Source organism: Halomicrobium mukohataei DSM 12286, assembly GCF_000023965.1.
GTDB lineage: Archaea > Halobacteriota > Halobacteria > Halobacteriales > Haloarculaceae > Halomicrobium > Halomicrobium mukohataei.
On record NC_013202.1, the window covers coordinates 725,043 to 781,562 of the forward strand.

At 65.0% G+C, this 56,520-nt stretch carries 54 protein-coding genes (2 of these 54 running past the window's edge); 33 read left to right on the forward strand and 21 right to left on the reverse strand.

Annotated elements, in window-relative coordinates:
* Nucleotides 1-505 carry the end of an adenosylhomocysteinase gene (locus tag HMUK_RS03610; protein ID WP_015761735.1) on the forward strand. 773 nt of this gene lie to the left of the window's left edge, so the window shows 505 of its 1,278 coding nt (coding positions 774-1,278); its start codon lies beyond the left edge, outside the window; the stop codon is at nt 503-505.
* A 119-nt stretch (nt 506-624) separates the two neighbouring features.
* Complete coding sequence (locus HMUK_RS03615; RefSeq protein WP_015761736.1) at nt 625-1,329, forward strand: metallophosphoesterase family protein; 705 nt, start codon at nt 625-627, stop codon at nt 1,327-1,329.
* Nucleotides 1,330-1,354: 25 nt separating this feature from the next.
* Here the strand turns inward: HMUK_RS03615 and HMUK_RS03620 are convergent, their stop codons facing one another.
* The gene (locus HMUK_RS03620) at nt 1,355-2,533 is read right to left on the reverse strand and encodes an aspartate kinase (protein WP_015761737.1); all 1,179 of its coding nucleotides are present in this window, start codon (nt 2,531-2,533) and stop codon (nt 1,355-1,357) included.
* Between the two features lie 118 nt (nt 2,534-2,651).
* On the opposite strand from HMUK_RS03620, the gene HMUK_RS03625 reads away from it, so the two are divergent.
* A complete protein-coding gene (locus HMUK_RS03625; RefSeq protein WP_015761738.1) occupies nt 2,652-3,074 on the forward strand; it encodes a hypothetical protein in 423 nt (140 codons plus the stop codon).
* A 108-nt stretch (nt 3,075-3,182) separates the two neighbouring features.
* Here HMUK_RS03625 and HMUK_RS03630 read toward each other — a convergent pair whose 3' ends face one another.
* Entirely contained in the window at nt 3,183-4,496 is a 1,314-nt protein-coding gene (locus HMUK_RS03630) for a hemolysin family protein (RefSeq protein ID WP_015761739.1), read from the reverse strand.
* A 158-nt stretch (nt 4,497-4,654) separates the two neighbouring features.
* Here HMUK_RS03630 and HMUK_RS03635 point away from each other — a divergent pair, with 158 nt between their 5' ends.
* On the forward strand, nt 4,655-5,455 hold the full coding sequence (locus HMUK_RS03635) for a hypothetical protein (RefSeq protein WP_126967149.1): 801 nt from the start codon (nt 4,655-4,657) through the stop codon (nt 5,453-5,455).
* A gap of 97 nt (nt 5,456-5,552) precedes the next feature.
* On the forward strand, nt 5,553-5,918 hold the full coding sequence (locus HMUK_RS03640) for a hypothetical protein (RefSeq protein ID WP_049940868.1): 366 nt from the start codon (nt 5,553-5,555) through the stop codon (nt 5,916-5,918).
* A 247-nt stretch (nt 5,919-6,165) separates the two neighbouring features.
* On the opposite strand, the gene HMUK_RS03645 is transcribed toward HMUK_RS03640, so the two are convergent.
* From HMUK_RS03645 to HMUK_RS03655, 3 genes are read right to left on the reverse strand one after another with little or no spacing between them, the layout of a single operon-like run.
* A complete protein-coding gene (locus tag HMUK_RS03645) occupies nt 6,166-10,287 on the reverse strand; it encodes a DNA-directed DNA polymerase II large subunit (protein WP_015761742.1) in 4,122 nt (1,373 codons plus the stop codon).
* Nucleotides 10,288-10,710, reverse strand: coding sequence for a PPC domain-containing DNA-binding protein (locus HMUK_RS03650; RefSeq protein ID WP_015761743.1), 423 nt, complete (start codon nt 10,708-10,710; stop codon nt 10,288-10,290).
* Nucleotides 10,711-10,746: 36 nt separating this feature from the next.
* Nucleotides 10,747-11,250 carry a 2'-5' RNA ligase family protein gene (locus HMUK_RS03655; protein ID WP_049940731.1) on the reverse strand — a complete coding sequence of 168 codons (504 nt, stop codon included), beginning with the start codon at nt 11,248-11,250 and terminating at the stop codon, nt 10,747-10,749.
* A gap of 100 nt (nt 11,251-11,350) precedes the next feature.
* Between HMUK_RS03655 and HMUK_RS03660 the strand changes: the two genes are divergently transcribed.
* The 12 genes from HMUK_RS03660 (at nt 11,351) to argF (ending at nt 24,027) form a co-directional block, all read left to right on the forward strand.
* Nucleotides 11,351-12,703 (forward strand): helix-turn-helix transcriptional regulator, encoded by a 1,353-nt coding sequence (locus HMUK_RS03660; protein WP_174259118.1) that lies wholly within the window; start codon nt 11,351-11,353, stop codon nt 12,701-12,703.
* A gap of 168 nt (nt 12,704-12,871) precedes the next feature.
* Nucleotides 12,872-13,750: a hypothetical protein gene (locus HMUK_RS03665; protein ID WP_015761746.1), complete on the forward strand. Its 879-nt coding sequence runs from the start codon at nt 12,872-12,874 to the stop codon at nt 13,748-13,750.
* Nucleotides 13,751-14,458 carry a DUF7345 domain-containing protein gene (locus HMUK_RS03670; RefSeq protein ID WP_015761747.1) on the forward strand — a complete coding sequence of 236 codons (708 nt, stop codon included), beginning with the start codon at nt 13,751-13,753 and terminating at the stop codon, nt 14,456-14,458.
* 350 nt (nt 14,459-14,808) lie between these two features.
* Nucleotides 14,809-16,083: an argininosuccinate synthase gene (locus tag HMUK_RS03675; protein WP_015761748.1), complete on the forward strand. Its 1,275-nt coding sequence runs from the start codon at nt 14,809-14,811 to the stop codon at nt 16,081-16,083.
* 3 nt (nt 16,084-16,086) lie between these two features.
* Nucleotides 16,087-17,580, forward strand: a complete 1,494-nt coding sequence (gene argH / locus HMUK_RS03680; RefSeq protein ID WP_015761749.1) for an argininosuccinate lyase — start codon at nt 16,087-16,089, stop codon at nt 17,578-17,580.
* Nucleotides 17,581-17,839: 259 nt separating this feature from the next.
* Nucleotides 17,840-18,004: a lysine biosynthesis protein LysW gene (gene lysW, locus HMUK_RS03685; RefSeq protein ID WP_015761750.1), complete on the forward strand. Its 165-nt coding sequence runs from the start codon at nt 17,840-17,842 to the stop codon at nt 18,002-18,004.
* 33 nt (nt 18,005-18,037) lie between these two features.
* Entirely contained in the window at nt 18,038-18,976 is a 939-nt protein-coding gene (locus HMUK_RS03690) for a RimK family alpha-L-glutamate ligase (RefSeq protein ID WP_015761751.1), read from the forward strand.
* The gene (gene argC, locus HMUK_RS03695; RefSeq protein ID WP_015761752.1) at nt 18,976-20,013 is read left to right on the forward strand and encodes an N-acetyl-gamma-glutamyl-phosphate reductase; all 1,038 of its coding nucleotides are present in this window, start codon (nt 18,976-18,978) and stop codon (nt 20,011-20,013) included. The genes HMUK_RS03690 and argC overlap by 1 nt, the downstream gene beginning before the upstream one ends.
* A 19-nt stretch (nt 20,014-20,032) precedes the next feature.
* The gene (locus tag HMUK_RS03700) at nt 20,033-20,866 is read left to right on the forward strand and encodes an acetylglutamate/acetylaminoadipate kinase (protein ID WP_015761753.1); all 834 of its coding nucleotides are present in this window, start codon (nt 20,033-20,035) and stop codon (nt 20,864-20,866) included.
* The gene (locus tag HMUK_RS03705) at nt 20,863-21,993 is read left to right on the forward strand and encodes an aspartate aminotransferase family protein (RefSeq protein ID WP_015761754.1); all 1,131 of its coding nucleotides are present in this window, start codon (nt 20,863-20,865) and stop codon (nt 21,991-21,993) included. Before HMUK_RS03700 ends, HMUK_RS03705 begins: the two co-directional genes overlap by 4 nt.
* A gap of 85 nt (nt 21,994-22,078) precedes the next feature.
* Nucleotides 22,079-23,134, forward strand: coding sequence for a [LysW]-lysine hydrolase (locus HMUK_RS03710; protein ID WP_015761755.1), 1,056 nt, complete (start codon nt 22,079-22,081; stop codon nt 23,132-23,134).
* A 2-nt stretch (nt 23,135-23,136) separates the two neighbouring features.
* Nucleotides 23,137-24,027: an ornithine carbamoyltransferase gene (gene argF, locus HMUK_RS03715; RefSeq protein ID WP_015761756.1), complete on the forward strand. Its 891-nt coding sequence runs from the start codon at nt 23,137-23,139 to the stop codon at nt 24,025-24,027.
* 401 nt (nt 24,028-24,428) lie between these two features.
* On the opposite strand, the gene HMUK_RS17470 is transcribed toward argF, so the two are convergent.
* Nucleotides 24,429-24,605: a hypothetical protein gene (locus HMUK_RS17470; RefSeq protein WP_015761757.1), complete on the reverse strand. Its 177-nt coding sequence runs from the start codon at nt 24,603-24,605 to the stop codon at nt 24,429-24,431.
* Between the two features lie 328 nt (nt 24,606-24,933).
* On the opposite strand from HMUK_RS17470, the gene HMUK_RS03720 reads away from it, so the two are divergent.
* The 4 genes from HMUK_RS03720 to thrC all read left to right on the forward strand — a co-directional run bounded on the left by HMUK_RS03720 (nt 24,934) and on the right by thrC (nt 28,080).
* Nucleotides 24,934-25,788: a fructosamine kinase family protein gene (locus tag HMUK_RS03720; protein WP_015761758.1), complete on the forward strand. Its 855-nt coding sequence runs from the start codon at nt 24,934-24,936 to the stop codon at nt 25,786-25,788.
* A 79-nt stretch (nt 25,789-25,867) separates the two neighbouring features.
* Complete coding sequence (locus HMUK_RS03725; protein WP_015761759.1) at nt 25,868-26,104, forward strand: hypothetical protein; 237 nt, start codon at nt 25,868-25,870, stop codon at nt 26,102-26,104.
* A gap of 48 nt (nt 26,105-26,152) precedes the next feature.
* Nucleotides 26,153-26,524: a helix-turn-helix domain-containing protein gene (locus HMUK_RS03730; protein WP_015761760.1), complete on the forward strand. Its 372-nt coding sequence runs from the start codon at nt 26,153-26,155 to the stop codon at nt 26,522-26,524.
* A gap of 176 nt (nt 26,525-26,700) precedes the next feature.
* The gene (gene thrC / locus HMUK_RS03735; RefSeq protein WP_015761761.1) at nt 26,701-28,080 is read left to right on the forward strand and encodes a threonine synthase; all 1,380 of its coding nucleotides are present in this window, start codon (nt 26,701-26,703) and stop codon (nt 28,078-28,080) included.
* A 201-nt stretch (nt 28,081-28,281) separates the two neighbouring features.
* Here thrC and HMUK_RS03740 read toward each other — a convergent pair whose 3' ends face one another.
* The 3 genes from HMUK_RS03740 to HMUK_RS03750 form a co-directional block, all read right to left on the reverse strand.
* Complete coding sequence (locus tag HMUK_RS03740) at nt 28,282-31,506, reverse strand: type 2 lanthipeptide synthetase LanM family protein (RefSeq protein ID WP_015761762.1); 3,225 nt, start codon at nt 31,504-31,506, stop codon at nt 28,282-28,284.
* A 237-nt stretch (nt 31,507-31,743) separates the two neighbouring features.
* On the reverse strand, nt 31,744-33,660 hold the full coding sequence (locus tag HMUK_RS03745) for a serine hydrolase domain-containing protein (RefSeq protein ID WP_015761763.1): 1,917 nt from the start codon (nt 33,658-33,660) through the stop codon (nt 31,744-31,746).
* A 377-nt stretch (nt 33,661-34,037) separates the two neighbouring features.
* Complete coding sequence (locus HMUK_RS03750; protein WP_126967150.1) at nt 34,038-34,775, reverse strand: hypothetical protein; 738 nt, start codon at nt 34,773-34,775, stop codon at nt 34,038-34,040.
* Nucleotides 34,776-35,000: 225 nt separating this feature from the next.
* Here HMUK_RS03750 and HMUK_RS03755 point away from each other — a divergent pair, with 225 nt between their 5' ends.
* From HMUK_RS03755 to HMUK_RS03780, 6 genes are all read left to right on the forward strand, one after another.
* Nucleotides 35,001-35,324 carry an ArsR/SmtB family transcription factor gene (locus HMUK_RS03755; protein WP_015761765.1) on the forward strand — a complete coding sequence of 108 codons (324 nt, stop codon included), beginning with the start codon at nt 35,001-35,003 and terminating at the stop codon, nt 35,322-35,324.
* On the forward strand, nt 35,315-36,265 hold the full coding sequence (locus HMUK_RS03760; RefSeq protein ID WP_015761766.1) for an ABC transporter ATP-binding protein: 951 nt from the start codon (nt 35,315-35,317) through the stop codon (nt 36,263-36,265). Before HMUK_RS03755 ends, HMUK_RS03760 begins: the two co-directional genes overlap by 10 nt.
* Nucleotides 36,266-36,318: 53 nt before the next feature.
* Nucleotides 36,319-37,071, forward strand: coding sequence for an ABC transporter permease (locus HMUK_RS03765; protein ID WP_164731986.1), 753 nt, complete (start codon nt 36,319-36,321; stop codon nt 37,069-37,071).
* A 56-nt stretch (nt 37,072-37,127) separates the two neighbouring features.
* Nucleotides 37,128-38,210 carry an ABC transporter ATP-binding protein gene (locus HMUK_RS03770; RefSeq protein ID WP_015761768.1) on the forward strand — a complete coding sequence of 361 codons (1,083 nt, stop codon included), beginning with the start codon at nt 37,128-37,130 and terminating at the stop codon, nt 38,208-38,210.
* Nucleotides 38,207-39,037, forward strand: a complete 831-nt coding sequence (locus HMUK_RS03775) for a hypothetical protein (RefSeq protein ID WP_015761769.1) — start codon at nt 38,207-38,209, stop codon at nt 39,035-39,037. Before HMUK_RS03770 ends, HMUK_RS03775 begins: the two co-directional genes overlap by 4 nt.
* Nucleotides 39,038-40,487: 1,450 nt before the next feature.
* Entirely contained in the window at nt 40,488-40,739 is a 252-nt protein-coding gene (locus HMUK_RS03780; RefSeq protein WP_015761771.1) for a hypothetical protein, read from the forward strand.
* Nucleotides 40,740-40,745: 6 nt separating this feature from the next.
* Here the strand turns inward: HMUK_RS03780 and serA are convergent, their stop codons facing one another.
* Complete coding sequence (serA, locus tag HMUK_RS03785; protein WP_015761772.1) at nt 40,746-42,335, reverse strand: phosphoglycerate dehydrogenase; 1,590 nt, start codon at nt 42,333-42,335, stop codon at nt 40,746-40,748.
* Nucleotides 42,336-42,516: 181 nt separating this feature from the next.
* A complete protein-coding gene (locus HMUK_RS17475; RefSeq protein ID WP_015761773.1) occupies nt 42,517-42,684 on the reverse strand; it encodes a DUF7556 family protein in 168 nt (55 codons plus the stop codon).
* Between the two features lie 244 nt (nt 42,685-42,928).
* Between HMUK_RS17475 and HMUK_RS03790 the strand changes: the two genes are divergently transcribed.
* From HMUK_RS03790 to HMUK_RS03800, 3 genes are read left to right on the forward strand one after another with little or no spacing between them, the layout of a single operon-like run.
* On the forward strand, nt 42,929-43,774 hold the full coding sequence (locus HMUK_RS03790; protein WP_015761774.1) for a CBS domain-containing protein: 846 nt from the start codon (nt 42,929-42,931) through the stop codon (nt 43,772-43,774).
* The gene (gene glyS / locus HMUK_RS03795) at nt 43,771-45,540 is read left to right on the forward strand and encodes a glycine--tRNA ligase (protein ID WP_015761775.1); all 1,770 of its coding nucleotides are present in this window, start codon (nt 43,771-43,773) and stop codon (nt 45,538-45,540) included. Before HMUK_RS03790 ends, glyS begins: the two co-directional genes overlap by 4 nt.
* Nucleotides 45,541-46,113 carry a hypothetical protein gene (locus HMUK_RS03800; protein ID WP_015761776.1) on the forward strand — a complete coding sequence of 191 codons (573 nt, stop codon included), beginning with the start codon at nt 45,541-45,543 and terminating at the stop codon, nt 46,111-46,113. It abuts the gene before it with no gap.
* A gap of 5 nt (nt 46,114-46,118) precedes the next feature.
* Here HMUK_RS03800 and HMUK_RS03805 read toward each other — a convergent pair whose 3' ends face one another.
* Both HMUK_RS03805 and HMUK_RS03810 read right to left on the reverse strand, forming a co-directional pair.
* The gene (locus tag HMUK_RS03805; RefSeq protein ID WP_015761777.1) at nt 46,119-47,330 is read right to left on the reverse strand and encodes a cation:proton antiporter; all 1,212 of its coding nucleotides are present in this window, start codon (nt 47,328-47,330) and stop codon (nt 46,119-46,121) included.
* Nucleotides 47,331-47,819 (reverse strand): cation:proton antiporter regulatory subunit, encoded by a 489-nt coding sequence (locus HMUK_RS03810; protein ID WP_015761778.1) that lies wholly within the window; start codon nt 47,817-47,819, stop codon nt 47,331-47,333.
* Between the two features lie 99 nt (nt 47,820-47,918).
* Here HMUK_RS03810 and HMUK_RS03815 point away from each other — a divergent pair, with 99 nt between their 5' ends.
* Together HMUK_RS03815 and HMUK_RS03820 are read left to right on the forward strand one after the other, a co-directional pair.
* The gene (locus tag HMUK_RS03815; RefSeq protein WP_015761779.1) at nt 47,919-50,474 is read left to right on the forward strand and encodes a DEAD/DEAH box helicase; all 2,556 of its coding nucleotides are present in this window, start codon (nt 47,919-47,921) and stop codon (nt 50,472-50,474) included.
* 193 nt (nt 50,475-50,667) lie between these two features.
* Entirely contained in the window at nt 50,668-51,237 is a 570-nt protein-coding gene (locus tag HMUK_RS03820; RefSeq protein WP_015761780.1) for a redoxin domain-containing protein, read from the forward strand.
* Nucleotides 51,238-51,294: 57 nt separating this feature from the next.
* Here HMUK_RS03820 and HMUK_RS03825 read toward each other — a convergent pair whose 3' ends face one another.
* Nucleotides 51,295-52,029 carry an Sjogren's syndrome/scleroderma autoantigen 1 family protein gene (locus HMUK_RS03825; RefSeq protein ID WP_015761781.1) on the reverse strand — a complete coding sequence of 245 codons (735 nt, stop codon included), beginning with the start codon at nt 52,027-52,029 and terminating at the stop codon, nt 51,295-51,297.
* Between the two features lie 131 nt (nt 52,030-52,160).
* Here HMUK_RS03825 and mdh point away from each other — a divergent pair, with 131 nt between their 5' ends.
* Nucleotides 52,161-53,075 carry a malate dehydrogenase gene (mdh, locus tag HMUK_RS03830; protein WP_015761782.1) on the forward strand — a complete coding sequence of 305 codons (915 nt, stop codon included), beginning with the start codon at nt 52,161-52,163 and terminating at the stop codon, nt 53,073-53,075.
* Between the two features lie 93 nt (nt 53,076-53,168).
* Here mdh and HMUK_RS03835 read toward each other — a convergent pair whose 3' ends face one another.
* The 7 genes from HMUK_RS03835 to HMUK_RS03860 all read right to left on the reverse strand — a co-directional run.
* Nucleotides 53,169-53,585, reverse strand: a complete 417-nt coding sequence (locus HMUK_RS03835) for a hypothetical protein (protein ID WP_049940733.1) — start codon at nt 53,583-53,585, stop codon at nt 53,169-53,171.
* A 136-nt stretch (nt 53,586-53,721) separates the two neighbouring features.
* Nucleotides 53,722-53,859, reverse strand: coding sequence for a hypothetical protein (locus HMUK_RS17480; RefSeq protein ID WP_015761784.1), 138 nt, complete (start codon nt 53,857-53,859; stop codon nt 53,722-53,724).
* A gap of 242 nt (nt 53,860-54,101) precedes the next feature.
* Nucleotides 54,102-54,404, reverse strand: a complete 303-nt coding sequence (locus tag HMUK_RS03840) for a hypothetical protein (RefSeq protein WP_223270972.1) — start codon at nt 54,402-54,404, stop codon at nt 54,102-54,104.
* A gap of 120 nt (nt 54,405-54,524) precedes the next feature.
* Nucleotides 54,525-54,932, reverse strand: a complete 408-nt coding sequence (locus tag HMUK_RS03845; RefSeq protein ID WP_015761787.1) for a hypothetical protein — start codon at nt 54,930-54,932, stop codon at nt 54,525-54,527.
* A 16-nt stretch (nt 54,933-54,948) separates the two neighbouring features.
* On the reverse strand, nt 54,949-55,344 hold the full coding sequence (locus HMUK_RS03850) for a hypothetical protein (RefSeq protein WP_015761788.1): 396 nt from the start codon (nt 55,342-55,344) through the stop codon (nt 54,949-54,951).
* 16 nt (nt 55,345-55,360) lie between these two features.
* A complete protein-coding gene (locus HMUK_RS03855; protein ID WP_015761789.1) occupies nt 55,361-55,780 on the reverse strand; it encodes a hypothetical protein in 420 nt (139 codons plus the stop codon).
* Nucleotides 55,781-55,880: 100 nt separating this feature from the next.
* Nucleotides 55,881-56,520: the 3' portion of a hypothetical protein gene (locus HMUK_RS03860; RefSeq protein WP_015761790.1), read on the reverse strand. The gene runs 353 nt beyond the window's last position; 640 of the gene's 993 nt are visible here — the last part of the coding sequence; its start codon lies off the right edge, out of view — the gene reads right to left on this strand; the stop codon is at nt 55,881-55,883.

A 56,520-nucleotide genomic window follows, 5' to 3' on the forward strand; every position in this document is an offset into this window, starting at 1 on the left:
GATGCCGATGGCCGAGGCCGCCGCCGAGGGCGACGTGTTCATCACGACGACGGGCAACCGCGACGTGATCGTCGAAGAGCACTTCGAAGCGATGCAGGACGGCGTCCTGTTGGCCAACGCCGGCCACTTCGACGTGGAGGTCGACCTCAACGCACTCTCGGCGCTGGCCGTCGACACGTACGAGGCCCGCGACGGCGTCCGGGCCTACGAGATGGCCGACGGTCGCCGACTGAACGTCCTCGCAGAGGGGCGACTCGTCAACCTCGCGACCCCGATCGCGCTGGGCCACCCCGTCGAAGTGATGGACCAGTCGTTCGGCATCCAGGCCGTCTGTGTCCGGGAACTGGTCGAGCGCGGCGAGGCGTACGCGGCCGGCGTCCACGACGTGCCCGACGAACTGGACAGGGAGGTCGCGGAGATCAAACTCGACGCGGAAGGCGTCGACTTCGACTCGCTGACCGAGAGCCAGGCCGAGTACATGGACTCCTGGCAGCACGGGACGTAGGCCGGTCTCGCGCGCAGTTTGGACGAACCCGCCGAGCGACGGGCAGACGAAGCTTCCGTACGACCAGATCGTGAAACAGGTCAGTGGGAACTAAGTTCTGACCGTCGTAGAGAGTGGCAATGAAGCTCGGTATTCTATCAGACGTTCACGGAAACGAGGTCGCACTACAGGCCGTCCTCGCGGACATGCCCAGCGTCGACGGACTGGTGTGTGCCGGGGACGTGGTGGGGTACAATCCGTGGCACGCAGCGTGTGTCGACGCGATCGCAGCGCCAGAGAGCGGGCCGATCGCAGACAGCGACGCCGCGTTGCTCGACGGAACGGTCCCGACGGTACAGGGCAACCACGACCGGGCCGTCGCGACGGACCACGCCCCACGCTTCAACCACATGGCGGCGGCCGCCGTCGACCACGCCCGCGACCAGCTGACCGACGACCAGCTGGCGTGGCTCGACGGCTTGCCGACAGAGCGCCGCGTGCTCGACGGGCGAGTGAAGATCGTCCACGGCCACCCGGACGACCCCGACCACTACACCCGGCCGGGTGAGTTCGGGCCGGACCTGCTGGGAGACGAGGACGCGCTGATCATGGGCCACACCCACGTCCAGCACCACGAACGCTACGACGACGGGATCGTCCTGAACCCCGGGAGCGTCGGCCAGCCACGGGACGACGACCCGACGGCGGCCTACGCCGTGCTCGACGTGGCCGAGGGGACCGTCGAGGAGCGACGCGTCGACTACGACACGGACGCGGTCATCCGGGCAGTCGAGGACGCCGGGCTACCGCGACAGATCGGGTTCCGGCTGACACAGGGGCGATAAGTCGAAAGTCACACAGCCGACGGCTTCAGAACACGTCCTGAACGAGCGAGAGGGCCTGCTCTCGGTCCGACCACGGGACGAACACGGACACCGAGGTGGCGGAGGTGATCACGTCGTAGAGGTTGATGTGAGCGTCCGAGAGCGGGTCGATCACGCGCTTGACGATGCCCGGCTGGTTCGGCAGCTCACCGCCCGTGACGCGGACGACGGCGATGTCGTCCTCGACGGTGACACTGGAGAGGGTGTCGTCGTCGACGACGTGATCGTGCAAGAGCGCCTCCGCGTCGTCGGCGTGGTCGGTGTCGACGTAGAAGGTGATCGAGTCCATCCCGGAGGAGACGCCGTCGATGTTGATCCCCTCGTCGCCAAGCGCCGTCGAGAGTTCGCCGAGGATGCCCGGACTGTTTCGGATCGCGCGGCCGGCGATAGTGACACAGCAGAGGCGCTCTTCCTGGAGGTCGATGAGGTTCTGAAATTCGCCCTCGATCGAGGTGCCCCCGGTCAGCAGGTCGCCGTGCTGGTAGTGGACGACGCGGACGCCCAGATCGCGGTCCTTGTACGACAGCGCCGAGGGCGCGACGACCTCGGCACCGCGAAAGGAGAGCGAACGCAGTTCGTCGACGGAGATCTCGCCGACGTTGCGTGCCCCTTCGACGACGCGGGGGTCGCCCGTCATGACGCCTTCCACGTCCGTGACGATGACGACCTCGTCGGCGTCCATGTACTTGCCCAGCATCACCGCCGAGGTGTCCGAGCCCCCCCGCCCCAGCGTGGTGACGTTGCCCGCGAGGTCCTGTGCGAGAAAGCCCGTGACGACCGGCACCACGTCCTCCAGCTGGCCGGCCAGCGCGTGAGCCCGCTTGGTCGTCTCCTCGACGTCGACCTCGCCGTACTCGTCGGTGATGATCGGCCAGTGCTCGCTCCCCGGTTCGAGGAACATCGCCTCGACGCCCCGGGCCGCGAGCGCGCCCTTGAGCATCCGGACGGAGGTGCGCTCGCCCATGCTGACGATCTGTGCGCGGTCCTCGGGCTCGGCGTCGTACTCGATCTCTTCGAGGAGTTCGTCCGTCGTGTTCCCCATCGCGCTGGCGACGACGGCGACCTCGTGGCCGTTCTCGATGGCCGACGCGATCGAGTCCGCGGCCCGGTTGATCCGCTCGCCGTTGCCAAGGCTCGTCCCGCCGAACTTGGCGACTACGCGCATGCTACCACCCTGATCGTGCGTACGTGACTCATTACCCGAGCCGTAGCCCATGGTCGGGGATAACTGTGTTCATCTGGCGCGGCACACGGTTTATTTGCGTTCGCACCGACACTCCGGTATGGAGATCCGGGACGCCGTCGAGGCCGACGCCGAGCGCATGGCCGAACTATCGGGGAGCCCGCCGGACGTGATGCGCAACCTCGTCCACGACCGGACGGTACGGGTCGCGGAGACACCGGCCGACGGGGACGAGGAAGACGGGCCGGCGGTGACGGGGTTCGTCAGCTTCGACGCCCGCGAGAGTACGGTCCACGTGACACAGATCGGCGGCAGCGAGAAGGCTTGCGCCCGCCTGATCGACGAGCCGGTCAGTTTCGCGCGGCGGGAGGGAATGAACGTCGAGGTCCTCCTCACCGCGGACGAGGAGGCGGCACGGACCGCAATCGAGGACGCCGGGTTCGAGGACGAGGGCCCCGGGCCACAGTTCGAGGGCCAGCCGACGACCCGCTACCGACTCGAACCCGGTCGCGCTCGCCAGTAACACCGCGAACCGTTCTCCGCAACGGATTCGAGACGAGTATGAGAACCCCGCTGCGGTGATCCGCCGCAGGGCCCGCCGATCAGTGGACGGAAGACGCGACGAGAGGGGTCACGTCGCCGGTTCCACGTCGACGACCGAGACGCGCGCGCCGTCGACGCTCACGACGGTGATCAGGTAGCCGTCGGTCTCGACCGTGTCCCCGGCCTTCGGGGCCCGGCCCAGCCGATCCAGCACGAGGCCACCGATCGTCTCGAAGGCGGGACTCTCGAAGGTGGCGTCCAGTTCGTCGTTGACCGTCGAGAGGGGGACTGCACCGTCGACGCGGTACGAACCGTCGTCGCGCGCGTCGATCGAGGGTTCCCCCGTCGCCGCGTCGAAGCCGTCCTGGAGGTCGCCCACGAGCGTCTCGAGGACGTCCTCGACGGTGGCGATCCCCTCGAAGGCGCCCCACTCGTCGATCACGATCGCCATCTGGCGCTGCTCGTCCTGAAACTCCCGCAGGAGGTCGTCGATGCGGGTCGACTCCGGAACCATCGGGAGGTCCCGCGCGATGTCCCCGGCGGTCGCCGGGGACTCGTCGCCGGCATCCAGCACCCGAAGCACGTCCTTGGCGTCGACGAAGCCGACCACCTGGTCGCCGTCGTCGCCCTCGACCACGGGATAACGCGTGTGCCCGGCGTCGAGGACGATCGAACGCAGTTCCGTCACCGGCGTGGAGGCCGTGACACTGATCACGTCAGGTCGCGGGACCATCACCTCGCGGACGGACCGGTCGTCGAACTCGAAGACGCGCTGGATCATCTCGACTTCGCCCGCGTCGACGTGGCCCGCCTGCCCGGACTGGTTCAGCACCCGCAAAATCTCCTCTTCTTCGAGCGTCTCCTCGCTCTCGGAAGCGGGCTCGACGCCGATCAACTGCGTGAAGAAGTTCGCAGAGCCGTTGAACACGACGATGCCCGGATAGAGGAGATAGAAGAAGAACTTCATCGGCGCGGCCACGAGCAGCGAGATCTTCTCGGCGTCCGCGATAGCCAGCGTCTTGGGCGCGAGTTCTCCGAAGACCACGTGGAGGAAGGTGATGACGGTGAACCCGACGGCGAAGGCGACGGCGTGGAGCAGACTCGGTGGCAGAATCGGAGCCAGCACCGGCTCCAGCAGGTCGGCGATGGCGGGCTCACCGACCCACCCCAGTCCCAGCGACGCGACCGTGATCCCCAGTTGCGTCGTCGCGAGGTAGTCGTCGAGGTTGTCCATCACGTCGTCCAGCACGCCAGCACCGGCGGCCCCCTCTTCGACGAGTTGCTGGACGGAGGTCGCCCTGATCCGGACGAAGGCGAACTCCGAGGCGACGAAGAAGCCGTTCAACAGGACCAGAAAGAGCGCGAGCGCGATACCCCCCAGCGAGAGTGCGATGTCGGTCATGTAGGCCGTGCTACCACCCTCTCGGGGTTAAACGGTGGGGTCGCTGAAAGTGACTATCGGTTGGTATATAACGCTCTATCGCAATATTATAAAACAACAAGTATAAATCAGGTGCTAAATAAAACGCGATGTCTAATAAAAGGACGCGACGAGCACTGTTGAAAGGAGTTGGAACCGCCGCAGTCGGTGTCACCGCTGGGGCCTCCGCTACAGGTGCCGGCAGTGCAGGCCCCTGTGGCGACCCGTACTCGGACTCCTCCAGTGTGACCGAGACTTATTTGAGCGGAAAAGACGGGTCTGCCGATTTTGTCGAAAAAGAGTTCGCAGAGGTGGTTCGAGTCGAAGTCGACGGGCCGATCCTACAAGACGAGAACAACGACAGAGCGAAGTACTTCGTGGATATCCACCAGTTGGCAACGACGTACGTGAAATCGGACGGTGAGCCACAGATCGATATCATGGACCAGAACGTCAACATAGCGTATCCGGACGAGGGGAGTACGTCGGCAGAGTGGGATTTCCCGGATCCGGACAGCGAACCGGGTTGGATCAGTCGTGCGAGTGCAGATTCGGTGAATGACGATTACTCCCTCCACGACTTCGCACACGACGCGGCTGTCGAGACGTTCAAACTCGGGGTAGACGTATTCGAAGAGACCGTCGCGACACCTGTGAAAGTCGGAGTCGACCTGTATGACTACGCGAAGAAGTCAGCAGAACTCGCCGATAAATACGACGACGCGACCGGTTCCACCCGTGCGTGGGACTATTCGTGGACGTACTCCGGTGACGAAGCGTCCTCGACATCGTTCACCTCGATGACGTTCAAAGTGACAGACATTCCCTGGGGTGGGACTGAGAGCCACACGGTCGAAGTCGAAAGCCGAACTGGTCAGGAGGGAACGATGCACACCCACGAGTTCAACTTCGACCTCCACGGTCCAGAGCTCTGTCGGTAACTGGTCGGCTTTTTGACCTTGCCCCTCCGCGTTCACACGGCGGATATCCAGATTGAGAACACGGATTTTTTAGCATATCGTGGAGAACACCAGTTTCGTGCCCTCCCTGAAACGCGTCCACATTGTAGCAGCGTTCGTCCTGCTTGGCGTCGCTGCGTTCCTTTACTCGGTGATCGTCTCCTATCAGTTCCTCCTCGGTACGGGCGTCGCGATCGCGTCCTTCGTCGTCGCACTATTCACGTACTACGGAGGCACCAACCGAAAGACCGCCACTCGCGCAACGATCGTCGTCACACTCATTTACGGCGCTTTCACTCTCCAGTTTCCCATTGCCGTCATCGCGGCCTGCCTCGTCTACCTCACCGCGTGGCTGACCGGCTCGGACAGCCCACTCGATGCACCAGACACGCGGGTCTTCCCGGTCGAATCGACGGCTACCAGCGAATCCGACCGTAGCGAGTGAGTCGGGTGATCTGCGGGTCGATTGAGGCGCTCAGTCACCCGATGCACGGGGCGTAGTTCGTTCAGTGATTCACCCGTATCCACCAGACGAGAGCATCCGGGCGACCGAGCGGTCCGTCAGGACCCGGCAGGTCGCCCGGTTCACGCGAATCGCCCGCGGGCGATTCGCGCTTTTTTCCCCGACGTTTTTTACCGGGGTTGAGCGCTCGCCTATGGCGAGCGCGAACCCCCGGAGAAAAAAGGTCGAGCTACATGAAGTCCGCAATCCCGCTCTGCTTGTTTTTGTCGTTCTCGAACACCCGCTTGATCGACTTGTCGAGGATTTCGAGGCGCTGTTTGGTGTACTCTCGGCAGTCGAACTCCTCGGCGACCATCGTCGCCGTGTCGATGTACTTGTTGACCGACCCTTCGTGGACCGTGAGGTTGACCCGGCCGCCACACTCCCGGCAGTCGCCGGTCAGGGGCATCCGGCGGTACTTCTCGCCGCAGTCGAGACAGCGGACTTCCTGGCGGGAGAAGGCCCGGAGGTTGCCGATCAGGTCCGGCAGGAAGTGGTACTCGATGATCCGTTCGGCCACGTCGGTCTCGTCGACAGCCCGCAGCGTCCGCGAGAGATCGAGCTGGGCGTCCATCTTGTCGGTCATCGAACCGAGCGTCTTGTAGGCCGAGAGGTCCGGGCCGAGCGCGATGTCGGTGGTGTCGTGGGTGTGATCGAAGCCGGTGTACTCGTGGTCGGTGCCCAGCGTCTCCTCGGCGATGGTCATGACGTCCTCGACATCCTCGGGGTCGGCCATCTCGCGGGTGGCCTCGTAGAACTCCCGGGGGTACTCCCGCATGATGTCCATGTTGTGGGCCTCGTCGTCGATCTCGCTGGGGTCGATGCGGGAGGACATCACCAAGGGTGCGTCCATCCGACCGCCCCGCTGGTTCGGCAGGAACGTCTTCGAGAAGTTCAGGAGGCCGTCCATCAGCAGCATCACGCAGTCCTCGTCGCCGTCGCACTGGCCGGAGTAGGTGCCCTCGATGGCGACCCGGTGGGTGTCGGCGACGGTGAGACAGTAGACGTGGTTCGTGTCGCTGTCGACGTACTCGACCGACACCACTTCGTCGAACGGAACGCCGTCGTCGGCACCCGCCGAGGGCTGTGGGGCATCGCTCGCCGTCATCACGGTCGTCTCGCCGCCGTCGTAGGCCGGGAGTTCGTCGCCGGCCGAGAGTTCGCTGGCCGGTGCTTCTTCGAGCCCGTCACCGCTCCGCCGGAGCATCGTGTGGTCGGGAGTTACCCGCAGCGAGCGGTCACCGACCTCGATGCGGACCATGTGATCGGGAGCGTGATGTTTCGAGACCGCCTCGACGGGCTTGCGACACGGGCGACCGTCGGCGTCGACCGAGGGCACCGTGACCTCGCCGTCCAGTTCCTCGACCAGGGTCCCGAAGTCGTCCTCGCGCGGGTCGTCGAGTCGCTCCTCGACGAGATCGGCGATAGGGCCGTACTGCCAGTCGCCAGCCTCGTCCTCGTACCAGAGTCGCGATTCGGGGTGGAAGCAGTTGCGGCGCTTGGCGGCGTGGAAGTACGGATGCGCGTACCCGACCGCCGCGGAGGTGAAGCCGACGACGCGCCCGACCGTCGCGGCGCTGGTGTGGGGTGCCATCCCGAAGACGAGTTCGCCGACGAGGTCCTCGCGGTCGTCGAGTTCGTAGAACCGGTCGAGCCCGTAGTACTGCTCTAAGAGGTCGTCGACGAACGCGGCGGTCTGGAGCATGTGCTCGGCCGCGCCGTCGGAGAGCACCACGTCCTGGACTCTGAGCTCGACGAGCTGGTCCTCGTGGCGCAGCGGGTCGCCGTGGATGTCCGCCTCGTAGCCCAGCCCGCGGAGCTGGTCGACGCTCACGTCGAGTTCCGACGCCCGGACCGCGGTGACCGGCAGGTCCGTCATGTCGTAGCGGACGGTGCCGTCTTTGAACGCCGACACGTCGTGTTTCGCCCGGAGGATCCCCTTCTCCATCGGTTCGGGAATCTTCTCCTTGGAGGTCAGCCCCTCGACGCCTTTGACGATGTCGAAGGCCGTCTCGCGTTCGCCGACGGCACCCAGCGCGTCGCGGAACTCCTCGCCGAGGTCGATGGCCTCGTACTGGGTGGGGTAGGCCATCGTCTCGCAGTGGGCACACTCGGCGCGGCCCGACTCGTCGGGCTCGACCTCCGAGTCGCAGTCGGGACAGACGTAGACGGCGTCGGTGACGCCGTTGCAGTCCGGACAGCGGCCCCGAAAGGTCTCGGTGCCACAGTCCCGACAGCGGCGGCGACCGACCTCGACCTCGACGAGGCCCTGCTGGTCGTTCATCTTCTCGGCGTGTTTGGTGGCGTCGGCGACCGAGCGCTGAGCGCCGCCGGCCTCGTCGATGGGAAACAGCGTGTGGACGGCCGGCGACAGCTCTCGCTCCTCTGATTTCTCGGGGCGACCCATCCGGTTGCCGATCCGGGTCGGGGCGCGCTCGCGGAGCCGGAAGGGAGCGATCTCGTTGATCGCCTCGATGGCGTTGTCGCCGTCCGCGTACGTTCGAGCGTGCTCCGAGAGGTCCCCGAGCGACCACTCGCGTTCGAGAGCGGCGTCGAAGCCCAGCGTCCGGACCAGCGGCTCCCAGTCGGGGACGACGATGGTGTCCTCGCGCTGAGTGTGCTCGACGAGCAGGTGTTCGAGCGTCTGGGCGACGGGCTCGCGGTTCGGGAGGACGAGGTCGCCGTCGGTGCCCCGGTCGGGCGACGGCGTCGGCGCGACCGCGCCGTCCGTCTCGGCCCTCTCGGCGTCTTCGACGGCGGCCGCCAGCGCGCCGACGGCGTCGACGGTCACGTCGTGCCAGCAGTAGGTGTACTTGGGGTGCAGGGGGGCGTCGTAGTCGGTCGCCCACCGCAGCGCCTCCTCGGCAGTCGGATCTGCCAGGTCGACGTGAACGTCGTCTTGCAGGGCCTGCACGTCGCCACCGGCGTCGTCGAACTCCTGTCGCCACCACTCGACGGTGTAGGAGGCCGGCACGAGCGGGTGGTTGTTCTCGACGAACTCGCCGTAGTTGACGAGGTACTCGCCCAGATCCAGCACCTTCTCGACGCCGTTGCGGACCTCGATTGCCTCGGCCGGGTCGTCGACCCGGCGCACGTCCCCGTTGGCGAGCTTGACCGTCGGCCCCTCGATGGTGTCGACCGGGACCACGCCAGCGGCCTTGCCGGGCCGTTCGGTCTTGATCTGGGTGCCGGTCGCGAGGAAGTCGTCGACCAGGTGCATCGTCGCGGGGTGGACGCCGGCAGTCGCGTTGCCGTGGTTGCGCGCCCGGCCGTACCGCAGGCGAAAGCCACCGGGTTCGCTCGGATGTGAGAAGACCGGTCGGCCGGCGATGAGGTCACGGAGGAACTTCGTACTGGGATCGGCACGCGGCGGGCCGTCGTCCTCGCTCGTAGAGGTCTCGTCGCCCTCGTCCTCGTCTCCGTCGTCTCCCTCGTCGGCCGCGTCCTCCTCGCCGTCCTCGTCGCCGTCTTTGCCGATCGTTCCGTCGATGAGGTCTTGCAGCCACGGCCAGTCGACCTCCTCTAAGTTGCGGGTGTAGCGCTGGATCTTCGGAGCCTTCAGCGCGATGCCCTCGGCGGCGACGAGACACATCCCACCGCGGGCGGAGTTGGTGTCGACCCGTTCGAGGTCCCGAAAGCCCGAGACCTCCTCGTCGCCGGTCGCCTCGCCGTCCAGCATGATCGGCATGTGCTCGGCGATGAACTTCGACTCCTTCTCCTTGGGCGAGTACTGGAGGCCCGTCTCCTTGTCGTACAGTTCGATCTCCTCGGCGTAGCGGTTGATCTCCTCGTCGCGGGCCTCGTACTCCTCGATGCCCAGCAGCGCGCGAGCGTAGTCGGCCACGAGAACCGAGAGCGCCTGTGCGGTCCCGCCGGCCGAGCGGATCGGGCCGGCGTAGTAGACGTTGACGAACTCGGTGCCGTCGTCGTTTTCGAGGATCTCGACGCGGTCGATCCCCTCGATCGGTGCGGCGACGACCCCCTCGGTCAACAGGGCGACGGCCGTTCGAACGGCACCCTCGACCTTGCCGGCCTTGGAGTCGTAGTCCCCGACCTCGCCCTCCACGAAGTCGGAGACCAGCTCCAGTGCGGCCTCCTCCCTGCTCATCTCGCCTTCGAGTTCGCGGACGCGTTCGGCGACGCCGTCGATCCCGAGGATGTTCTCGACGCGGTCGGCCATGTCTCTGGCCGTCGGGATCTCGACCTCGGGGACGGGATCGCCGCCGCGTCGCTTGGCCGCCTGGGCCACCTCGAAGGCGTCGTCGAGCTGGGATTCCAGGCGGTCGAAGTAGCGTTCGTCGACCTCGCGCATCTACAGCCCCCAGAGGTCCAGATCCGTCGTCTCGTCGTGCTCGCGCGCGAGTTCGGCGTCGAAAGCGCGAACGTGGAGTTCCCCGGCGAAGACGGTCGCGCTGTTGAGGTGGCCCGCAAGCGCCGATCCGTCGGGTCGCGAGAGGACGGCGTGGGTGTGGGCGAACGGCTCCCCGTCGAGCAGCGAGACGTTGCCGACGCAGGCCGCCACCTCCAGCGGTTCCGGGAAGGTCACGGCGTCGTACTCCTGGCGTTCCTGATCGTAGAAGTAGATCTCGGCGTCCTCGACGGCACCGAGCCCCTGAAAGAAGGCCGCGTCGATCCCCTGCTCGTCGGCGAAGTCCTCGATCTGGGCGCGCCAGTCGCGCCCGGTTTCGAGCCGACAGACGTACTCTCGGGTGGTCTCGACTTCGCGATAATCCATACTGGAGTGAGAGGGCAGGGCAGGCCAAAAGGGTTGTCACCCGAGAGAAACCCGGCCGGACTCCACCACTCGGGCCGCGTCGTAGAAGGCGAGTTCGTCGACGACCCACTCGATCGGTTCGATGTCGCGGTCGAGCAGCCGCCGCCCGCTGGCCCGGTCGCCGCCACGCGCGACGGTGACGTGTGGCGTGTACTCCTCGCCCTCCAGCCGCGGGACGGTGTGGAACGCGTCACAGAGCGTCCGATGGAGGTCGTGCAACCCCGGGCTCTCGACGGCGAGATAGACGACCGGTGCCGTCCCCGAGGTCGGCTCGGCGAACCAGTCGACGCCCGTGATCCGGACCGCGACGGCGGGCTGATCGGCGAGAACCTCGCGGGCGCGGGCCTCGACGACGCTGGCGGGGTGGTCGTCGGTCGCCAGGCGCTTTGCGACCATCGAGTGCTCGCCCCGGGGACGCGGGCTGGCGCTCGGCCACTCGCGAGCCAAGTCGCTCGCCAGCCGCGCGACATCGCCCGGAATGGGGACGTTCAGGCTGAACACGTCCGGACCGACGACGGCGACGGCGAAAAGCGACCCGATTTCGACCGATTGTACACGCGGCCTAAAGCCATATACCGCGAGGCGGCCAACACCGAGTGAGATGTCGACAGCTCGCCGGAGGCGCGCCACCGTGCTGGCTCTCGTCGTCGCTCTGCTTGCCGTCCCGATCGCGGGCGGACAGCTCGGCGGGCTGGCACAGGAACAGGTCGATCCAGACACCGTCGTGCTACAGGTCGAGTTGCAGGCCGACGGCGACGCGTCGTGGGCCGTCCACTACCGGACGCGGCTGGACGACGACAACACGACGGCCGCCTTCGAGAGCCTGCGAGACGACGTGAGCGACGACCCGACCGCGTACACGGCCGACTTCGGCGACCGCATGAACCGGACGATCGCGACCGCCGAGAACGCGACCGGCCGAGAGATGGCGCTTCGGAACCTCACGGTAGCGACCGAGACCGAGGCGCTGCCCCAGGAGTACGGCGTGGTCACCTACCGGTTCGAGTGGACGAACTTCGCGGCCGTCGAGGGCGACCAGCTCCGGGCGGGCGACGCGCTGTCGGGCCTGTATCTCGACGAGGAGAGCACGCTGCGGATCGACTGGCCCGCCGGCTACGAGCGCACGAGCGTCGATCCGTCGCCGACCCGCAGCGACGAGCAGACGGTCGCCTGGGACGGCCGCATCGACTTCGAGAGCGACGAGCCACGGCTCGTCGTGACCGAATCCGCCGCGGCCGGCGAGACGACGACCGGTGCTGGCGAGGCCGCAGGCGACGCCTGGCTGCTCGTGGCCGCGACGGTGCTCGCGGCCGGCGGCGTCGTCGCGCTGCTGTGGGCCAACCGCCGGTACGGTATCGCCGGTGGAGCAGCGAGCGACAGCGGGCGGGACGACGGATCGGAGGAGCCGGCCGAAAGCGGCGGCGAGAGCGCTGGTGAAGCGTCCGACGAGGACGCGGGCGGTGACCCGTCGCCGCCGCCGGAACTGCTGAGCAACGAGGAGCGCGTGCTCCAGTTGCTCGACGACAGCGGTGGCCGGCTGAAACAACAGGCCATCGCCGAGCGACTCGACTGGACCGCCGCAAAGACCAGTCAGGTGATCGGCGACCTGCGCGAGGAAGACGAACTGGAGACGTTCCGAATCGGCCGGGAAAACGTCGTCACGCTCCCCGGCGTCGACCTCGCGAGTGACGTGGGCGAGGGCGAGGGCGAGGGTGAGGGCGAGGGCGAGGGCGAGGGCGAGGGCGAGGGCGAGGGCGAGGGCGAGGGCGAGGGCGAGGGCGAGGGCGAGGGCGAGGGCGAGGGCGAGGGCGAGGGCGAGGGCGAGGGCGAGGGCGAGGGCGAGGGCGAGGGCGAGGGCGAGGGCGAGGGCGAGGGCGAGGGCGAGGGCGAGGGCGAGGGCGAGGGCGAGGGCGAGGGCGAGGGCGAGGGCGAGGGCGAGGGCGACGAGCCGTAGAACTCCCATATAAACCCATCGACGTTTCGAGCGGGAGAGACGGACGATCAAGCGATAGGCCGTCGCAGTCGTGCGGTTTCGATCGCGGTTAATTCGGCTTGATCGTCGGCAATTCGGGATTACGGCCGCCCCTTTATATGCGGTTGCCGACACAAGGACGGCGTACAGATGCGAGACACCACCACCGTACTGGTCGCAGTCGCACTGGTCGTCGGGAGCCTCGCGGCCGTCCCGATGGCCGGAGTGGCCGCCCAGACGACGGAGACAGCGACCGACACGAACAGTCCGACGGCGACCGCGACCGACACCAACGCGACCGCCGCCAACGCGACCGCACCCGGCGAGCAGCTCGCTGGCGTCGTGAGCGTACAGGGTGCCGAGATCGACGGCGAAGTGGAGACGCGTGCGTACGGCATCCGCGTCGCTCAGTCAGAGAGCAACGACTCGAAGGCCGCCGTCGTCGGCCAGCAGATGGCCGATATCGAACAGCGACTCGACGACCTCGAACAGCGCCGAGAGACGCTGACGGCGGCGCGTGAGAACGGCTCGATGAGCGAAGGGCAGTACCGCGCCCGGATGGCGCGACTGGCCGCCGAGACCCGCACGGCCGAGCGGCTCGCGAACCAGAGCAACGAGACGGCACAGACACTCCCCGCAGAGACCCTCGAAGCCAACGGCGTCAATGCGACGGCGATCCGGACGCTGAGCGATCGGGCCAACGAGCTACGGGGGCCGGAAGTGGCCGCGATCGCCCGCTCGATCGGCGGCGCGGGGACCGGTAACGGCTTCGGTCCGGCGGCGGCCGGTGAGCGCGGTGCCGAGGCTGGCAACAGAACCGCTGGACAGGACCGCGGTAGCGACGCCCGAGACGGCGGCAACGAAACGGACGCATCGAACGAACGGCCCACCGCAGACGGTGACGGGGCGACCGGGAGCCAGCCCGAAGACGACGACCAGCAGTCGACTGACACCGAGACCGACGACAGCGCGTCCGAGGCCGAGGATCAGCGGGGCGGTGGCAACGCGAGCGAGGGGCAGGGTCGATAGATGAGAGCGAGAGCGGCCCTCGCGACGTTGAGCGTGATCGCGCTGGTCCTTGTAGGGAGCGCCGGACCCGCGGCAGCGTCCCACCAGCCGAGCTTCGTCGTCGACCTGGACGCGAGCGGCGACGCGACGGTGACGATTACGTACACGTACGACCTCGGAGACGACGCCGAACAGGCGGCTTTCGCGGAGCTACGGCGCAACGAGACGGCGACCGCCGCGTTCGAAGAACGGGTTCACGATCGGTTCGAAGCGGTGGCGAACGCCAGCGAAAACCGGACCGGACGCCGGATGGCGATCGAATCGGCGGCGGTCGAACTCACCCGAGAGGACGGGACCGGGGTCGTCGAGGTCTCGGTCCAGTGGAGCGGGCTGGCAGCGACGACCGAGAACGGACTGGTCCTCGACGAGCCGTTCGCCAGTGGTTTCGAGCCCGACCGTGCGTTCGTCGTCGTCCTCCCCGACGGCTACGAGGCGACGACGAGCACGCCCTCGCCCGCAGAGAGCGACGACGGGCGACTGGAGTGGGCCGACGGGACGACGCTCGACGACTTCGAGGTCGTCGCGACGGAGACTCCCGCCGACGCCGGTGGGACCGCTGACAGCGACGCGACGACGGGGGCTGACGGCCCCGGCGTCGGCGTCGTGGGGACGGTCGCGGCACTGGTGGCCGCTGGCGCGCTCGCCGTGCGACGACGCCCGAGAGCGTGAGAGGGTCACACACCGATCTCGACTCGGAACCTATTTATATCGAACCTCGGATAGTGGCGAGTACATGAGTCAGACTGCGACCGCTGGCGGACGCGAAGTCCTCAGCGGCGAGTCTGGCGCTCTTCTTCGACAGCGGCGACGACGACGGGGCCGTTTCTAGGCCCACAATACTTACACTCCCGATTTCCGGTTCGTTCGACTCCAAATCACCGACCACCGTCTGTTGGTCGCGTCGTCGCGGCTGTCGTCACCCCGCCTGTGCTCACACGCCTCGTGTGATCGATCCTGCGGACGATGACGACGGGTGCGGGCGGCGAAAATCACGGACACGCCACCCAAACACGAAACCCATGACACCAGAAACCGCATCCGGAACCGTCGCACTCGCCTTCTCGGGCGGGCTCGACACGACAGTCTGCGTATCGCTGCTGAAAGAGGAGTACGGCTACGACGAGGTCGTCGGCGTCACCGTCGACGTGGGCCAGCCCGACTACGAGTTCGAGGAGGCCGAAGAGACCGCCGAGGCGCTCGGCGTCGAGCAGTACGTCGTCGACGCGAAGGAGGACTTCGCGGACCTCTGTCTGAAGGCCGTCAAGGCCAACGCCGACTACCAGGGCTACCCGCTCGGGACTGCGCTCGCGCGCCCGGTCATCGCCAAAGCCATCCTCGAAGTCGCCGAGCAAGAGGGCTGTTCGGCCGTCGCTCACGGCTGTACGGGGAAGGGCAACGACCAGCTGCGCTTCGAGTCCGTCTGGCGCGACTCCGAGCTGGACGTGATCGCGCCCGTCCGCGAACTCGGGCTGACCCGCGAGTGGGAGAACGAGTACGCCCAGGAGAAGGGGCTGCCGGTCGAGGGCGGCGACGGCGGTCGCTACTCCATCGACACGAACCTCTGGAGCCGCTCGATCGAGGGCTCCGAGCTCGAAGACCCCAGCACGATCCCGGAGGACGACATCTACAAGTGGACCGAGAACCCCTCGGGCAAGGAGGCCGAACTGGTCGAGATCACGTTCGAGCAGGGCGAGGCCGTCGCCGTCGACGGCGACGATCTCGGCAAGGTCGAGCTGATCGAACAGCTCAATTCCCAGGCCGGTGCCCACGGGATCGGTCGCACCGACATGATGGAAGACCGCATGCTCGGTCTGAAGGTCCGCGAGAACTACGAGCACCCCGCCGCGACGGTGTTGCTGACCGCCCACGAGGCCCTCGAAGGGCTGGTCCTCACTCAGGAAGAGCGTGCGTTCAAGGCCCAGGTCGACCAGGAGTGGTCCCAGAAGGCCTACGAGGGGCTCGTCGACGCCCCGCTCGTGAGTGCGCTCGAAGCGTTCGTCGACGACACGAACGAACGCGTCACCGGCACCGTCACGGTCAAGCTGGAAGGCGGCCACTGTCGCCCGGTCTCGCGCGAATCGGAGTACGCCGTCTACAGCGAGTCCGCAGCGTCGTTCGACGAGGAGGACGTGACCGGCGGCATCACCCAGCAGGACGCGACCGGCGTCGCCAAGTACCACGGCTTCCAGTCGCGTCTGGCGAACAGGATTCTCGAAGACGCGAAGAAGGGCGAAGCCGTCGCCGACGGTGGCAGTGAAGCCACAGACAGCGCGAACGGCGAGAGCGAGGACTAGACGATGAGCGACGGAGAGCACGACGACGGCGCGGGCGAGGCGACCGACGAGAGCGTCGTCCGCCGGGACCGCTTCTCGGGCGGCCCCGCCCGCTCGTTCCTCTCCTCGCTCGACGACGACGAGCGCATCTTCGCGGCGGATCTGGCGGTCGACCGCGCCCACGTCGTGATGCTCGCAGAACAGGACATCGTCGACCGCGAGACGGCCGGCGAGATCCTGTCGGCACTCGCAGACGTGGAGGCGGCCGGACACGGAGCGCTCCACGAGGGCGAAGACGTCCACGAAGCCATCGAGTCGGCGGTCATCGACCGCGTGGGAGCCGAGGGCGGGAAGATGCACACGGCTCGCTCGCGCAACGACGAGGTGGCGACCTGTATCCGCTATCGCTTGCGCGAGGACCTGCTCGCGCTGATCGAGACGGTCGTCGAGGCCCGCGAGCAGTTGCTCGCCGTGGCCCGCGAGCACACCGAGACGGTGATGCCCGGCTACACCCATCTCCAGCCGGCACAGCCGACGACGGTCGCCCACTGGATCGCCTCCTACGAGCAGGCCCTGCAACGGGACACCGCACGCCTGCTGGACGCCTACGATCGGGTCAACCAGAACCCGCTCGGGGCGGCCGCGTTCGCCGGGACGCCGTTCGACGTGGACCGCGAGCGCACCGCGACGCTGCTGGGCTTCGACTCGGTGCTCGAAAACTCGATGGACGCCTCTGCGACGCGCGATTTCCTCGTCGAGACGACGGGCGCGGTCGCGACGCTCGCGACGACGCTGTCGGGGCTGGCCGAGGACGTGATCGTCATGGCGAGCAAGGGCCACGTCGAGCTGGCCGACGACTACTCGTCGACCTCCTCGATCATGCCCCAGAAGAAGAATCCAGACACGCTGGAGCTCGTGCGCGGTCGCACCGGCGACGCGACCGCCGGGCTGAACGGCCTGTTGACGAACCTGAAGGGCCAGCCCCGCGCGTACAACCGCGACCTCCAGCGAGCGGGTCGCCACGCCTGGGACGCGATCGACAGCGTCACCGAGAGCGTCGCCGTCGCGACCGGCGCGGTCGCGACAGCCGACTGGCCCGCCGAGACGCTGGCGGCCGCGGCCGGCGACGGCTTCTCGACGGCGACCGGCGTCGCGGACCTGCTGGCGATGGCGGGCCTGCCCTTCCGGACGGCCCACGAGCTGGTGGCCGAGGCGGCGGGCGACATCGAGGGCGGCGACGCGCCCGACTACGAGACGATCGACGCGGTCGCCCGGGACCGGCTCGGCGAGTCACTGTCGGCCTACGTCGACCGCGAGGACGTAGAGGCGACACTGGAGCCGGCCGAGAGCGTCGCGATGCGTGACTCCGCCGGAGGCCCTGCACCCGAAGCCGTCGATGCCCAGCTGTCGGCGGCCGAGGAGACACTGGCGGCGGACCGGAACGCGCTCACGACACGTCGAGAGCGTGTCGAATCGGCCGACGAACGGCTGGACGCGGAGGTCGATCGCTATGTCTGAGGCCGCCGGCCGTCGCTGTCGGACCGGCGTCGTCACCGCGGCGCGGCGACGCGGGTCGCGGACGGGGAGCCCGGAGCGTGATCGGCGGCTGATCGACCGACGATCCCCGCGAGGGGAAATACTACCATAAAACTGATACAGATATCAGGACAGTCCCGTTTTTTCGGATTTTCGCGCCCTTAGAGTCGAGTATAGATACCTAATTAATTCTGATAGGTTCGAAGAGTTTAAGTGCAATGGGGCGCGAGTGAGTGATACAATGGCAGAATGCGTCGAATGCGGGGCGGAAGTCTCGCTGCACGACAACCTCGAAGCCGGAGAGATCGTCGACTGTGCGACCTGTGGTGCCGAGCTCGAAGTGCTCTCGGCCGATCCCGTCGAGCTCGACTCGGCCCCCGAGCTCGAAGAAGACTGGGGCGAGTAACGACGGCGGGCGGCCGAGCGCGGTGATACAACAATGAATGTAGGAATACTCTACTCGCGGATTCGTCGGGACGAGAAGCTCCTGCTGGAGGAGCTGCGCGATCGAGACCACGAGGTCACGAAGATCGACGTCCGGAAACAGCGGTTCAACATGAGCGAGCCGCCGGCCGCCTTCGACGGCGTCGACATCGTCGTCGATCGGTGTCTGGCGACGAGTCGGTCGGTGTACGCCACCAAGTTCGTCGAAGCCTACGACGTGCCGGTGGTCAACACGCCGGGGACCGCGGAGATCTGTTCGGACAAGGTCAAGAACAGCCTCGCCCTGGTCGACGCCGACGTGCCGACGCCGAACACGGACGTGGCCTTCACCAAGGACGCCGCGATGGAGTCTATCGAGGAGTTTGGCTACCCCTGTGTCCTCAAGCCCGTCGTGGGCTCGTGGGGTCGCCTGATGGCCAAGATCGATTCGCGCTCGGCCGCCGAAGCCATCCTCGAACACAAAGAGACCCTGGGCCACTACGAACACAAGGTGTTCTACGTCCAGGAGTTCGTCGACAAGCCCGGTCGAGACATCCGCGTGCTGGCGACCGACGGCGAGCCAGTCGCCGCGATGGTCCGATCCTCGGACCACTGGCTGACCAACGCCGCCAAGGGTGCCGAGACCGACACCTTCGAGCTCGACGACCGCGCGCTGGAGCTCGTCGAGCAGGCCAGCGACGCGGTCGGCGGCGGTCTGCTCGGCATCGACCTGATGGAAACCGGCGTCGACGAGGACAGCGAGGCGGGAACCGCCTCGGACAGCGCGAGCGGCGGCAAGCCGCGAGTGGGCGACCCCGAGGACTACACGGTCCACGAGGTCAACCACACCGTCGAGTTCAAGGCGCTCGACGAAGTGAGCGACGTGGACGTGCCCGCCGAAGTCGTCGACTGGCTCGAAACGAAAGCCGAACAGGAAGCCGGGGTGACCGCCTGATGACGTTCTCCGCGAGCGTCGTCGGCGGCTCGGGCTTTACCGGCGGGGAACTCCTTCGCCTGCTCGATGGCCACCCCGAGTTTCGAACCGTTCAGGCAACGAGCCGCTCGAAGGAAAACAAGACGGTCGGCCACGCCCACCCGAACCTCCGGCACAAGGACCTGCGCTTTTCCAGCCCGGCAGATCTGGAATCCGTCGACGTGCTCTTTGCGGCGACACCCCACGGCGTCTCGATGGAGCAGATCGACGCGTTTCGGGACGCCGCCGACACCGTCGTCGACCTCTCGGCCGACTTCCGCCTCGACACCGAGGCCCAGTACGACGAGTGGTACGACGGCCACAGCCGTCCGGAACTGCTCGCCGACGCGGAGTACGCGCTGCCCGAGCTGAACCGCGGGAACCTCGCGGGCGCGGACCTGATCGCTTCGGGTGGCTGTAACGCCACCGCGACGATCATGGGCCTGTTGCCTCTCTTCGAGGCCGACATCCTGAGCGGCGACGAGCAGGTCGTCGTCGACGTGAAGGTCGGTTCCTCGGAGGGCGGCGCTGGCGGCGGCGAGGCCTCCAGCCACCCCGAACGCTCGGGCGTCGTCCGCCCCTACGCGCCGACGGGCCACCGCCACGAAGCCGAGATTCAGCAGTTCCTCGGCGTCGACGTGTCCTTCACCGTCCACGCGGTGGAGATGACCCGCGGGGCGAGCGCGACCTGTCACGTCTTCCCGGACGGGCCGGTCTCGAAGGGCGACCTCTGGAGTGCCTACCGCGAGTCCTACGAAGACGAGCCGTTCGTCCGGATGGCCGCGGGCGGTGGCGGCGTCTACCGCTATCCGGAGCCCAAGGCCGTCGCCGGGACGAACTTCGCGGAGGTCGGCTTCGAGGTCGACCCCGCGAACGAGCGACTCGTCGTGTTCTCGGCGATCGACAACATGATGAAGGGCTCGGCCGGCCAGGCCGTCCACGCCGCCAACGTCGCGCTGGGGATCGAGGAGACTGCCGGCCTCGAACTGACCGGGTTCCACCCCGTCGGCGCACCGTGACCGCAGGAGTGAACTTTCCATGACAGTAGTTATCAAAGTCGGTGGCGCTCGTGCGGTCGACCCCGCGGGTGCCCTTTCGGACGTTGCATCACTCTACGAGGACGGCGAGGATGTGGTCCTCGTCCACGGCGGCTCCACCGCCGTCGACGACACGCTCGAACGGCTCGGCATCGAACCGGAGTACGTCGAGACGCCCAGCGGCGTCGTCGGCCGCTTTACCGACGAGGCGACGATGGAGGTCTTCGAGATGGTCTTTGGCCACCTCAACACCCAGCTCGTCGCCGGGCTCCAGAGTCTCGGCGTCGACGCCGTCGGCCTCTCGGGCGTGGACGGGAAACTCCTCCACGGACCCCGGAAGTCCGCGGTCCGCGTCGTCGAGGACGGCACGAAGAAGATCAGGCGCGGCGACCACTCCGGCACGATCAAGGAGGTCAACACGGACCTGCTTTGGTCGCTGCTCGACGGCAACTACCTGCCGGTGGCCGCGCCGCCGATGGCCGGCGACGACGACGGTGAGATTATCCCCGTCAACACAGACGCCGACCGTACCGCCGCGGCGATCGCCGCCGCGCTGGACGCCAAGCTGGTCCTGCTGACCGACGTGGCGGGCGTCTACGAGGACCCAGACGATCCCGAGACGCTGATCGAGACCGTCGAGACCGGCGAGGAGTGGCAGGCCCTCGAAGCGGCCGCGGAGGGGTTCATGAGTCGCAAGATCATGGCCGCCAGGGAGGCCCTGGACGGTGGCGCACCCGAGGTGGTCGTCGCCGACGCCAACGCCGACACACCGGTCACAGACGCAGTTAACGGAGACGGCACACACATGTTTCAGGAGGCCATCGAGGAGCTATGAGCGGATTCGTCTTCAACGAGAAACCGATCCAGATCGAAGAGGGGGACGGCGTGTGGCTGTCCGACGACGCGGGCAACGAGTACCTCGACATGGGGGCGTCCTACGCCTGTGTCCCGCTCGGCCATCGCCACCCGGCGGTCGACCAGGCCGCAAAGAGTCAGATAGACAGGCTCACCTACGTCCAGGCGTCCTATCCCAACGCCGCGCGGACCCGTCTCTACGAGACGCTGGCCGACACCGCACCCGATCCGATCGACAAGGTGTGGCTCTGTAACTCCGGCACCGAGGCCAACGAGGCCGCGCTGAAGTTCGCCCGTGCTGCGACCGGCGAGTCGAAGCTCGTGGCGACGATGCAGGGCTTTCACGGCCGGACGATGGGGTCGCTGGCGACGACCTGGAAGAGCAAGTACAAGAAGCCCTACGAGCCCCTGGCCGGCGACGTGGAGTTCGTCCCCTACGACGACCCCGAGGCCATGCGGGACGCCGTCGACGAGGAGACGGCGGGCGTCATCGTCGAACCCATCCAGGGAGAGGGCGGCATCAACCCCGCTTCGACCGAGTTCCTCGAAGCGACCCGCGAGGCGACCGAAGACGCGGGCGCGGCACTGATCTTCGACGAGGTCCAGACCGGGATGGGGCGGACCGGATCGCTGTGGGCCGCCCAGGAGTCCGGCGTCGTCCCGGACATGATCACCGCGGCGAAGGGACTTGGCAACGGCTACCCCATCGGCGCGACGCTGTGTCGCGAGTGGATCGCCGACGAGTACGGCTCCCACGCCTCGACGTTCTCGGGCGGGCCGGTCATCTCGGCGGCCGCCGACGCGACCGTCTCGACGATCGTCGAGGAGGACGTGCCCAGCAACGCCGCCGCGGTCGGCGACTACCTCCGGGCGGAGCTGGAGGCCACGCTGGGCGACGAGGTTCGCGACATCCGCGGCGAGGGCCTGATGATCGGCATCGAGGTCGGCCGGGGCGCGATGGGACACCTCAAGCAGCTGGCGATGAGCGAGGGCGTGCTGGCGCTGCCGGCCGGCCGAACGGTGGTGCGGCTGCTCCCGCCGCTGACCCTCACCGAGGAGGACGCCGACCACGTCGTCGACGCGCTGGAATCGGTGATTGTAGAATGAGCGCGAGACGCCACGCATCTCGGAACGGCGAGCGGGCGGTCCCGCCCGCGAGCGAAAGGGGAATGCGCTCACCGGAGGTGGGCACATGAGCCAGACCGTCCAGGCCCCCGACCAGGAAGCTCGCGACCTGCTCGAAGCGATCGTCCGCATCCCGTCGGTCACGCCCGACGAAGAGCGGGCCGCGAAGCGACTGGTCGAGTTCTTCGACTCCCACGGCCGCGAGGCCTGGGTCGACGAGATCGGCAACGTCCGCGCGCCGGCCGACGACGGCGTGTTGCTGACCTCCCACATCGACACGGTGCCGGGCGACATTCCCGTCCGGGTCGAGGAGAACGACGACGGCGAACCGGAGCTGTGGGGCCGTGGCTCCGTCGACGCGAAGGGACCGCTCTGTGCGATGGCGGTCGCCGCCGTCCGCACCGGCGCGAGCTTCCTCGGCGTCGTCGGCGAAGAAGTGGATTCGCGTGGCAGTCGGTACGTGATCGAGGACCGCGAGGGGACGCCCGACGCGGTCGTCAACGGCGAACCCTCCGGCTGGGAGGGGATCACGCTGGGCTATCGCGGTCTGCTGGCCGGCACGTACGTCGCCACCAGCGAGTCGGGCCACTCCTCGCGACCGGACAACAACGCGATCCAGGACGCGCTGGACTGGTGGGCCGCCGTCGAGGGCGAGTTCGAGAAAGACGAATGGGAGCCCGTCTTCGAACGGGTCACCTGCAAACCCGTCGACATCGACGGGGGGATCTCCGACGACGGGCTCTCCGTCGAGACGACGATGGACGTACAGCTTCGGGTCCCGCCGGAGTACACGACCGACGAGATCCGCGAGATCGCCGACGGTCACCTCGTCAACGGCACCGTCCACTGGGACGACAAGGTCGAACCGGTGATGCAGAGCCCCCGGACCCCGGTCGCCCGCGCGTTCCGGACCGCGATCCGGTCGGCCGGCGGGGAGCCCACCCTGTTGCGCAAGACCGGGACCAGCGACATGAACGTCTTCGCACAGTCCTGGGACTGCCCGATGGTCACCTACGGCCCCGGCGACTCGGACCTGGATCACGCGCCGAACGAACACATCCAGTTAGCGGAGTACGACCGCTCCGTCACCGTCCTCGAAGACGTGACCGAACGCCTCCTGTAACAATGCCCACGCACCTGCTCGACGTCGACGACCTGACGACCGACGAACTGACGACCGTGCTCGACCGCGCGGCCGAGATCAAAGCCGACGGCGCGCCCGACCTCCTGGACGGGCACACCCTCGGGATGCTCTTCGAGAAGCCCTCGACGCGAACCCGGATCTCCTTCGAGACCGGGATGACCGACCTCGGTGGCCACGCGATCTTCCTCGGCCCCGAGGACATCCAGCTGGGCCACGGCGAGCCGATCAAAGACACCGCACGCGCCGTCTCGCGGTACGTCGACTTCCTGATGGCCCGGATGTTCGACCACGGCGACGTGGAGGAACTGGCCGAGTACGCCAGCGTCCCCGTCGTCAACGGGCTGACCGACGACGCCCACCCCTGCCAGACGCTCGCGGACCTGCTGACGATCCGCGAGCGGTTCGGCAGCTTCGAGGACGCCACCGTGGCGTGGGTCGGCGACGGCAACAACGTCTGTCAGTCGTTCGTGCTGGGCGCGGCGATGACGGATCTCGACCTGACGGTCGCGACCCCCGAGGGGTACGGCGTCGACGAGAGCGTGCTGGACCGCGCCGCCGAACTCGGCAGCGTGCCCGCGACGACGACCGACCCCGAGGCCGCCATGGCCGACGCCGACGTGGTCTACACCGACGTGTGGGTCAGCATGGGTCAGGAAGACAAGCGCGAGGAGAAACTCCGGGCCTTCGAGGGGTTCCAGATCACGCCCGACGTGCTTGGCGACCGCACGCTGATGCACTGCCTGCCCGCCCACCGCGGCGAGGAGGTCACCGACGCCGCCATCGAGAGCGACAACGCCATCGTCTGGGACCAGGCCGAAAACCGCCTGCACGCACAGAACGGGCTGCTGGCGTGGCTGTCTGAACAGGAGTAGCACCGCTCGAACGCAGTGAGAGCGGCTTTTTCACCGACGTTTTGCGACGAGTGGTTCCCGCAGCGAACGACGCGAGGCGCACCGAAGGTGGGCCTCGCAACGTGAGCGAGGAAACCCGAGGAGCAAAAGGTCGCTGTCGGACCAGGCCGAGAACCGCCTGCACGCACAGAACGGGCTGCTCGCGTGGCTGGCCGAGCAAGAGTAGGGCGGCGAGCGGAGCGAACCGTTTTTTCGCCCACGTTTTTCCACGAGTGGTCGCGAGCATCGCGAAGCGATCCGACGTGGAAAAAGGTGGCTGCAGAACCGCCTGCACGCCCAGAACGGGCTGCTCGCGTGGCTGTCTGAGGAGGACTGACGACGACGAACGGGGCGAGTCTCGCTCCCAGTCGACACGTCGATCGTCAGCGGCGGTCGGCTTCGAGCCGTCGGAGACGGGCAGAAACGGCACCGGACAGCCCGGCGACGAGCCCGAAGAACAGGATCGCGAACCAGACGGACGAGAGATCGCCGTCACTGGCCAGAAACAGGAACCCCCCGAACAGTTCGATCAACAGCGCAACGCCGATAGTGCGGTCCATCGCGGTTCGAGGAGCGAAGACGCGAAAAAAGTTCTTCTCGGACCAGCGCAGTCCGGCGGTCTCCAGTCGAAACGGTACCCTTTGTGCTCCCCGTGATACGGTTTATTGTAGTTGCTTACCGGTGATCGTCGCCACGGAGTAGACGATCACCGGTAAATCGCTACAATAATCCGTATGAGTACGTTTGGCATCGGGTCGCCGCGGCCGAACCGTCGAATCGGCAGGCGGTCGGCGTCCCATCTGGCGGTCTCCACCCGAAACAGTACCCCTTCGTCACCGGCGGCAAGCAACAGCAACGTTTTCCGTCGCGCCACGGCTACGGTCGACGATGACCTCGGCACCCACGGCGGCGGTCGAAGCGGCCCTCGGCGGGTCCGTAGAGACGAGCGAGCGGCTGGACGGCGGGATGGTCGGAGACGTGTTTCGCGTCGAACTCGCCGACGGCCGTGTCGCGGTCGCGAAGACCGGCGAGCACGACCTCTCGATCGAAGGTCGGATGCTGTCGTACCTCGCTACGGAGTCCGACCTGCCGGTGCCCGAGGTGTATCACGCCGACGCCGAGGTGCTCTGTATCGAGTACGTGGCGGGCACGTCGACGATCACGCCGGCCGTCGAGCGCGACGCGGCGAGGCAGTTGGCCGATCTGCACCGCGTCGAGGGGCGGGCCTTTGGCTTCCCGTTCGACACGCTCACCGGCCCAGTCGCGCAGCCCAACCCCTGGACCGAGCGCTGGGTGTCGTTCTATCGGGACCAGCGGGTACGGTCGATCTGTGACCGGGCCAGTCGGGCGGGAGCGCTGTCGGACGAGCTGGCGACCCGCGTCGAGCGGGCGTGTGCCGACTTCGAGTCGCTGCTGAGCGAGCCCGAGTCCCCCGCGCTGTTGCACGGCGACGCGTGGCGGACGAACCTCCTGACCGACGGCCGGCGAGTGACGGCGTTTCTCGACCCCGCCTGTTACTACGGCCACCCGGAGGTCGAGCTGGCCTACGTCGACTGGACGGAGACGTTCGGCGACGCCTTCTTCGATCGCTACCAGCGCGAGCGCGGCGTCGATCTCGGTGCAGCGTTCTGGGATCGGCGGCGCTACGTCTACAGGCTCTCCCCGCTGCTCGTCCACGTCCACCTGTTCGGCGACCAGTACCGCGAGGAGCTGGCCGAGACGCTGGCCCGACTGGGCTACTGAACGATCGACGAGAGCGTCGACAGAGTGGCCCAACCGCCGACGGGAACGCTCAAGACGGTGCCGGGAGAAGGGCTCGACGATGAGCGAGCGACGGACCGTCTCGGCCGGCGAGCTGGCGGTCGAGGAGCTGCTCGACCGGCTGGAATCCGGTGAGCGCGTCGTCGTCCGCACGGAGTTTCTGGGCTCGGAACACCAGGTGACGCTGCGCTACGACGGCTCGACGTTCTACTGTGACACGCCCACGCGGCTCCACCGCCACGAGAGCCGCGAGGCGATGCGGACCTGTCTGGAGAATCAGGGCTACGCGAGCCAGTGAGCTGTAGGTAACGCGGCAATTTATCCGCGATGGCCGGCAACGTCGGGTATGGCCGCCGACCCCTCGCCCAACCGGTTCAGAGAACTGCTGCTCGACGACGAACCGTCGCTCGACGAGGTAATGGCCTGTGTCTTCGGCATCCAGGCCCACGAGGTCCGGACCTACGAGACGCTGCTCGACTACCCCGAGAGCACCGTCGAGGAGCTGGCCGACCAGCTCGACCGGGACCGGTCGAACGTGAACCGTTCGCTGTCGACGCTGCGCGAAAAGGGGCTGGCCTCGCGTCGCCGCCGCCTGCTCGACAGCGGCGGCCACGTCTACCAGTACACGCCCACACCTCGCGATGAGGCCGCCGAGTTGATGCACGAGACCCTGGAGGAGTGGGCAGAGTACGTCCACGGTCGGATCGACGAGTTCTAGCGAGGGGCGTCGCGAGCGAAGCGAGCGACGGCCCTCAATGATGCGAGCGGGAGCGCAAGCGACACGCGAGCTGCTGGGCGAGCGAAGCGAGCGACGGCCCTCGATGATGCGAACGGGGGAGAGCGGCGAACCGACAACCGCCCCACTTTTGCCGATAGGGGACTTCGCCCCCGACAATGGCCGATCTACAGTTGACCGACGAGACGCCGGGGATCGCCGACGACGGCGTCTGGCTGACGTGCATCGAGTGTGGGGAGACGTTCGCGCCGTTCGCAGCGGTCAGGTACACCTGCGACGAGTGTGACGGACTGCTGGAAGTTCGCTACGAGGACCTGCCGACGTTCGACGACTTCGACGGCGAAGGCGTCTGGCGCTACAGCGACGCACTGCCCTTCGAGGAGGGCGTGACGCTGCCGGAGGGACACACGCCGCTGCACCGGGTGCCACGCCTGGAAGCGGAAGTCGATGTCGACGCCCTGCGGATCAAACACGAGGGAATGAATCCCACGGGATCGTTCAAGGACCGCGGGATGACCGTCGGCGTCCGCGTGGCCCAGGCCGTCGGCGTCGACCGACTCGCCTGTGCCTCGACGGGCAACACCTCCGCGGCGCTCGCGGCCTACGGCGCTCGCGCGGACCTGGAGACGCTCGTTCTCCTGCCGGCCGGCAAGGTCGCCGCCGGGAAGGTCGCACAGGCCTCGCTCCACGGCGCACGGATCCTCGAAGTCGACGGCAACTTCGACAGCTGTCTGGACATCGTTCAGGAGCTCGCGGGCCGGGGCGAGGCGTACCTCCTGAACTCGCTGAACCCCTTCCGGCTGGAGGGCCAGAAGACCATCGGCCTGGAGATCATGGAGCAGTTCGCCGCCGACTACGACGACTACCCCGACCGGATCGTGCTGCCGGTGGGCAACGCCGGCAACACCGCAGCGCTGTACAAGTGCTTCCGCGAACTCGTCGCGGCCGGCGCGATCGACGAGTCGGACGTGCCGAAGATCACCGGCGTCCAGGCCGAAGGGTCCGCGCCGATGGTCGAGGCTATCGAGGAGGGCAACGACGAAGTCCGGCGCTGGGACGAGGTCGAGACCATCGCGACCGCCATCCGCATCGGCAATCCCGTCAACGCGCCCAAGGCGCTGCCGGGCATCCGCGAGACCGGCGGCACCGCGGTCGCGGTCAGCGACGAGGAGATCACCGACGCCCAGCGCTCGCTGGCCGGCGAGGGCGTCGGCGTCGAGCCGGCCTCCGCGGCCAGCGTCGCCGGCCTCCGGAAGCTCCGAGCCCAGGGCGAGATCGGCAGCGACGAGCGGGTCGTCTGCCTGACGACCGGCCACCTGCTGAAAGACCCCGATGCCGCCGCCGAGGCAGGGGCCGATCCAGAGCCGGTGCCCAACGACACCGACGCCATCCTAGAGCACATCGACGAGGGGTCGTCAGTCGTCGACGCGGTCGGTCGAGCGGCGTCGAAGGCCGTCTCGGGCTCGAAAGTACCGCTGCTGGTCGGGGCCGGTCTCGGCGTCGCGTACCTCTATCGAAGGCTTCGTTCAAGTAAGTAATCGAGTTCGACGCCGCCACCAGGGGACTGCAGCGTGCGGCACTGCCGGGTACGGGCGCCTCCCTGCGGGGCGGAGCATCCGGCCGGTTTGTCGGGACGCCCCCTCAGGGTACTAAGCAGAAGGTGGGAGCCGACCGACGAAAACAGTATCGCGGCTGCGCAAATTGATCGAGAGCGCGTCACGTCGAACTCCCCGACGGAGTCACTCCCACAGCAGGATACACGGCAGTTCGTCTGGGTCACAGAGTCGTAGGTAGGCGTATCCGATCCCGGAGACGCCTTGGAAGAAGGTCGGGTCAACAATTTCGGCAGTTTCCGACAGCGTCCGATAGTGGCCGTTGGCACGCCGACTGCCGAGGACGTCACCGAGGGTGCGGCGAGCAGCGCCCTCGTGGCGCTGGCGTCGACGCTGGAGCGCCAGGAGAAACGCCGCTCGGCCAGCAGAGCCACAGCAGAGGTGGTCGACAGTCGTGGTCTGAACGTCGGAGAGCCCCGACGTCGCACGTTCGATGTCGCGCTCTATCGACGGATCTGTGAGGTAGTCTGCCATGCCCAGCCGTGCGAGCCCGATCCCGCTTCGGCCGTAACACCACTGGTCGGGGTGCCTGTCGGTCCACGGCCGATAGTCGATCCAGTTGTCTGCCTCAGGGACGTACGCGTCGCGTTCGTACGCCAGTGCCTCAGTCGCCGCATCGAGATATGATTGATTGCCCGTCGCGTCCCACAACCGAACCAACGCGTACGCGATGCCGCTAACACCGTGTGCCATCCCCGTCAGAGGTGGACAGTCCGGCACCGTTTTCCAGACGCCGACGCCGTCCAGGGTCTGTCTCGCGTCCAGTAACCTGTCACCACACGCCTCGGCCAGCGACAGCAGTTCCGGCGACTCGATCCGGTTGTACGCCCCGAGAAGCCCCAGTATAGTGCCTGCAGACCCACCGACAGCGTCGTAGGTTTCGTCTTCGGCGATCCGCGCTTCGGGAAACCGGTTGGCGACTCGCGTTGCATCCTCGAGCATCTCTCGGTCGTCGATCATGGTTCCGATAACACTCAGCCCGTACGCCACCGACCCGACACCGAGGGCCCCCCCGAGGTTTTCGAACGCCGGGACCTCCCGCTGGGTGCGCACCGCATCGCGAATCGGACCGACGGCCGAACGAGCGAACTCCGCGTATCGACTGTCGCCGTCCACGGCAAACAGTGCCGCTCCCAGTAGACCGATACCGACACCACCGACGTACAGCGAACCACCGGCCGGCTGGATGGTCAAGCGGTCGGTCTCGTGATAGGGTGCGATGCTCGCCCACTGGTAGTGTCCGTCCGCAGTCTCACGAGCACTAGACCGGACGGTTCGGAGCAACCGCTTGCTCTCGCGGAGGAACGCATCGTCGTTACTGGGTCGTTGCGGCGACGTTCCCGATACGTCCGCGTGTACCTCTCCCTGGGGCGGTTCCCCGTAACATCCCCGGATGATCTCGAGTTGTTTCCGGAGTTCGGACCGGTCGGCCCGTTCGATTCGCTCTCTGGCGCGCTCGAAACCGGTTTGGCTCGCCGTGATGCCGAGACCCGTACCGCCCCACTCTATTTCGTGTTCGTCCGTCCGCGAGGTGAACCGAGGCGGATCGAGGCGTCTGAGCGCCGTCCGCTCCGCCTCGTACAGTGCCCACGGCTTTCGGTCGGTGATGCTCCCGTCGAAAAACGGCGTCGACAACTGCTCTAGCTCGACGCCGAAACGGACGCCGTCGCCCAGGCAGTCCCTGGAAGTGAGATCGCGTAACACCTTCGCGTACTCCATCGTCGGCCGGTACACCAGCCGGTTCCTGAGGCCCTCGAATCGATCGAAAACGGCGATCGACTCCTCCAACGCGCCCGAGTCTCTGAGGTCGAGGACAGTTTCGTACGCCTCCCGAAAACCATCGACGAGCACCTCGATGTACGCGTCTGGTGGGTGATCGTCTCCGTCAACCACGGGAATCGTCTCGTCCCGATCCAGTGTCGCGGGCTCGTCCTCGACAGACATGACGTCTGTGTTTTCGGCGACGATCTGTGGGACCTGAATACCGTCGAGCGTTACTTCGCCCGACCGTTCGCCGAAACCGGCGATACGTTCCCGCATTCGTGACTGTTTGGCATCGGTGTCATGTGCTGATGTGACGTCGTACGGCAGCAAAGAAGTCAAGAGCGTGCTATCGTCCGTGAGGGTCCCGATATCGCCGCTCCCAGGTCGCCGCTCCGCGTCGAAGTAAGGATGGAAGACGGTCTCGGAGTCGACCAGCAGTGGCTGGTCGCCAGCCGCTTTCACGTTCTCGAAGTGGCAGTCGGAAAACTCGAAGAGATGCGCCAGACAGAGCCACACACCAGCTCGACGGTAGTACCGCTCGACCTCACTGTCGTCCTGGCACGGCTCGTGGTCGATCCATTCCATCCACCCGTAGGCATCGCGGTCGAGATACGTCGGAGTGTCGAACGACGGACAGGACAGGTGCTCATCGATCGCCTCGAGCGTGTCGTACAGCGCTTCGCCGGCAGCCACGCTCCGGGGCTTGTACACCACACTGAGCCCCGCGTCGAACGTAACACGCATGACAGCACGTCCGTCGCCATGCGTGTCGTCGGCGAGCGGTTTGACGCTCACGACCGGGCCGAGATCGTCTCCGCTTCCGAATCGGTCACACAGCAGGTCCCGGTCCGAACGGAGCCGTTCACAGAACACGTCGAGGTGACGCTGCCACTGCCGAATCTGTGTCACGAGGAGCCGAGCGAACACCGGATACTCCTGACAGAGGTCGACGAACCCACCGTCGAACAGGTACGCGACGAATCGGTCGTAGTATTCGCTCGGCGGTTCGTCGAAATCGTTCGGGTCCGCGAATGCGAGTTCACGGTCGTGTGCTGCCACGAACGACTTGAACTCCACGAACAGAATTCGGGAAAAACGGTTCTGGAACCGAGTTCTGAACCACTCACCCATCTCGGCGATAGCTTGGTCGGTGAGCGCCTCCTCAACCTCAGCTGGGACGCGATCGCACACGTAATCAGCCAGTGCCGCGGTCAGTTCTCCGAGCAACCGTCGTTCGTCCGTGTCGACGTCGAAGCGCGTGTCTGCACGTTCGGGCGAGCGGTCCTGTATCGCTGCGACCGCCGCTTCCAGGCGGTCGACCCACGCCGGGACTGACGCGCCTTCGTTCAGCGTTTCGACCTCGATGGCTCGCCGCCACTCGGACTCGGAAACGTCCGACCACTCGATTCGATCCTCGAAGCTCCCGTCGCTGGGAAACTGCGACCGCCATTCGTCCCACAGTGCCTCGATTCGTTCGTCGTGTTCGACGTCTTGGTCGTACTCGTCGAGCGTCTGTACTCGTTCGTGCAGTGTGCGGGCCTGTCCGACGATCGATCGTTTTTCAGCGTCAGTGAAGACAGCAGTCATGCTTCGCCGGGTGCGGTGTTATATGCGGGACGTTCAGCTCCCGTTCGTCGGTCCGACCTCGTCCGAATTTGGCCTCGTACGATCATAGTAATAATATTATAGTCTTATTTATAATATTTTCTATTAAATTTATAATATTAATATATGGGGAACGACATCGCCGCCTCCATCACCGTTCGACGGGCGACGACTGCCGTAGTGGCCCGTCGCTGGGACGTGATCCACAGTGTCGATCGGTCAGACCACAACGCCGACCAGGTTCCAGTAGTCACAGAGCCATAGGAGCACAGTCGATGACGCGACGACCCCCGAGTAGCGCAGTCTGTCCGCGAGCGACCATCGTGACTCCCGCCACGCATGGGCCGCGTATGCGACTGCGACGACCGTCCCGATCGCACCGATCAACGGGATCGAGAGCGGGACCTGTATCCCGGGAGGTGCTCGATCGCCGACGGATATCCCGGTCACGGCACTGGCGGCGACGAGCGTGGAGACGAGCGTGAGCACGAATGCGAACGGCCAGCCAGCGGAGACGGCTTCCGCCCACCTTGGACGGGAAGACCACGTCCGGTCCGGATCGGTCTCGAACACGCCGCGCACAGACTGAGCGGACAGTCGGAGGATGCTCAGGAGACTGACGAGCATGGCGACAGCAGCCGTCGCAATCTGAACGTCGTACTGCTCGATCCACGAGACCCGTTCGTACGGTACGACCATCCGACTCTCCAAGATGATGTACTCGGTGCCGTCCTCGGTGCTCTCAAGGAGCAGCGTGTCGCCGCCGTCGGAGCGCTGGTACAGATCGGGCTCGATCTGTATCCACTCGTGCTCTGTGCTGCCTATTGTCGTGATCATCTTTCCGTCGGTTCCGATCGTCACGTCAAGCGACTGGGTCGTGGCCGTCCACAACACTTTGTCGTAGGTCGTCGAGTCGGTCACGTACACCGGCCGGAACTGTCCCGCAGGTGCCTGCTGTTCCCCCGACTGCGGACGCTCGCCCGGAGGTTCGGTATCGGTATCGCTGCCGACGAAGCGGTCGAGAAACGCGTCCTCGACGGCATTAACGGCCGCTGGCGATTCCCGACCGTGAGCGGAGACGAAGAGTCCGACCCCGAGCGCTGGCGCGAACACGATCTTGCTCGAGAACCGCGGGGTCGACCCGCCATGTTCGAGGAGACGAGTGTCGCCGCGGCTGCTTTCCGCAAACCCAAACGCCATACCGCGGATTCGCTCGTGGGGACTGAACCACTCCTGATGCATGTCGTCGTAGGCTCCCGACGACATGATCGGTTCGCTCGCGTCCCCGTGGTGCAGGTGGGCGTGCAGGAACCGTCCCATATCCGCCGCAGTCGAGCACATCCCTGACGCAGGCGGGACATCAGAGTACCAGCTGAGGTCGTCAGCGCTCCCGGGTTCGCCCGGAACGAGGGCGGCCGGCGCCGTCTCGAACGTGCTCTCGGTCATACCGAGCGGTTCGAAGACCTGTCTGTCGACGTACTCGGGGAACGAGTCTCCCGTTACGTCGGATACGAGTTGCCCGGCCACAGCCGCAGCCCAGTTCGTGTACACCATCATCTCGCCCGGTGGCCGGACCTGAGCTGGTGTCGGGTGGCGGACCGACTCGGCCAACGGACGCACGTCGGTAGGGTCACCGACCTTGTCACCCCTGACTCGAGCCTCGAAGCCTGGCGTGTGGGTCGGGAGGTGCCACAGCTTCACCTGCCCGTGGTGCTGTGGAACTGTGACGGACGTGAGGTGATCAGCGACGGCGTCGTCGACCGCGATACGTCCACGGTCGACCAGTTGCATCAGCGCCGTCCAGGTGATCGCCTTCGAGATCGAGCCGATTTCGACAAGCGTCTGTGACGGATCCATCGGTGTGTCGGGCGACCGGTACGCCTGGCCATAGCCGCGGGCGATCGTCTCGCCCGCCCCCGTGACCAGCGACACGGCGGCGCCGTCGATGTCGAGTTCGGATAGCAGTCGCTCGACGGTGTCGTCTACGAACGCCGCACCGTTTTGCGTCGTCTCCGCTCGACGTCTGCGTTGCGTCGTCGCGGTACCACTCGCTCCGACGACGTCGCCAGCAGCGCTCGCCGCGCACGCGGCCCCGATCGATCCGAGGAGCCCCCGTCTGGTCGTTCTCGTGTTCATCTTTCGAGACAGACGCTCCGGAACGCTTGCTGCTCGTAGCGGTGACCGTCGGTTACCCCTCGCTGGGTTCCGCTTCGACGGACGACAGTGCGAGACATCTCAGTGCCCGGTACGCTTTCCCGTCTCTTAACCTTCCGTCGAGAGTTTCACTGAATGAAACAGTGCACAGTCACCTGGGACCACCGCTACACCGCTCTACCGGCGACCAGTCCCATCTCTGCCGCTCGATGCGCCCAGACGGGTCGTCTTCGGATCGACGATTTCGTGGCCTGTCGGTCGAGCCGAGACGAACGGGTATCACGCGTTGTACCGTCCTCGCCGTGGCACTAGTCGGTCACGCCGTCACGGTGTGACGTAGCTGCGGTCTGTGGAACCGTCTACAACTGCTGCCACAGTTTCTTGATGGTCTGCACCGGACGACGGAGTCGGTCTCTGGTGTACCGAATCAGTTCCCGTGGATCGTCGACGGCGAATCGAACGAGCGGGACGACATCCTGTTTGAGTACTTGCGCCGCCTTGATCAGTAGCAGACCAGTCAGTGACAGTATGATCGTGAGTGCGACCAGTCCGCCGATCGTACTCTCGGGCGCGACAAACGAACTACCGAAGAACCGATCGGAGATCGACAGCAGTAAGAAGACCGCGAACGCACCGCCGGCTACTTTCAGCAGCCGGTTCGCATTGCGCTCCCACGGATTCTCTTCGAGTCGCTCGAGCAGCGCAGCGCGTGTCTCGGCGCGGACCTCCTGTTGGGTTCGCAGCTCGATGTCCTCCAGGGATCGAGCCTGGTCGGTGCCCAGTTCTTCGGCGTGCGCCCGACTCGACTCGATGATCTCGGTCTCGTCGTACTCTCGTAGCTGTTGAATCCGCCGCAACACGAGATATGCGTCTGCCAGAGCGTCTTTGAGTTCCTCGTCGGAAAGGTCCTCGAAGGCCATCTCCAGTTGTCGGTCGGGATAGTCGACCAGCAGTCGAAAATCGACGACGCCGGACTTGAGCCGTTCCCTGATCCGTTGTTGGTCTCGTCGCCGTTGGTTCTCCTCGAGGGGCTCGAAAGAGTCTTGGATACGCTGTCGCTGCGTTTTCGTCAGTAGCGACGCTGACTTCCTCACCACATTTTATTTATACTGCGTTCAAACTTAATTGTGGTGATACCGGCGTCCTTGACGGCAGTTGTACACCCGTACAGACCGCTGAGGCAATTCAAATGCGGTAAACGCGCAGGGTCTGGATCGGAACACCGCACACCGTATCGATCCTGTACGGCCGTACCGACGATCCGCCCAGTGTTAACGGTCTCTCGTTTTTATACCATCGGCGGGAAAAGTGACGGCTGCCACATGAGCCAGTCCCAACCCGCCCCCGAACGACAGGACTCCAACAGGATATACCACGTCCTGTCGAACAAACACGCCAGGGAGATCCTCAGGCAGATCGCGACCGACAGCAAGACGATCCAGGATTTGACCGCCGTGTGTTCGGCCTCTCGGGTGACGATCTACAGACAACTCGATCGACTACAGGAGGCCGGACTCGTCAGCACACAGATGAGCTACGATCCGGACGGCCACCATCGGCGAACGTATCGGGCTCGTCACGCAGAGATAACGATCGCGGTCGGACACGAGGGCTTGACGGTAGACATCGACCACAGATGCCAGTAACACCGATCGAAATTTCCGGTCTCACGAAACGATACGGAGAAGTCGTAGCCCTTGACGGTGTCGATCTGACCGTCGAACGAGGAGAAGCGTTTGGGTTTCTCGGACCGAACGGCGCAGGAAAGTCGACCACGATTCACGCGTTACTCGGGATCGTCGACCCGACCGCCGGAACAGCGAAGCTCTTCGGCCACGACGTCACGAAGAACGCCAAGCGGGTGAGAGAGCGAGTTGGCGTCGTATCTGAGGGGAGCACACTGTACGATCGTCTCACCGCCCGCGAGCACCTGGCACTGACAGCGCGAATGAAAGGCAGCGAGAGGGATCCAGCCCAGCTTCTGAAACTGGTCGGCCTGTCCGACGCTGCCGACCGTCCCGTAGGAGAGTTCTCGAAAGGGATGATACAGAGGTTGTCTTTGGCGATAGCACTCGTCGGGGAGCCGGACCTCCTGATCCTCGATGAACCGACATCGGGTCTGGATCCGAACGGGATCGAGCTCTTTCGAAATATCGTTCGTCGCCGCGTGAGCAACGGGACGACGGTCTTCTTCTCGTCGCACGTCCTCTCGGAGGTCGAAGCTATCTGTGACCGGGTTGGAGTCATGCGCGATGGGGCATTGACGACCGTCGAAACGGTTACAGGGCTCCGAAAAACTCAACCGGCCAACGCTTCGATAGGGTTCGAGCTCTCCCGTGATGGGGCCACCGTGGACGGCCCCGAGAGGATCGTAAACGACGTCGATGGCGCCCGCTCTGTCGCAATCGAGGGGCAACGAGTGACGGTCGACGTCGCCTCGAAAGCGGCCAAAATCGAGGTACTTCGACGGATGCTCGAACTCGAATGGGTCGTCGACGTGGACATCCACACGGCTTCGCTCCAGTCGGTGTTCCAAGACATATCGACGGCGGACTCGAACGAGGCAATCGCGGAGGCAAGCCGATGACAGTGCGCGAGATAGCGCGGGTCGACCTTCGTCGTGCCAGACGGACCAAAGTCGTGCGAATAGCCGCAATCGTACTGGCGCTGTTTGCGAGCTTCGTGTTCCTCGGCGCTGGCATGCCGGGCGGGTATCTCGTCCAGATGTATTTCGGCGCGATCCTGTTCCCTCTATTAGGTATCGGCCTGGCGTATCGTTCGGTCGCCGGTGAATGCCAAAGTGGGAACGTCCAGTATCTCCTCTCGCTGCCGAACGACCGTCTGGAGGTGCTGCTCGGCAAGTGCCTGTCACGGGTCGGGATCGCAGTCGTCGTCGTCGTGACCGCGTACACGCTCGTCGGTGTCGTCCTGCCGCTCGCGTCCGACGCCCCCTTGTCGGCGCTTCCCAGCTACGTGCGGTTCGTCGCTCTCACTGCGCTGTTCGTCACGGCTCATGCCGGCGTCGCTGTCGGCGTCTCCGCCGCAACGCGCAGCACCGGACGGACGCTCGGTGTCATGGCCGCGTACTTTTTCCTCTTCGACTTCATGTGGGTGTTCCCCGACGGATTTTCGACGGTCATGGCGTTGACGAGGGTGCTCGAAGCGGTGGGCATCACCGTCTCGGAAACCGCGCGAGCAGGGTTGTGGATCACGAGTCCCGCGGGCGCGTACGTCCACGCCATGGATCCGATTCTCCCGCGGAACTTTCTCGACCCGATTACCGTTGACGCGTGGTTTCTCTCGAGCACGATGGCAACGGCCGTCCTCCTGTGTTGGACCGCGTTGCCGCCGCTGATCTGCTATCGATGGTTCGCTCGTGCCGACCTCGACTGAATGCACGGTTCGTCCACCTACTGTTTTTCGGTTACGCTTCTAGAGTGGCAAATACTATGGATTCAAGGGATGAATTCACCCTCATGACTGCTGATTCTGGTTCTCTACACGACGAGGAAACCGACCGCGAGACGGCAGCAACTGATCCGACCACCGACGACGAATCCGTTCTCTCCGTCAGAAACCTGGAGAAACGTTACGGGAGGGGCGACGACGCCGTTGAGGCAGTCACCGATCTCACATTCGACGTCGAGCCCGGCACCGTCGTTGGGCTGTTAGGACCCAACGGGGCGGGGAAAACGACGACCATCAAGATGCTCCTCGGGCTCATCATCCCGACAGCGGGGAGCGTCGAGGTAGCCGGTATCGATGTCCACGAAAACCTATCGCAGGGTTACAACAGTATCAGCGCCGTGCTAGAAGGTGCCAGGAACGTCTACTGGAGGCTGACGGTCAAGCAGAACGTCCGGTTTTTCGCCTCTCTGTCGGGCATCGATCCGAACGACAGGGCGAGCTATCACACCGAGTTACTCGACCTCTTCGATCTCACGGAGAAAGCCGACACCGCAGTCAGGGAACTCTCCCGCGGTCAGAAACAGAAGGTCAGCCTCGCGTGTACGTTCGCCCGGGAGACGGACGTCGTCGTTCTCGACGAACCGACGCTGGGGCTCGACGTCGAGAGTGGTCTCAATCTGCGTCAGGAACTGAACCGTATCGTCGACGAGTACGGAACGACGGTGATACTCTCGAGTCACGACATGGACGTGATCGAAGACCTCTGTGACAGAGTGATAATAATGGAGGACGGCGAGATCGTCGCCGACGATAGCGTCTCGAATCTCTTGGGGGTATTTAACCAGCAATGCTACGAGATAACAGTTGATGGTGACCTCCAAGAAGCGACTCGTCGTCGATTGCGTACCGAGTACGAGGTCGAAGAGTTCGACGGACAGTACGAATCGACCCGGTTTCGGGCCCGGGTCGCGGACGACGGCATCTACAACCTGATGCAATCGCTGCAGTCTGCCGGTGTGACGGTGGATACGATCGAGACAGTTCGTCCGGATCTTGAGGAAGTGTTTCTCGAGGTCACGAATGCAAGACACGCGACGCGTCCAGCGGAGGTGCCGACCCGATGACCGACACGATCGGACACACGAGGCAGTCCGACGCGAATGCGGGACTGACGACGCTGTTCAAGGCCGTCGCAGCCAAGCGAATCCACCTGCTCGTCCAGTATCCGGTGAACACGTTCTCACAGGTGGTCACGCTGTATCTCTTCTTCGCCGTCGTCTTCTTCGGCGGACGAGAGGCGTCCAGCAGAGTCGCGGACGGAACTGGAGCCCTGTCTTCGACACTCGACGGCGTCATCGTCGGGTGGTTTCTTCTGACGATGGCGCAGGCGGCGTACTTCGGACTTGCGTCGAACATCATCAGGGAGTCTCAGTGGGGCACGCTAGAGCAACTCCACATGACTCCGTACGGATTCGGCACCGTCGTCGCCGTGAAGACCGTTTGGAACGTCGTCGAGAGTGCCGGCTGGGGGCTGCTTATCCTCGCGTTGATGCTGCTTACGACCGGGAGATCGCTCGTGATCGACGCAGTTGCGGTCGTTCCGATCAGTATCTTGTCGATCCTCTCGATCATCGGGGTCGGGTTCGTCTTTGCCGGCCTGGCGCTCGTGTACAAACGAATCGAGAAGGTCACGAGCCTCCTCCAGTTCGCCCTCATCGGACTAATTGCAGCTCCGGTCGTCGAGATCCCCGCGACGAGACTGCTCCCCCTCGTGCAGGGGTCTTCCATGCTCCAAGCGACCATGCGCCAGGGTGTCGAGCTCACCGAGTTCCCACCGGTCGCGTTCGCGTTGCTCGTCGGCACTGCCTTCGGCTACCTTCTGGCCGGGTACGTCGTCTTTCTCGTCTGTATGCGGGTTGCGAAACGCCGAGGCGTCATGGGGCACTACTGACGGAGATCCACTGCCGGAGACGTTCACAGGGGACAACGGTACGCTTGCGACCCGACACGGAGTGGCGGTACAAGAAAGCGAACCGACAGGAGATCCCGAGCGGTGGGAGTCGTCCAGTGGGCCCTCGTACACTGTCTGCTGGTCGACCGTCGACGGCTGGGAACGGCAGCGAAAACGGTCTGAGAGGCAGAGAATCCGACCGGGAGGGTTCGAAGAGGGCCACCACTCGAATCCGCGTGCGCTTGTATCGTCCCGAAACTGATGACCATCAGGTGCTCGGCAGCACTCGATCCGACCGTTTCATGCTACAATGCGAGCAGCGTAGTCGGCTGACTGACTGCCGGATCACTTCGAAGAATAACGACACAGTTGACGATGGTTTCAGTCGAGGTGGTCCTCTCATCGTCGGTGGTGTCGGGTCGTTGAGCAACATTGAGAGTGGAGTCCCCCTCCGAACAGTGAGTAGCAAGACCCACTGTATCGGGCGCTATTGACAGATGTAATACACTATGAATGAGTGCAAAAAGCCGATTAAAGACATCATATCCTGTGATTTCACCCAGATCTGACGACAGACCATTATTTTTAATTAGTAAAATGATAGTTATAAACTAAGATAAATATACCTTAATCCATAAATTTAAGTAACTTACTTCCATGATGTCAAGTGATGTCAGGTTATCAGACATCATCCAAGATGGCGTACAGTGCGAGCAACGACCTGAAGACTGAGCTGGATCAGCTCTTTGATATCGATAGCCCGACGATCAAAGCACACGACAAGAAGTGCTTCACGGAATCCTGCACCTGTTCGATCGCCTGCTTCTAAACTGGTAGCGCGAGTCGCGGCCCAACGGCCGCTTTCATCCGAAATATTTGATTTCCGATCGGAGGGTTCCGGACGGTAGTCCGTGAATTCTGGTGCTGTCGGCTTCTCGGACAGGATCGAACTGTATACGGCCGAACGACAGTCTGGAGACCGAACTGAGGCGGCAAACCGGTATCGACGCCGGATGAGTACGTCACGCGAGGATTGTTCGCGGAACCCATAGCCTGCGCAGATCAGTGTTCCTGGAGATACCGTCGGTCGGCACCAATCGGACCCAGATCAGCGTGAGGACCGTTGAGGTCGCCCTGATCGGTGAAATCAACGTCGTCTGGACGTGGACGCTGTTGAGGAGTGTCATCACCAGATTGAGGGCTGGCCAGAGCCGATAGCGAGTGCGAAGCCCCGACATTGCTCGGCACCGTACCGCGACCAGTCTCCGGTTCGCAAGCCTCGACGCCTGCCTGAACGGCCACCCCACCCTCACGGAACCACGCCGATGCCAGACAGTGAGATCGCGACAGAGATTCGCGAAACACCCCATCACCGGACTGCAGCGTGACTGACGCCCGTCCGACGGGGCTTTTTGCCGTGGGAACTACCCACATACACACACACACACACATGTCATCGAACGGTCCCCCAACCGGGAGCGACACCCCGGCAGTCGGACTCGAACGGTCGGACGCCGTCGGAACGGTCCACCAGCTCGAACGGCGGCTGCTCCGTGAGCGGATCGAACACCTGGAGGCGAAGCTGTCGCGTGAACGGCGACAGCGCCAGCAGATCGTCGAGCAGTACGAGCGGCTACTGGACGAGGAACGGACGAGAGCGGAAGGCGAGAGCGGCGAGGGGCTGTTCGAGAAGCTGTTGTGAGGGGCGCTATTCGCCGTTGTCCAGCGAGATGTACTTCGTCTCGATGATCCGGTCGTCGCCGTTGAGTCGGTCGAGCACGTCGCTCGTCGGGGGCTCGTCGAGGTTGTACACCGACAGGGCTTCGCCGCCGATGACCTCGCGGCCGTTGAACATCCCGGCGATGTTGATGTCGGACTCGCCCAGCACGGTCCCGATGAAGCCGATCGTCCCCGGTTCGTCGCGGTTGCGAGCGACGAGCATGTGACCGTGGGGGACGGCGTCGACGCGGTGGTCGTCGATCCGGACGATCCGCGGGTCTTCGCCGGCAAACTGGGTCCCACAGACGCTGACGCTGTCTTCGCCGTCGCCGACGGTCACCGTCACGAGGCTCTGGAAGTCCTCGGACTGGCGAGTCTTGGACTCGGTCACGTCGATACCGCGGTTCTCCGCGATCTGGGGGGCGTTGACCGCGTTGACCTGCAGCTCCGACGGTGCGAACACGCCTTTCAGCGCGCTGGCGGTGACCAGTTCCACGTCCTGGTCCGCGATGTCGCCCGCGTAGGTGACTTCGACGCTGCCCATCTGTCCGTCGAACAGCTGGACGGCGATCTTGCCGGCCGTGTCGGCCAGTTCGATGTAGGGGCGGATCTGCGGGAAGATGCTCTCGTCGATCGACGGCGCGTTCAGCGCATTGATCACCGGCTCGTCGTTGAACGCGGCGACGATCTGGTCGGCCGTCGAGGTGGCGACGTTCTCCTGTGCGGCCTCGGTGGAGGCCCCGAGGTGGGGCGTGACGATGATGTCTTCGACATCCAGCAGCGGGCTGTCGTCTGGTAGCGGCTCCTCCGCGAACACGTCGACGGCAGCGCCTTTGAGGATGCCGTCCTCGACGGCCTCGGCGAGCGCTAGCTCGTCGATAATCCCACCGCGGGCGCAGTTGACGACGTAGCCGTCTTCGAGCTGTGCGAGCTCCTCCTCGCCGATCATGTTCTCGGTCTCGGGGGTCAGCGGCGTGTGGATCGTGAGGAAGTCGGCGGCGGCGAGACACTCGTCCAGCTCGTCGACGAGTTCCGCGCCGAACTGGTCCGCTCGCTCCTGGCTGATGTAGGGATCGAAGGTGACGATGTCCATCCCGAGACTGCCCAGTCGCTTGGCGACCTCCTGGCCGACGCGGCCGAAGCCGACGACGCCCAGCGTCTTGTGGTTGACCTCGGTGCCGAGGTAGTCGCCTTTCGCCCACTCCCCGCCGGTGAGCCGTTCGTGGGCCTGCGGAATCGAACGCGCCGTCGCGAAGGCCATCGCCACGGAGTGTTCGGCCGCGGCCCGGACGTTGCCTTCCGGGGCGTTGGCGACGATGACGCCGTGTTCGGTCGCGGCGTCGATATCGATGTTGTCGACGCCGATACCGGCCCGGCCGACGATGACCAGGTCCGGTGCCGCCGACAGCACCTCGTCGGTCACCTCGGTGCCGGAGCGGACGATCAGTGCGTTGGCGTCGGCGACGGCCTCTAACAGCGCGTCACCCTCGATGTCGTACGCCGTCTCGACTTCGTGGCCCGCTTCGCGGAGCCGTTCGAGACCCGCGTCTGCGATGGGGTCTGTCACGAGTACCTTCATACCCTCTCGATTCGCGCCGTCGGGGATAACGTTTGTTTTCTCACCGCGACGCAGATGACACAATAGACACACCACCGTCTCCCCCTCGAATTCGCTCGCTGCGCTCGCGGACTACTCACACGGAAAGAGGTACTAGTGAGCGAAGTGATCGAAAAGCCGTCGGTACCGCGAACTGCGTCGTCTACCGCCAGGCAGGCAGCGAGGCGGCGTCTTCGAGATCGAGCGTGAGGTAGGCGTCGTCGGTCGTTACGTCCGCGATGATGTACGTATCCGTCTGGCCGTGTTCGACGGAACCCATGACTTCTGCGTCCGCTGCCACCTCCGCTTTGGCGACCGTGTCCGGCTCCATGCATGACAATATGTAACAACCACATATAAACGTGCCGAAACCGACGGACGAAGCCGGGAATATGGTTAGTAAGCGAACAACAAAAGCGGCGATAGTGTCCTCTTCTAGACCTGGGAGGCGTCGAAGGCCGTAGTGAGTGGTCATATTTTGTTCTCCGCGTGTGCGTGCCGGGGGTCGGTGGGAGTCGCCGTCCCGGAGAAGCCGAAGGGCAGGACTTAGTACGTGGGACGGGACAAGGGATAGTATGAACGTCGCAGACGCCATGACGCCGCGCTCGGACGTCGTCACCGTCGAGATTCCGGGCACTCGTGACGACGTACTCGAGTACCTCCAGGAACGCTCTTTCTCCTCCGTACCGGTCATCAAGCAGACCGACGACGGCGAGGAGTTCCGTGGCATCGTCTCGCGTGACGCCCTGATCAACCACCCCGACGAGGACCAGCTCGCGCTCCTGACCGAGGAGGTTCCCACCGTCACCGCCGACACCAGTATCCAGGCGGTCGCGGCCCTGATGGTCGAGGAGCGAGCCCGCCGGATCCCCGTCGTCGACGGTCGCCTCGAAGGGATCATCACCGTCACGGACGTGATCCGGGCCATCGCCACCGGCGACGTCGACGGTGCGACCAGCGTCGACGAGCTGGCCCGCCGAGACGTGAACTGCGTCTACGCCGGGACGCCGCTGACGGTCGCCGAACGCGAACTCGACTACGCGGAGGTCCCCTACGGCGTCGTGCTGGGCGACGAGGGAGAGATGTGTGGCATGCTCACCGAGGTCGACATCATCGACGTGGCCCGCGTGGTCGAAGGCGAGGCCGAGACGGGCGAGAACATGGCCAGTGACGACGACGACTGGAAGTGGGAGAGCGTCAAGGCCGTCGGGAGCCGCTACATGCCCACCCGCAACGTCGAGATCCCACACGAGCCCGTCCGAGCGTTCATGACCGAAGACGTGCTGACGGTCAGCAAGCGCGAGACGGCCAGAGACGCCGCACAGCTGATGATCGACGCCGAGATCGAGCAGATCCCGCTGGTCTCGGGCGACGACCTCGTGGGCATCGTCCGGGACATGGATCTGCTGGAGGGCCTATGAGCGACGGCGGCGACCTCGTCGAGTTGGCCAAGCGCAGGGGCTTTTTCCTGCAGTCGGCCGGGGCGTACGGCGGCGTCTCGGGGTTCTACACCTTCGGTCCCTCCGGGGCCGCGCTCAAACAGAACATCGAGGATACCTGGCGCAACCGCTTTGCGATCCAGGAGGGCAACATGGAGGTCGACGCCCCGACCGTGATGCCAGAGCCCGTCTTCGAGGCCTCGGGCCACCTCGATGGCTTCGACGACATGCTCGTGGAGTGCCCGGAGTGTGGCGAGAGCCACCGGGCCGACCACATCGTCGAGGACAACACCGACATCGAGGAGGCCGAGTCGATCCCGGTCGCCGAGGTCGAGGAGCTGATCGCCGAGTACGAACTCGTCTGTCCGACCTGTGGCACCGGGCTGGCCGGCCAGGCCATCGAGGACTTCAACCTCATGTTCGAGACGAACATCGGCCCCGGCTCCGCCGATCCGGGCTATCTGCGCCCCGAGACCGCCCAGGGCATCTTCATCGAATTCCCACAGCTCGCGGAGTACGCCCGCAACCAGCTTCCCTTCGGCGTCACACAGATCGGCCGGGCCTACCGCAACGAGATCAGCCCGCGCAAGTCCCTGCTGCGAGTCCGGGAGTTCACCCAGGCCGAGCTCGAGCTGTTCGTCGATCCCGAGGAAGACGAGCCGGCACTCGAAGCGGTCGCGGACGTGACCGCTCCGTTCTACCCCGCCGCCGATCAGGAGGCCGCGGACGGCCAGCCCTACGAGGCCACGATCCGCGAGGTCGTCGACGACGGCGTCGTCGGCAAGCCATGGATCGCCTACTACCTCGGCGTCGCCAAGCAGTGGTACGAGTCGATCGGCGTCGACATGGACCGCTTTCGCTTCCGCCAGCACCTCTCGGGCGAGCGAGCCCACTACGCCGCGGACTGCTGGGACGCCGAAGCGGAGGTCGACGGCGACTGGATCGAACTGGGCGGCTTCGCCTACCGATCCGACTACGACCTCTCGAAACACGACAGCTACTCCGACGAGGAGTTCACGGTCTTCAAGCAGTACGACGAGCCGGTCACCGTCGAGCGAGCGACGGTCGACCCGGACATGAGCTACCTCGGACCGGAGTTTGGCGGCTCGGCCGGCGCGGTCGCCGACGCCCTCGAAGCACTCGCCGAGCGCGATCCCGACGCCTTCGACGAATCGGAGGTCGTCGTCGAGGTCGACGGCGAGTCACACGCGGTCCCCGTCGAGAAGACCAACTTCGGCGTCGAGGAAGTCATCGAGTCGGGCGAACACATCACGCCCCACGTCGTCGAGCCCTCGCTGGGTATCGACCGGGCGCTGTACACGGCGCTGGATCACTCCTATCGCGAGGACGAGGTCGACGGCGAGGAACGCACCTATCTGGCACTGCCACAGGAAGTCGCGCCGACGACCGTCGGCGTCTTCCCGCTGATGGACCGAGACGGCATGGGCGAGTACGCTCGCGACCTCGTCGAGAAGCTGCGCGCGGCCGGCCTGGCCGTGACCTACGACGATTCGGGCGCGATCGGCCGACGCTACCGCCGCCAGGACGAGGTCGGCACGCCGTTCTGTGTCACCGTCGACTACGCGACGCTCGGGGAGGCCCGCGACGACGAGGGCGAACCGGCAGCGCCAGACACCGTCACGGTCCGCGAGCGAGATACGACGGCACAGAAACGCGTTCCGGTCGCCGATCTCCCCGAGACGCTGACGGCGCTCCGGGACGGCGAGCGCACCTTCGACGACCTGTAGATGGCCGACGAGATCGCCAGGCGACTCGTCCACGCGAGCGGGACCGGGCTGCCGGCACTGCACCTGCTGGAACTGACGGACTGGCGGACCGTCCAGTACCTGCTGGTGGTGGGCGCGGCGGTCGGGCTCGCACTGGAGGTGATCCGCCTGGTGGTCGGCCTCGACTGGGCCATCTACGACCGGCTCACCCGCGAGTACGAGCAGGACAACCTCGCCGGCTACGCGCTCTATCTCGTCAGCGCCGCCGCCGTCGGTCTGCTCGCACCAGAACACGTCGCGATCCCGGCGATCCTGATGCTGACGATCGGCGATCCGATCAGCGGACTGCTGAGCTCGGGGAGCCTGACCAAAGAGACCTACGTCCTGCTGGCGATGTTCGGCGTCTGTACCGGGATCGCCTCGTTTTTCGTCCACTGGGTGCCCGCGGTGCTCGGCGGCCTGGCCGCGACCGCGGCCGACGGCCTCAAGCCCGTGATTTGGGGGTACGTACTGGACGACAATCTGACGATTCCACCGGCGGCGGCCGTCGCGATGGTCGCCGGGATGGAGCTGATGGCGACCCTCTCGCTGTAGTCGGCCTACCGATCCAGCAACGGAACGAGCCGGCCGGTGATGGCGTCGGCGTACTGGACCAAGACCGTCCCGAGGACGCTCATGACGAGCACGTAGCCCACGGCGAAGGCCGTGACGACCGGTGCGAAATCGGCGAGGGAGTCGTTCCCCGAACCGGCCGCGCTGACCACCAGCGCGGCGATGATCAGCGAGAACTCGCCGCGAGAGATCAGCGCCAGCCCGGTCCGCAGCGACCGGGTCGGCGAGAGCCCGTAGATCCGACCCGAGATCGCGCCGCTTGTGAGTTTCGTCACCGTCGTCGCGACCACGGCGACGGCCAGCAGTCCCGCGACGCCAGCAAGCAGCGTCACGTCCGTCTGTAACCCGATCGAGAAGAAGAAAAACGCCGCAAAGAGGTCCCGAGTGGGTGCGATCACGTGTTCGATGCGCTCGGTATGGCTCGTCTGACTGAACGCTGTCCCGACGAAGAAGGCGGCGACGGCCTCGCTCACGCCGATCGAGAGCGCTACACCGGCGATCAGCGTCGCGGTCCCCACCACCGACAGGAGGAACAGCTCGTCGGAGGGGAGATCGAACGTCGCCTCGACGAATCGGGTCGCGTACCACGCCACGAGAGCGAGCCCCCCCAGGAAGGCGAAGGCGACGCCCACGTCGACGACGGCCCCGGAGAGCCCGCCGGTCCCGGTGACGAGCGCAGCGACGACCGCCAGATACACCGCGATCAGGATGTCTTCGAAGACGAGCGTCCCCAGCACCGGATCGGCTTCGGGGTTCGCGATCCACCCCTGCTCGATCAGGGTCTTGGTGACGATCGCACTCGAAGAGATGTAGACGATTCCAGCGAGCAGGACCGTCTCCAGTAGCGTCCGACCGAACGCCAGCCCGATGGCGACACCGATCCCGAAGTTCAGCAGGAAATCGACGGCTCCGGCACTGGCGATCCGGCGGCGGTCGTCCAGCAACTGACCGACGCTGAACTCCAGCCCGAGGAAAAAGAGCAGCACGACGATCCCAAGCTCGGCGGCCAGTTCGACGAACTCTCCGTAGCCGACGATCTGGAGCGAGAGCCCAGCCACCTCTGTCGGCGGGTTCGGACCGACGAGAATGCCGACGAGGATGTACGCGGGGATCACCGACAGCGAAAGTCGGTTGGCAGCGATACCGGCAAGCGCGAGTGCGACGAGTGCGACGCCGAGTTCGACGAGCAGTGCCGCCATCTATGCGTCCAGCAGTTCCTCGAACTCGTGCTGTTGCTCGCGGGTGCCGAGCACGACGAGCGTGTCGCCCGCACGCACCGTCTCGGTCGCTTCGGGGTTCGCGATCGTCTCCTCCCCGCGCTGGATCGCCACGACCGAGACACCGATCGCCTCTCGGAGGTTCGACTCAGCGAGCGTCTCGCCCACGATCGGAGGCCCCTCGTCGAGATCGGCGATATCGTACCACTCGATCAGCGAATCACCCAGCGGGACCTGGACCTCGTCGAGATCGACCGGCTGGAAGTGTGCCCCTTCGAGGATCGAGCCGAACTGCCGGGCCTGCTTGTCCGACAGCGAGAACAGCCGCTCGCTGTCGGCGTCCGGATCGGGCCGACGGTACACGTCCCGCTTACCGTCGTGGTGGATGATGACGACGAGGCGCTCCTCGCCGTCGATTTCGAGCTCGAACTTGTGTCCGACACCGGGCACCTCGGTCTCGTAGATCGTCATAGCGGTGGTTGGGTCGTGGGGTGCTTAATGCTGCAGGACGCTCCACTTTCACCGCGGTACGCGAACGCTTAAACAGATTCCCGGCCAAAACCCGGACAGATGGCCCAGTCCGACGCCGATCCGGGGAGCACCGACGGCCACGTCGATCACCCGCTGGTGACGCCGGGACTACTCGAACAGCGGCGCTACCAGCGCGAGCTGGCCGATACGGCGCTGGCCGACCACACGCTGGTCTGTCTCCCGACCGGCCTGGGCAAGACGACGGTCTCCTTGCTCGTGACCGCCGAACGGATACAGGACGCGCAGTGGAAGTCCCTCCTGCTCGCGCCGACGAAGCCGCTCGTCCAGCAACACGCCGAGTTCTACCGGGAGGCCCTGCAGGTGCCCGACGACGAGATCGTCGTGTTCACCGGCGAGGTCCGGCCAGCCAAGCGGTCGGACCTCTGGGAAGACGCCCGCGTCGTCATCGCGACGCCGCAGGTCGTCGAGAACGACCTCGTGGGCAACCGGATCTCCCTGGCGAACGTGACCCACTGTACCTTCGACGAGTGTCACCGCGCGACCGGCGACTACGCCTACAACTACATCGCCGAGCGCTACCACGAGGACGCATCGGATCCGCTCGTGACGGCGATGTCGGCCTCGCCGGGCGGCGACGAGGAGGAGATCCTGACGGTGTGTGAGAACCTCGGCCTGCGTGAGGTGGCGGTGATGACCGAGGACGACGCCGACGTGGCCGAACACACCCACGACACCGAACTCGAGTGGAAGCGCATCGAGTTGCCCGAGACCGTCATCGAGATACGGGACGCGATCAACGAGGTCGTCAGCGACCGGCTCGCACAGCTCAAAGAGCTGGGCGTCACCTCGACCACCCAGCCCGACGTGTCCGAGCGCGAGATCCAGAAGATCCAGGGGAAGCTGTCCGAGCTGATGGACAACGACCAGAGCGAGGGGTACAGCGGGATGAGCCTGCTCGCCGAGGTCCGAAAGCTCCGCACGGCCGTCACCTACGCCGAGACCCAGAGCGTCGAGGCGCTGCGTCGGTACTTCGAGCGCCAGAAGGAGGCCGCCCGCTCGTCGGGAGCCTCCAAGGCCGACCAGCGACTCGTCTCGGACCCGACGGTGATGGAGGCCATGCGGAAAGCCGAGAACTTCACCGACCTCCACCCGAAGTTCCGCCGGACCCGGATGTTGCTGGCCGAGACGCTGGGCATCGAGAACGGCGAGCGCGTCATCGTCTTCACCGAGTCCAGAGACACCGCCGAGACGCTGACCGACTTCCTCTCCGATCACTTCGAGACCGAGAAGTTCGTCGGCCAGAGCGACACAGAGGGCAGCGAGGGGATGACACAGACCCAGCAACAGGAGACACTCGACCGGTTCCGAGCCGGAGAGTTCGAGGTGCTGGTCTCGACCAGCGTCGCCGAGGAGGGACTGGACGTGCCCGAAGTGGACCTCGTGTTGTTCTACGAGCCCGTCCCGACGGCGATCCGCTCGATCCAGCGCAAAGGACGGACCGGCCGCCAGACCGAGGGTCGCGTCGTCGTCCTGCTGGCCGAGGACACCCGCGACGAGGCGTACTTCTGGAAGTCCCGACAGGACGAGCAGCGCATGGAGGACGAACTCCGCACGCTGAAGGGCGTCGCCGGCCAGCTAGAGTCGAAACTGGGGGGTGAGCAGACTGGCGTCGACGAGTACGACGACGGCCAGACCGACCGAGAGCGCGGCGAAGAACCCGGAGGAGACGGTCTCGACGGGGACGAAGGTACCACTTCGAGTGGAAACGGCGGCGGTCCGTCCGACGCCGAGCGCCAGCCCTCGGAAGCGTCGAACACGGGCGAACGATCCGAAGCCGACGGCCAGACGGCCGACGGTGACGGACAGGCCGGTCTCGACGCCTTCGCCGACGACGGCGCGACGGGAGCGGACGAAGATGAGACAGCCGGCGTTCCAGACGAAACGAAGGGGTCGACGCCGGAGCCACACGCCGACGGCGACGAAACCGTCGCGATCGTCGCCGATCAGCGAGAACTCGACTCGACGATCGCACGCGATCTCTCGACCCGCGAGGGCGTCCAGACGGAACTGGAGACGCTGGCGGTCGGGGACTACGTGCTCTCGGATCGGGTCGTGGTCGAGCGCAAGACCGTCAGCGACTTCCTCGATACGCTGACCGGCGGCGACCGCTCGATGTTCGAGCAGGTCGGCGACGCCACCCGTCACTACGCCCGCCCCGTCGTCGTGATCGAAGGCGGCGACCTCTACGGCGAACGCAACGTCCACCACAAGGCGATTCAGGGCGCACTGGCCTCACTCTCGGTCGACTTCGGCGCGAGCGTCCTCCAGACGGCCGACGAAGAGGAGACCGCGGACCTGCTGGAGACGATCGCCCGGCGCGAACAGGAGGAGTCCGACCGCGAAGTCAGCGTCCACGGCGAGAAGCAGGCCAAGACACTCGGGGAACAGCAGGAGTACGTCGTCGCGTCGGTGGCGGAGGTCGGCCCCGTCACGGCGCGGGCGCTACTCGAACACTTCGGGAGCGTCGAGGCCGTTATGACCGCCGACGAAGACGAGCTGATGGACGTCGACGGCGTCGGCGAGGTGACGGCCGAGCGGTTTCGGGACGTGGTCGGCAGCGAGTTCGAGCAGTGATTCGCCCAGCGAGCGCGTTCGTGCGCGAGCAGCGGATCACTGCGAGAGAGGACTGATTCGCCCAGCGACCGCGTTCGTGTACGCGCAACACGACGAACAGAGGGCTCGGAGCACCGTGACATTTCGGCTGAGCTATACGTAAGTTAGGCTTATTGTCGTTTGGTCTGGAGTTGGACGCGGGGGTCACGAGAGCGTGAACAAGCGTCGTGTCGGACGAGACGAATCGATCGCGTTTACACTACCCGATGCGAGCGTCGGCGGAGAGAAGCGCCGTTCCGAGACGTTGGCACGCGAACACGAGCGGGTCCTCGTCGTCCTGTTGCGAAGTCACTACTGTCCACTGAGTCGCGAGATCGTCCAGTCACTCCGGGACGAGTACGGGTCGTTCGCGTCTCGGTCGACGGCCGTCGTGGCGGTGTTGCCCGACAGCGTCGAGCGGGGAGCGGTGTGGCAGCGACGCTACGAGTTGCCGTTTTCCGTCCTGGCCGATCCCGGCGAGTCGGAGTCGGGAGACGACGAAACGGCTTCGAGTTCGCCGTCGTTCGGAACGTTCGAGCCCTACGCCCGCTATCTCCAGTCGCTCCCCGGCGGTGCGCTGTTCCGGACCGACGGCGACGAACTCAGGCTGATCGAGACCGTCGGCAACGACGGTCGACAGTCGTTCCCGTCGATCGAGGAGCTACTGAGCGAGATCGAGTCACACGACCGGGGCGAGACTAGGCAGCGGGCCGGGCCGCGAGCGGACACCTACGGCCGTCACTGACGCACCTGCGGTCGTCACTGACACGCCGACGGCGTCGTCGACGTGTGAGTCCGGTACTCAGTACCGAGTCGCGTCGAGCGTCTCGGCCGCCTCGCGAGCGGCTTCGAGGTACTCGCGGGCCTGTCGCGGGCTGTCGGCGTCGCGAGCGCGCCGAGCGTACTGTTCGACGGTCTGGACGAGGAGCCCGCGTGCGTTCTGCAGTTGTTCGTCGACCGAGTCGGGAGCCCCCGAACGAGGGTCGTCGGCGGCTCCGCCGGAGCGGCCAGCCGGCTGCGTGCTCGTCGCGGCCGGATCGACCGACGGTGCGCTCCGCGGGTCGGCGGACTCTTCGGGTGCCGGCCCGGTGGCATCGTGTCGACCGTCGACGGTGGCTGTGTCGCGCTGGTTCTGGCCAGCTCCGGCACTCGACGGTCTACCGCCAGTCGGTTGTCGACTGTCCGCTTCGGAGGCACGTGGTGGCTGCTGGCTGCCCGCCTCCGACGCTGGCTGCTGGTCGTCGGCGTCGCCGAACTGGACTGTCGCGTCGTCGCTCGGCGTCGTCACCTCGATGTTGTCGCCGGTGTCGTCGCCCGCGTCGTCGCCGCGGTCGACCGGCTGCTGGCAGGTGGGACAGAACTCCTGTCCGTCGTACCGGAAGATGGGGTCGCCGCAGTTGTTGCAGTGGGCGTTGGTCATCGTCGCGCCCTTCAACAGGAGGTCGCTCATCTGCTCGGTGGCCTCGCGATCGGACTCTGCGTCGCCGTACTTCTCGCGGAGCTTCTCGCGTTCGGTCTCTTTGTCGAAGTCGCTCATACCCGTAGGGAGGCCACCGAGGAGAAAAGGGCTTGTGGGAGCCACTCGGCGCGACCGGTCGACCACGGCGATAAATGGTCGACGCGTGTCCGACACGCTTTTCGTCCAGCCATCCGGTGGTACTAGGTGTCATGACAAAGGTAAGCGTGGTCGGCGCAGCCGGAACAGTCGGTGCCGCAGCAGGGTACAACATCGCGTTGCGCGACATCGCGGACGAACTCGTCTACGTCGACATTCCGGATCAAGAAGACGTGACGATCGGGCAGGCCGCCGACACCAACCACGGGGTCGCCTACGACTCGAACACGACGATTCGACAGGGCACCTACGAGGACACCGCCGGCTCCGACGTGGTCGTCATCACGGCGGGGATCCCTCGCCAGCCCGGTCAGACCCGGATCGATCTCGCCGGGGACAACGCGCCGATCATGGACGACATCGGCTCGTCGCTGGCCGAGCACAACGACGACTTCGTGACGATCACCACCTCGAATCCGGTGGACCTGCTCAACCGTCACCTCTACGAGACGGGCGATCGCGCCCGCGAGAAGGTGATCGGCTTCGGCGGTCGCCTCGACTCCGCGCGCTTTCGCTACGTGCTCGCCGAACGCTTCGACACGGAGGTTCAGAACGTCGAGGCGACGATCCTCGGCGAGCACGGGGACGCACAGGTGCCGGTCTTCTCGAAGGTCCGCATCGACGGTGCGGACCCCGACTTTTCCGCCGACGAGAAAGAGGCGATCCTCGGCGAACTCCAGGAGAGCGCCATGGACGTCATCGAGCGCAAAGGCGCGACCGAGTGGGGGCCGGCGACCGGCGTGGCCCACATGGTCGAGGCCGTCCTGCGCGACACGGGTGAAGTACTCCCCGGTTCGGTCGTCCTCGACGGCGAGTTCGGCCACGAGGGCACCGCTTTCGGCGTCCCGGTCAAACTCGGCTCCGACGGCGTCGAGGAGGTCGTCGAGTGGGACCTGGACGACTACGAGCAGGATCTGATGGCCGAGGCGAGCGAGAAACTGGCCGAACAGTACGACAAGATCGGATAACAGCGTCGTCCGGTCGTCTCGGCGGTATCCCGTTCTGTGAACAGTTGCCGAGTAGTCGGCGTCGACCAGGTGATCGACCGCGATGGTGATACGTCACTGGCCGGCCATGGGTGACCCAGTCACAGACCGGAGCACGTATTCGGCGACACCGAGAGCGGTCATCAATCCGAGTGCGGCCAACAGACTGAACAGATTCCGCACGTACGAGACCCCGGGAGACAGCCGGTCAGGTTGGACGATGCTGAACGAGAGAATCACGATGACGACGACAGGTGCCACGAGGGAATACTTCGTCCACAGATAGCCGACGAGAGCCGCAATTTCGACGAGGAGGAGGATATGTAGCAGCGACAGTACACTCATTCCGAGCGGTGAGGCGACGAACGTCGCAACCGGGTCTCGCGTCGCCTGGGCCGTCATCACGATGCCCCCGACAGTCCCGTACGGGAGGCCGAAACGGAGTGCCGATCTCGTATGACTGGAATCCAGCCTGGAGAGAGAGACGGTCACGACGGAAGTATTTCGCCTTGTAAGTCAAAAATATATCTCTGAGAATGTAGAATCGAGCCAGACAGTATTTGTTGTCCGTTCAAATGTTGGTACCGACCGGCAGGGAGAGGAGCCACATGGGAAGCGCCAGTGAGGATCACTCCGCGTGATCACCGCGGTACTCCGACTCCGACGGGAGCCACGTACCCGATTCGTCATCGAGCAGTTCTTCCGAAACATCCTCGCCGAGGAGCGACGCCCACTCCTCGAGGTGTGAGCGATCAGGTTGGAGCATGGTCTCAGCGGGTACAACTCTGTCGGAATATATAATGATTGTGCCGGTCGCCGAGAACTGGGAAGCCGTCGGCGCGGTGACTCATACTGCCGGCTGCCACTGTTTGAAGATACTCGCGACCACGGGGTCGCAGTATTCTGTACAGACGGACAGCCGGCAGTGTCACGACGGTCTCCGGTAACGTGCGTCGGCGGCGGCCCTCGGAGCGCGACGACACACCTCCGTAGTACGGCCGGTTCGACCTACAGAAGCGGATCGTGAGAGACGTACGGGACCTGATCGCGGACGAGATATTCCCCGAAGCCGACGACGACGAGCACGCCGAGGGCGTACGCGTGGACGATCGGGTTCGAGTACAGGACGATGAACGGTTCCATACTCCCGCGGTCGACGAACGCGTACCACGTCAGGAACCCGCTGATCGGTAACGGTGACACGATCCGATAGCGCACCAGCAGGTACCCGGGCACTGCGCCCAGGAGAAACGGACCGAGAAACACGATCGGTGCCGTGAGGACGAGGACGACGCCTCCATCAGAGAACATCTGCGGGTCGATGTTCCAGTGTGCGTAAAGGAGGAACGCGACGTTGGCGAAGCCGAAGACAATGCCCGGGAGAGTATACTTGTCGAGATATACACCATTCATCGTATCAGATCGTCCTCCCTACAGTAGCGGATCGTGAGAGACGAACGGGATCCGTTCGCGGGCGAAGTACTCCCAGAAGCCGACGCCCCCGAGCACGCAGATGGCGAACGCGTGAATGAACGGACTCGAGTACAGTCCGATGAACGGTTCCATGCTCCGCTGGTCGACGTACGCGAACCAAGAGAGGTAGCCACTGATTACGAGCGGCGACACGACTCGATAGCGAAGCAGCAGGTACCCGGGAACTGCGCCCAAGAGAAAGTGACCGAACAACACCACCGCTGTCTCGATATGGAGTAATAATCCTCCATTTGAGAACTCCAGCGGATCGATTTGCCATCGTGCGTAGAGAAGGAAAACGACGTTGGCGATGCCGAATACCATGCTCAAGATGACGTACGAATCGATGTGGAATGGATCTCTCATAATCTGGTCGTCCGTCCTACAGTATCGGGTCGTGTGAGAGGAACGGGATCTTATCACGGATGAAGTACTCACCCAAACCAAAGGCGGCGAGGACAGCGAGAACGTGGCCGTGGAGGATCGGAAGAGAGTACAGAGCAATAAATGACTCCATACCCCCCCTGTCGACGTATGCGGCCCAGGTCAGAAATCCACTGATCACCACCGGTAGCACGATCCGATAGCGAACCAACAGATATGCTGGAACGGCACCCAATGCAAAGTGTCCCAGCCTCACGATCGGCGTGAACAGCCCCAGATCGGCGAGTTCGAGTGGATCGATCTGCCATCTCGCGAAGAGGAGAAAGGCGACGTTTGCGATCCCGAACACCGCGCTCAAGATGACGTACGAATCGATGTGGAATGTATCTCTCATACTCTGATCGTTTGTCCTACAGTATCGGGTCGTGAGAGACGTACGGGACCTGATCGCGGACGAGATATTCCGCGAAGCCGACGACGACGAGCACGCCGAGGCTGTACGCGTGGACGATCGGGTTCGAGTACAGTACGATGAACGGTTCCATACTTCCGCGGTCGACGAACGCGTACCACGTCAGGAACCCGCTGATCGGTAACGGTGACACAATCCGATAGCGCACCAGCAGGTACCCGGGCACTGCGCCCAGGAGGAACGGGCCGAGAAACACGATCGGTGCCGTGAGGACGAGGACGACGCCTCCATCAGAGAACATCTGCGGGTCGATGTTCCAGTGTGCGTAGAGGAGGAACGCGACGTTAACCGCACCGAGGAATCCACCGACAATTGTGTACTTGTTCACCTGCAGTGTTTCTTCAAAAACCCCACCCATTTTCTCACTCATACATTAGTTTTAATATTTATTTGATTATTAATAGTGCGATACAATCGGGTCGTATTCACCCGTTCGAAATATACTCTCACACTGTAAATCAATCATCGTCAAAATATTTCCAATTTCCGTTGTGCGATCCGAATCGTTCCGATGTGGCGGTATTACCAACCGAGATAGTTTCCGAATTAATCCCCGATTCCTGAGACCAGAAATCAGATACCTTATCTCTCGCAGCGTCTATTTTCCAGTTGATGTTCTCGTTATCTCGCAGGTGACCATGTGTACAGGGGTCTTGATGCGACTGTCCAACCGCAGTGATACCATCTGCAGGAACGTCATACAGTCTAATGTGCCACTGCTTCGTTTCGGCATCACAGAAAATATCGGAGATCCACTTCATAATGTGCTTGTCAGTTTCTTTAGTCCCACCGTTGGGAAGGTTGACCGTCTTCGGGACACGCATCCACGGGAGCATCGTGACCGGCCCGGGTAGCCAGGCTCTTCCAACGCTTGCATTTTCCATATTTTGCTTAATACTTTGAGAATCCTCCGCTTCCCAGGCAAGGTTCAACGGTGAACTGCGACTCTGCTGGTCGCTATCGGCGTCGGGATCGTAGTGATACAGCGGGACGTTTCCGTCAATTTCTGCCTGGTCCTGCAGTTCGATCTCTTCGCTCTGTTGTTCTCTGATGCGTTCCTCCGCGTGCCGGTTTTCTGCCTCTGTTCCGATGACTTTC

What these genes read in the sequence shown, in the direction of transcription:
- HMUK_RS03615 (WP_015761736.1), top strand. Translation starts at nt 625, where the DNA reads ATGAAGCTCGGTATTCTATCAGACGTTCACGGAAACGAGGTCGCACTA.
- HMUK_RS03620 (WP_015761737.1), bottom strand. Translation starts at nt 2,533, where the DNA reads ATGCGCGTAGTCGCCAAGTTCGGCGGGACGAGCCTTGGCAACGGCGAG.
- HMUK_RS03625 (WP_015761738.1), top strand. Translation starts at nt 2,652, where the DNA reads ATGGAGATCCGGGACGCCGTCGAGGCCGACGCCGAGCGCATGGCCGAA.
- HMUK_RS03630 (WP_015761739.1), bottom strand. Translation starts at nt 4,496, where the DNA reads ATGACCGACATCGCACTCTCGCTGGGGGGTATCGCGCTCGCGCTCTTT.
- HMUK_RS03645 (WP_015761742.1), bottom strand. Translation starts at nt 10,287, where the DNA reads ATGCGCGAGGTCGACGAACGCTACTTCGACCGCCTGGAATCCCAGCTC.
- HMUK_RS03650 (WP_015761743.1), bottom strand. Translation starts at nt 10,710, where the DNA reads ATGGATTATCGCGAAGTCGAGACCACCCGAGAGTACGTCTGTCGGCTC.
- HMUK_RS03660 (WP_174259118.1), top strand. Translation starts at nt 11,351, where the DNA reads ATGTCGACAGCTCGCCGGAGGCGCGCCACCGTGCTGGCTCTCGTCGTC.
- HMUK_RS03665 (WP_015761746.1), top strand. Translation starts at nt 12,872, where the DNA reads ATGCGAGACACCACCACCGTACTGGTCGCAGTCGCACTGGTCGTCGGG.
- HMUK_RS03670 (WP_015761747.1), top strand. Translation starts at nt 13,751, where the DNA reads ATGAGAGCGAGAGCGGCCCTCGCGACGTTGAGCGTGATCGCGCTGGTC.
- HMUK_RS03675 (WP_015761748.1), top strand. Translation starts at nt 14,809, where the DNA reads ATGACACCAGAAACCGCATCCGGAACCGTCGCACTCGCCTTCTCGGGC.
- argH (WP_015761749.1), top strand. Translation starts at nt 16,087, where the DNA reads ATGAGCGACGGAGAGCACGACGACGGCGCGGGCGAGGCGACCGACGAG.
- lysW (WP_015761750.1), top strand. Translation starts at nt 17,840, where the DNA reads ATGGCAGAATGCGTCGAATGCGGGGCGGAAGTCTCGCTGCACGACAAC.
- HMUK_RS03690 (WP_015761751.1), top strand. Translation starts at nt 18,038, where the DNA reads ATGAATGTAGGAATACTCTACTCGCGGATTCGTCGGGACGAGAAGCTC.
- argC (WP_015761752.1), top strand. Translation starts at nt 18,976, where the DNA reads ATGACGTTCTCCGCGAGCGTCGTCGGCGGCTCGGGCTTTACCGGCGGG.
- HMUK_RS03700 (WP_015761753.1), top strand. Translation starts at nt 20,033, where the DNA reads ATGACAGTAGTTATCAAAGTCGGTGGCGCTCGTGCGGTCGACCCCGCG.
- HMUK_RS03705 (WP_015761754.1), top strand. Translation starts at nt 20,863, where the DNA reads ATGAGCGGATTCGTCTTCAACGAGAAACCGATCCAGATCGAAGAGGGG.
- HMUK_RS03710 (WP_015761755.1), top strand. Translation starts at nt 22,079, where the DNA reads ATGAGCCAGACCGTCCAGGCCCCCGACCAGGAAGCTCGCGACCTGCTC.
- argF (WP_015761756.1), top strand. Translation starts at nt 23,137, where the DNA reads ATGCCCACGCACCTGCTCGACGTCGACGACCTGACGACCGACGAACTG.
- HMUK_RS17470 (WP_015761757.1), bottom strand. Translation starts at nt 24,605, where the DNA reads ATGGACCGCACTATCGGCGTTGCGCTGTTGATCGAACTGTTCGGGGGG.
- HMUK_RS03720 (WP_015761758.1), top strand. Translation starts at nt 24,934, where the DNA reads ATGACCTCGGCACCCACGGCGGCGGTCGAAGCGGCCCTCGGCGGGTCC.
- HMUK_RS03725 (WP_015761759.1), top strand. Translation starts at nt 25,868, where the DNA reads ATGAGCGAGCGACGGACCGTCTCGGCCGGCGAGCTGGCGGTCGAGGAG.
- HMUK_RS03730 (WP_015761760.1), top strand. Translation starts at nt 26,153, where the DNA reads ATGGCCGCCGACCCCTCGCCCAACCGGTTCAGAGAACTGCTGCTCGAC.
- thrC (WP_015761761.1), top strand. Translation starts at nt 26,701, where the DNA reads ATGGCCGATCTACAGTTGACCGACGAGACGCCGGGGATCGCCGACGAC.
- HMUK_RS03740 (WP_015761762.1), bottom strand. Translation starts at nt 31,506, where the DNA reads ATGACTGCTGTCTTCACTGACGCTGAAAAACGATCGATCGTCGGACAG.
- HMUK_RS03745 (WP_015761763.1), bottom strand. Translation starts at nt 33,660, where the DNA reads ATGAACACGAGAACGACCAGACGGGGGCTCCTCGGATCGATCGGGGCC.
- HMUK_RS03755 (WP_015761765.1), top strand. Translation starts at nt 35,001, where the DNA reads ATGAGCCAGTCCCAACCCGCCCCCGAACGACAGGACTCCAACAGGATA.
- HMUK_RS03760 (WP_015761766.1), top strand. Translation starts at nt 35,315, where the DNA reads ATGCCAGTAACACCGATCGAAATTTCCGGTCTCACGAAACGATACGGA.
- HMUK_RS03770 (WP_015761768.1), top strand. Translation starts at nt 37,128, where the DNA reads ATGGATTCAAGGGATGAATTCACCCTCATGACTGCTGATTCTGGTTCT.
- HMUK_RS03775 (WP_015761769.1), top strand. Translation starts at nt 38,207, where the DNA reads ATGACCGACACGATCGGACACACGAGGCAGTCCGACGCGAATGCGGGA.
- HMUK_RS03780 (WP_015761771.1), top strand. Translation starts at nt 40,488, where the DNA reads ATGTCATCGAACGGTCCCCCAACCGGGAGCGACACCCCGGCAGTCGGA.
- serA (WP_015761772.1), bottom strand. Translation starts at nt 42,335, where the DNA reads ATGAAGGTACTCGTGACAGACCCCATCGCAGACGCGGGTCTCGAACGG.
- HMUK_RS17475 (WP_015761773.1), bottom strand. Translation starts at nt 42,684, where the DNA reads ATGGAGCCGGACACGGTCGCCAAAGCGGAGGTGGCAGCGGACGCAGAA.
- HMUK_RS03790 (WP_015761774.1), top strand. Translation starts at nt 42,929, where the DNA reads ATGAACGTCGCAGACGCCATGACGCCGCGCTCGGACGTCGTCACCGTC.
- glyS (WP_015761775.1), top strand. Translation starts at nt 43,771, where the DNA reads ATGAGCGACGGCGGCGACCTCGTCGAGTTGGCCAAGCGCAGGGGCTTT.
- HMUK_RS03800 (WP_015761776.1), top strand. Translation starts at nt 45,541, where the DNA reads ATGGCCGACGAGATCGCCAGGCGACTCGTCCACGCGAGCGGGACCGGG.
- HMUK_RS03805 (WP_015761777.1), bottom strand. Translation starts at nt 47,330, where the DNA reads ATGGCGGCACTGCTCGTCGAACTCGGCGTCGCACTCGTCGCACTCGCG.
- HMUK_RS03810 (WP_015761778.1), bottom strand. Translation starts at nt 47,819, where the DNA reads ATGACGATCTACGAGACCGAGGTGCCCGGTGTCGGACACAAGTTCGAG.
- HMUK_RS03815 (WP_015761779.1), top strand. Translation starts at nt 47,919, where the DNA reads ATGGCCCAGTCCGACGCCGATCCGGGGAGCACCGACGGCCACGTCGAT.
- HMUK_RS03825 (WP_015761781.1), bottom strand. Translation starts at nt 52,029, where the DNA reads ATGAGCGACTTCGACAAAGAGACCGAACGCGAGAAGCTCCGCGAGAAG.
- mdh (WP_015761782.1), top strand. Translation starts at nt 52,161, where the DNA reads ATGACAAAGGTAAGCGTGGTCGGCGCAGCCGGAACAGTCGGTGCCGCA.
- HMUK_RS17480 (WP_015761784.1), bottom strand. Translation starts at nt 53,859, where the DNA reads ATGCTCCAACCTGATCGCTCACACCTCGAGGAGTGGGCGTCGCTCCTC.
- HMUK_RS03840 (WP_223270972.1), bottom strand. Translation starts at nt 54,404, where the DNA reads ATGTTCTCTGATGGAGGCGTCGTCCTCGTCCTCACGGCACCGATCGTG.
- HMUK_RS03845 (WP_015761787.1), bottom strand. Translation starts at nt 54,932, where the DNA reads ATGAGAGATCCATTCCACATCGATTCGTACGTCATCTTGAGCATGGTA.
- HMUK_RS03850 (WP_015761788.1), bottom strand. Translation starts at nt 55,344, where the DNA reads ATGAGAGATACATTCCACATCGATTCGTACGTCATCTTGAGCGCGGTG.
- HMUK_RS03855 (WP_015761789.1), bottom strand. Translation starts at nt 55,780, where the DNA reads ATGGGTGGGGTTTTTGAAGAAACACTGCAGGTGAACAAGTACACAATT.